Below are 57671 nucleotides of genomic sequence, written 5' to 3' on the forward strand. Positions count from 1 at the left end.
CAAAATATATGCATTGTTTAAAATAATATTAAAAATAAATCAAAAACAAAAACTTAAACTATTTTTAATGTATAATTATATTAAAGTATTATATGAGGGGAGATTATAATATGAAAAAAGTTCAAGAAAGATTTTTAGAATATGTAAAAATAAACACTAAGTCAGATGAAGAATCTGAGTCAATTCCAAGTACAAAATGTCAATTAGATTTAGCTAAAGTTTTGGAAAAGGAGTTAAAAGAGATAGGATTATCTGATGTTAAACTTGATGAGTTTGGATATGTTTATGCAACACTTAAGGCTAACACTGATAAAAAAATTCCTACTATAGGTTTTATATCACATATGGATACAGCTCCTGATATGAGTGGAGAAAATGTAAAACCTCAATTTGTTAAAGATTATAATGGAGATGTTATAGTTTTAAATGAAAAGTTAAATATAAATCTAGATCCGAAAGAATTTCCAGAGCTTAAAAATTATGTTGGAAAAACTTTAATAACAACAGATGGTACAACTCTTTTAGGAGCAGATGATAAGGCTGGAATATCAGAAATAATAACAGCTGTAGAGTATTTAATAAATCATCCAGAAATTAAGCATGGAGATATTAAGATTGGATTTACTCCAGATGAAGAAGTTGGTAGAGGTGCTGATAAATTTGATGTAGAAGGCTTTGGAGCAGATTTTGCATATACTGTAGATGGAGGAGCGCTTGGAGAATTAGAATATGAAAACTTCAATGCAGCAGGTGCAAAGGTTGTTATTAAGGGAAAAAATGTACATCCAGGAAGTGCTAAAAATAAAATGATTAATTCATCACTAGTGGCATATGAATTTTTAAGCATGTTACCTCTTGATGAAGTTCCAGAAAAAACAGAAGGATATGAAGGATTTTCATTCCTTATAAGTATAAATGGAACGGTAGAAAATACTGAAATGTCATTTATAATAAGAGATTTCTTTGAAGATACTTTTAATAGAAGAATAGAGGAATTTAAAAATGCTGAAAAGAAATTAAATGAAGTTTATGGTGAAGGAACAGTTAAAGTTGAAATAAAAGAGCAATATAGAAATATGAAAGAAAAAATAGAACCTGTAATGCATATAGTTGAAACTGCTAAAAAGGCAATGGAAATGGCAAATATAACTCCAGATGTTGTACCAATAAGAGGAGGTACAGATGGAGCTAGATTATCATTTATGGGACTTCCAACTCCAAATATGTTTACTGGTGGAGAAAATTTCCATGGAAGATATGAATATATAGCAGTAGAATCTATGGAAAAAGCAGTAGAAACTATTGTAAACATAATTAAACTTTATGGTGAAAAATAAAATGAGTTTAAAAGGTTAGGATTAATTCCTAACCTTTTTTATTTTTTTAGTAATTTATAAATATGAAATTTTAATTTTTAAAAAGTTACTTAGTATAAGTTATGTTATAAGTTATTAATAAAATTTAGTGATATAATATAAATGTAATGTTTAAATTTAGGAGAAATATTTATGAAAAATAAATTTGAAATACAAGAATTTTTAAAAAAATACAGTCATTGTGAAACAATTATAGAAGAAAACAATATAAATATTAAAAACTTAGAAGAAATATATAAAGACTATATAGAATATTTAGAGTCTTATGAAAATCAAGCTAATTTTATAGCAAACATATTAAGGGCAAACGAATGTATTCATTCTGTAAAGTCTAGAATAAAAGCAAGTGATAGGCTTATAGAAAAGATTGTAAGAAAAACAAAAGATAGGAAAGAAAAATATGGGGGTGATTTTGAATTTACAGTAAATAACTATAAAGATGAAATAAATGATTTAATTGGAATTAGGGTAATACATATTTTTAAAGAACAGTGGAAAGAAATACATGATTTTATAATAAATACATGGAAGGTTATAGAAATAACAGCTAATGTTAGAGAAGGAGATAATACTGAGATATTTAATAAACTTGGGATAGAGGTTAGATCAAGACAATCAGGATATAGGTCAGTACATTACTTAGTTGAGTTTTATCCAACTAATAAAAAAGTTATAGCAGAAATACAGGTTAGAACTATATTTGAAGAAGGATATGGTGAAATTGATCATAGACTTAGATATTCCCATAATGAAATTCCAGAAATATTAAAATCTAATCTTTTATTATTTAATAGAATAGTAGGAAGTGCTGATGAAATGGCATCTCTTATAAATACTCTTAGTAAAGAGTGGAATAAAAATGAATGGAATATAAAAGAAAATATGTATAAGAATTTAATTAAGGAAAAGGATTATGAGATTCAAAGGTTAAAAGAGAAGAATAATATTATCTAATTATCATAAAATAATTAGATTGGATGGAGGGGTATTATGAAATTTAACAAAAAAATTTATTTTATAGCTTTTATAACATTTTTACTAACGGTATCCTTTATGGGATGTTCTAGTAAAAGTAAAGCTATTGATGCTTTTAATCAGTATAAAGACAAGTGGCAAAGTTTAGATTATAAGGGTATGTATGATATGCTTAGCAAAGATTCAAAAGGTACTATTGATGAAACAACATTTGTTCAAAGGCTTGGAAATATATATGGAGCTATGAATGCTAGTAATATTAATATTAAACTAGGTGAGGCTACAAAAGAAAATAATGATGTAATTATTCCATTTTCTTTAACTATGGATACAGTAGCTGGAAATCTAAAATTAGATGATTTTAAAGTTACTTTAGTAAAAGAAGATAAAGATTATAAAATAAAGTGGAATGATAATTTGATTTTTCCTAACATGCAAGAGGGAGATAAAATAAAAGTTAATACCGTAAATGCAGTAAGAGGTAAAATATTAGATAAAGACGGGAAAGCTTTAGCAGAGGATGGAAAAATTAATATTGTTGGTATACATCCAGCTATATTTAATAGAAAAAATAAAGATGAAAAAATAAAAGAAATAGCAAGAGCTTTAGACATAAGTGAGGACACAATAATTAAAAAATTAGATTCAAATAGCAATCCAAGTCATTTTGTAGAAATAGTTAAAATATTACCTAATGATTCAAAACTTAATAGTTTAAAAAATCGTGATGAGGATGGAATATTAATTCAAAATTCTATATCAAGAGTTTATAGTGGTGGAGAAGCGTTTGGTAGATTAGTAGGATATGTAGGACCTATTACAAAAGAGGAATTAGAAAAAAATAAAGACAAAGGGTATAATACACATAGTTTAATTGGTAAAAGTGGATTAGAACAAGTTTATGAAGATAAGTTAAGATGTGAAAATGGAGGGAAAATATATATTGAAAGAGGAGAAGAAAAAATAGAAGTTGCTAATAAAGATCCTAAGAATGGAAGTGATATAACAATTTCTATAGATTCAAATCTTCAAAAGAAAATATATAGAGAAATAAATGGAGAAAAGGGAGCATCTACTGCATTAAATCCTAAAACAGGCGAAGTATTAGCTATGGTAAGTTCACCTTCTTATGATTCAAATATGTTTACAACTTATATGACAAAAACTCAAAAGAAAGAATTAGAGGATACAAAAAATGCGGCTTATGAAAATAGATTTACAAAACTTTATTCACCAGGCTCTACATTTAAGCTTATAACTGCAACTACAGGAATCCAAGATGGAGTTATAAAAGCAAATGATAAAAAAGATATAAAGGGATTAAGTTGGCAAAAAGATAGTTCATGGGGTGATTATAAGGTTACAAGAGTTGAAGATCCAGGTAAATCAGTAAATTTAAATGATGCTGTTAAGTATTCTGATAATATATATTTTGCTCAAGTTGCAGTAGACCTTGGAAGTGATAAGTTTATTGAAGGAGCTAAAAAATTTGGAATAGGAGAAAAAATAGATTTTGGATATCCAATGGAAACTTCACAAATTTCAAATAACGGGAAAATAGAAAGTGAAATAGCATTAGCAGATAGTGGATATGGTCAAGGTCAAGTTTTGGTTACTCCTTTAAATATGACACTTGCTTATAGTGCTTTATCAAATGAAGGGAATATAATGAAACCAAGATTGGTTACAAGTATAAATAATAAAGAAGAAATATTTAAAAAACAAACAATAGAGAAAAAATATTTAAATGATTTAATAAATGCATTTAAAGAACCTATAAATAGTGAAGGTGGTACTGCCACAGATGCTAAAATACCAGGTCAAGAATTAGCAGGAAAAACAGGAACAGCAGAAATTAAAAAGAGTCAAAATGATAAAAAGGGAACAGAAAATGGATGGTTTATAGCAACAGATGTTAAAGGATCAAAAATTACAATTTCTATGATTCTTGAAGATGTTAAAGAAAAAGGTGGTTCTCATGCTGTTGTTCCTAAAGTAAGAAATGTATTAGAATATTATTTAAAATAACATATTAAAAATTGGCACTTTAATTAAAGTGCCAATTTTTTTATCTAAATTACACCTTTAGTTAAAATTATATTAGCATAAAGAGCTTTTTCTGATGTTGCTATAACAGCGTATGCTTTCTTTGCTTCTTCATAAAAATCAAATCTTTCTATAAATCCAAAAGAATCAAAAGGTGAAAATTCTTTTTTTATAATAGTTTTATAAGTATCCCAAATATTAGGAACGAAATTATCACCTGGAAGTACATTCATTAGTTTTACTGGTTTTTCTGAATAAGTATCTAATGGAAATAAAGTTAATATGGCTTCTAAAATTTCAGGAACATTATGTCCATCTAATCTAACTAACCTTTTTGCGCAAGAAGATGAAGGAAAATTGCCATCTGCAATAACTATTGTATCTCCATGTCCCATTTCCATAAGTATTTTTATAAGTTCAGGTGAAATAATTGAAGGAATTTTTTTTAACATAAAAACACTCTCCTTTGAATATAAAATAAAAGAATACAAAAACATTATAAACAAAATATGGTAAAAATTCAAATAAATTAAAATTTATGTTGTGATAATTGGAAAAAAAAGGTATAATTATATAAAGTAAATTGAATAAAAATAAAACAACATAAACAAAAAAAGGGGTGCGGGGAGTGATTAAATGTCAAAGCAAGTATTGCTAAAGATGGAAGGAATAGATAAAGCCTTTCCAGGGGTACAAGCTTTAAAAAATGCAAAGCTTGAAGTCTTAAAAGGAGAAGTACATGTTCTTATTGGAGAAAATGGTGCTGGAAAATCAACACTTATGAAAGTACTAACAGGAGTCTATAAAAAGGATTCGGGAAATATACTATTTAAAGGAAAAGAATTTAATGTAAAAAATCCTAAAGAAGCAGCAGAGCGTGGTGTATCTATAATACATCAAGAATTTAATTTATTACCTCATCTTACAGTAGCTCAAAATATATATATAGGTAGAGAGCCAAAGAAAAATAAATTTATTATTGATGAAAAAAAAATGATTAAAGATACAGAAAATGTATTAAAATCATTGAATTTAAGCATTGACCCTAATGAGAGAGTTGATAATTTAAGTGTAGCAGAACAACAAATGGTTGAAATTGCGAAAGCATTAGCATTTAAATCAGAAGTTTTATTATTAGATGAACCAACATCAGCACTTACAGAGTCAGAAATTGAAGATTTATTTAAAATAATAAAAAAATTAAAAAAAGAAGGGGTTGGAATAGTTTATATTTCTCATAGAATGGAGGAGTTTAAGCATATTGCAGATAGAATAACTGTACTTAGAGATGGAAGTTATATAGGAACTAGAATATGGAAAGATGTGGATATAAATGAAATTATTAAAATGATGGTTGGAAGAGATATAAAAGATCAATATCCAAAAAGAGAGCCAAATATAGGAGAAGTAGTATTTGAAGCCAAAAATATAAATAGAAAAGGTAAGTTACATGATGTAAGCTTTAGCGTTAAAAAAGGAGAAATATTAGGATTTGCAGGGCTTATGGGAGCTGGAAGAACTGAAGTTGCAAGAGCAATCTTTGGAGCTGATCCTATTGATTCAGGAGAATTCTATTTAGAAGGAAATAAAATAAAAATAAAATCACCAGTAGATGCAATAAAAAATCAAATAGCATATTTATCAGAAGATAGAAAGAGAGATGGACTTTTATTAGATTTAGATGTAGAGTTTAATACTGTTATTGCAAATATAAAAGAATACAGTAAATTATCTGTTGTAAACGATAAACTGTGCAAAAAGATATCAAATGAAAAAATTAATGATTTAAAAACTAAAACACCATCTTTAAGTCAAAAAACTAAGTTTTTAAGTGGTGGAAATCAGCAGAAAGTATTAATAGGAAGATGGCTTTGCAGAGATACTAAAGTTCTTATATTCGATGAGCCAACAAGAGGAATAGATGTTGGTGCTAAATATGAAGTATATACTTTAATGAAAGAATTAGCTGAAAAAGGGGTTGCTATTATTATGATTTCTTCTGAATTACCTGAAATTTTAGGGATGAGTGATAGAATTATTGTAATGCATGAAGGTAAGAAAACAGGAGAACTTGATATAAAAGATGCTACACAAGAAAAAATAATGAGCTTAGCATCTAATAGTTAATAATTTTAGGGGGAGATTTTTGGTATGGAAGCTATTAAAAATAAGAAAGTATTAAATAGTGATAAAAAAGATAATAAAGCACTATTACAGAAAATGGCAGCAGGTATAAGTTTGCTTTTAATGTGTTTATTTTTCTCAGTTGCAACACCGCATTTTTTAAATGTAGATAATATAATAACAATAGCATTACAAACTGCTGTAATAGGAATAATGGCTATAGGGGTTACTTTTGTTATTATAACTTCAGGTATAGATTTATCATTAGGTGCAATAATTGCATTAAGTGGTGTTTCCGCAGGACTTTTTATAAGTAAAGGAATGAGCATTACAGTTGCTGTAATACTTGCTATATTAGTTGGTATGCTATTTGGTACTGTAAACGGTTTGCTTATTGGGAAGTTTAATTTACCACCTTTTATAGCAACTCTTGGTTCAATGATGATGGCTAGAGGACTAACTTTAGTACTTACTAATGCAAAACCAGTATATTTTGATTCAGCGCCAACTTTTTCAACTATATCTCAAGGAAAGTTATTTGGAATTATTCCTTATCCTGTAATATATTTAATTGTATTAGCTATTATATCAGGATTTATATTAAAGAAAACTTTAATTGGAAGATATACTTATGCAATAGGAAGTAATGAGGAAGCAGCAAGATTATCTGGTATAAATGTATTAAAAACTAAATTATTTGTATATATGTATTGTGGACTTATGTGTGCTATTGCTGGTATTGTAATGGCTGCAAGAATAAATTCAGGTCAGCCAACTGCTGGAGAAGGATATGAATTAGATGCAATAGCAGCTGTTGTTATTGGAGGAACATCTTTAAGTGGAGGAGAGGGTTCAATAACAGGAACTATTCTTGGTGCTTTTATAATGGGTGTATTAAAAAATGGTCTTAATCTAATGAATGTATCACAAAACTGGCAAATGCTTGCTATGGGAGCAGTTGTTATAGGTGCTGTATATGTAGATATGCTTAGAAAGAAAAAGAGATAGTTATTAATTGTTAGTTAGTTATTAAAATAAATAATTAATTAAATTAAAACATAAAGTTTGTGGGAGGGTATGATTTATGAAATTAAAAAAACTTGTGGCTATGGTTGCTACAGCAGCAGTGCTTGCAGTTGGAGTTGTTGGATGTAGTTCAGGAGGTCAAGGAACAGGAGATTCATCAGGTGGAACAGAAGGAAAAAAGGATGACACTTATATTGCAGTTATATCAAAAGGATATCAACATGAATTTTGGAAGACTGTAGAACAGGGAACACAAAAAGCGGCTGAAGAACTTGGGATAAAAGTAACTTTTGAAGGTCCAGATAGTGAAACAGAAGTTGACAGACAAATAGAGATGGTTGAAAATGCAATAACAAAACAAGCTAAAGCTATAATGCTTGCTCCTCTTGATAATAAGGCTTTATTACCAGTAGTTCAAAAGGCAGAAGAAAAAGGTATTCCAGTAATAACTTTTGACTCAGATTTAGATTCAGATATTCAAAAGAGTTTTGTTGCTACTGATAACAAAGCAGCAGGAGCAATTGCAGCAAAAGAAATGTCTAAACGAATCGGTGGCAAAGGAAAGGTTGCAATAGTTGCTCATAATGAAGGAACATCAACTGCTCAAGAAAGAAGAGATGGATTTAAAGAAGAGATAGAAAAAAATCATAAAGATATAGAAATAGTTTCAATACAATATTCAGATGGAGACCATGCATTAGCACTTGCTAAAGCTACAGATATAATGACAGCTAATCCAGACTTAAAAGGATTATATGCAACAAATGAAGGGGCTGTTGTAGGTGTTGCTACAGCTGTTAAGGAAAAAGGAAAATTAGACGATATAACATTAATAGGATTTGATTCATCAGATCAAGAAATTGCTTTCTTAAAAGAAAAAGTAATTGATGGTTTCGTTGTTCAAAATCCATATAATATGGGATATTTAGGAGTTAAAGCTGCTAATGATGTATTAGAAGGTAAAAATGTTGAAAAAAGAATAGATACTGGAGCTACTTATGTAAGTCTAGATAATTTTGAAAATGATGATATTCAAAAATTATTATATCCATTAGGTAAAAAATAATAAGTAATTATATTTTAATAATATTTTAAGAGAGAGATTTAAGCTCTCTCTTTTTTCTATAAATAGTTTATTCTATATAATAAGTTAAAGAAAAATTTTTATACTAAAAGTTTTGTAAAAAAATAATAAAAAGCATAGATACAGATTGTATCAATGCTTTTTATCAATTTATTTATAACTATTTATATAGAGGGCCAAAGTTTTTACATGCTCTAAAATCAGCACCTTCAAGATCTCTTAATCCATGTAATCCCCAAGCACTTGGTCTAAATATTTTATCTTCTGGAACATTATGCATAGAAACTGGAATTCTAAGAATTGAAGCTAGTGTTATTAAATCAGCTCCTATATGTCCATAAGAAATAGCTCCATGATTTGCTCCCCAATTATTCATTACTGAATATACATCTTTAAATGCACCTTCACCAGTAAGGTTTGGAACAAACCAAGTTGTAGGCCAAGTGTTATCAGTTCTATTATCAATAGTTTTAGTTATTTCTTCATCTAAATCAACAGAGTATCCTTCAGCTATTTGAAGAACAGGACCTAATCCATCAACTAGACAAACTCTTGACATTGTTAGTGGCATTTTTCCTTTTGATAAGAATTTAGAGGAATATCCACCACCTCTAAAATATTCATTTACTGCAGGATGCCAAGTTGTTGCAGCTAGGCAATCATTAATTTCATTTTCTGTAATTTCCCAAAATGGCTTCATTGTAGGATTTCCATTTTTATCAGTTTGTCTACCTGATGCATCTAACGTAGCAGAACCTGAATTAATTAAATGAATAAATCCATTCTTAGCTTCTTCAGGTAAATCTTTTTCTGTAACTCTTTTAACTGCTTCTGGTGACCAATATGTTCTAACATCAGCAAATATTTGAGCTGTATTAGTAAGAAGGTGTCCAAATAGCATAGGAACAGCATTTAATGAATCATTTTCTGTTGCGAATACAAAAGCCTCTCTTAATCCATTCCAATCAAATGAAGAATTTAATATAGCTTCCATAAAGTCACCATTTGGTGAATGATCTGTCCAGTGACGTTGTCCTTGGAATCCTCCAGCAATTGCATTATGACCTTCTGATTCTTCTTTAAATCCAAGTGATTCTAATTTAGGATTACCAATCATTAAATCCTTTACTATTAAAGTCATTTTAACAACAGTTTCCCATATATTATCTTTTTCTTCTCGAGTTTTTTGATTAGCTTCTGAATTTTTATCAAATCCTTCTTTACAATTTTCTTTAACCCAATGTAAAGCCTTATTAAATTCATCTTTATCGTAAATTTCTCTATCTATCCTTCTAGTGATTTCACTCATATCTACATATTCATTTCTCATTCCAAGATACTTTTGGAAAAACTTTTGATCAACCATAGAACCAGCAATTCCCATTGACACAGAACCTACTGAAAGATAAGATTTTCCTCTCATCATAGCAACAGATAAACCTGCTTTTGCAAATCTTAAAAGTTTTTCTTTTACATCGCTTGGTATATCAGTACAATCTGCATCTTGAACGTCCTTTCCGTATATACCAAATGCAGGTAGACCAACTTGATTATGTCCAGCAAGAGCAGCAGCTAAATAAACAGCGCCTGGTCTTTCAGTTCCGTTAAATCCCCAAATTGCTTTTGGCATATGTGGATCCATATCAATTGTTTCTGTACCATAGCACCAACATGGAGTTACTGTTATAGTTAAACCAACACCTTCTCTTTTAAATTTTTCATAGCATTTACTTGCCTCATTAACGCCACCAATAGTAGTATCTGCTATTACACATTCAACTTGTTCACCATTAGGATAACGTAAATTTTCTTTTAAAAGTGAAGCTACGGAATTAGCCATATTCATAGTTTGGTCTTCTAAAGATTCTCTAACACCGTTTCTTCTACCATCAATTGTTGGTCTTATACCTATCTTTGGATATTGATTATTTGATTTATACATAAAGCACCCCCAATATTATATTACCAATATTTTACAATATAATTTTATAATGAAAAAATATACAAGTCAATAAGTGTGTGTAAAAGTTTTCCAAAAATATTTTAAAGATGTTGTTTGTATTTGATTTATGTTGTATTATATAATTACCAAATAATGTAAAATAAGTTAAGGGGGAATTATTTTGAGTAATTATTTAGCTTTTGATTTTGGGGCATCATCAGGAAGAGCTATAATTTGTGAATATAAAAATGGAACATTAAATTTAGAAGAAATATATAGATTTCCTAACGATCCAGTTTTTTTAGGTGATAAATATGTTTGGGATTTTCCAAGACTTTTTAATGAATTAAAAAATGCTTTGAAAAAAGTAGCTACAATGAATAAAAAAATAGATGGAATAGGAATAGATACTTGGGGAGTAGACTTTGGACTTATAGATAAAAATGGAAACTTAATTGGAATGCCTATGCATTACAGAGATAAAAGAAATTATTATGGAATAAAGGAAACGGAAAAATATATAAGTTTAAGTGAACTTTATTTAAGAAATGGTATATCAAATAATGTATTTAATACTTGTTTTCAACTTGTTGCTGATAAGAAATATAGAAAAGAAATACTAGAAAATAGTGATTCATTATTATTTATGCCTGATTTATTTGCATATTATTTAACTGGAGAAAAGAAAAATGAATTTACAATTGCATCTACATCAGCATTGCTAGATATTAATAATAAAGAATGGGATTATGAGCTTATAGATAAGGTTAAAATTCCAAAGAATATATTTAATGAAATAATAAATCCAGGAGAGATATATGGATATTTAAAAGAAGAAGTATTAGATGAGACAGGGCTTTCTTACAATATACCTGTTATAGCTGTTGGTGGACATGATACAGCATCTGCAGTAATGGGAGCTCCTTTAAAAGATGAAAAAGATGCATATTTAAGTTCAGGAACGTGGTCACTTTTAGGGGTTGAAAGCAATGTTCAATTTAAAACAAAAGAAGCTTTAAATTGGAATTTTACTAATGAAGGAGGAGCACTCGGTAATGTTAGAGTTTTGAAAAATATTAATGGATTATGGCTACTTCAGCAACTTAAGAAAAATTGGTGTGAGTTTTATAATGATATAGATTTTCCAGATATAATAAGGGAAGCTAGAAAGTATGAAAATAAAAAGTTTATAGTAAATACTAATGATACTGAATTTATGAATACTAAAAATATGATTAAATCAATACAAAAATATTGTGAGGAAAATGGTCAAGGAACTCCTAAAGAACTAGGAGAATTAGCTATTGCTGTTTATAATGGCTTAACTAAAGAATACAAAGACACAATATGTGATTTAGAGAATTTATTAGGATATAAGATAGAAAGGATTAATATTGTGGGTGGAGGAATTAAGGATAAGTATTTAAGTGAGCTTACAGCTAAAAAAACTGGAAAAAAAGTTATAGCTGGACCTATTGAAGCAGCTGTAATTGGTAATATTATAATGCAATGTATAGCTTGTGGAGAAATTTCATCTGTACAAGAGGGAAGAAAGATTATAGAAAAATCATTTAATGAAGAAATGTATTCTGTTTAAAAAGAATATATGGAGGTGTAAAGTTTGTTGGCAGTTGAAAGAAGGCATAAAATTGTAATACAGATTCAGGAAGAAAAAAAAGTTTTAGTTCAGGAATTAGCTGTTAAATTTTCTGTAACAGAAGAAACTATAAGAAGGGATCTTGAAAAATTAGAAGACCAAGGAATATTAAAAAGAACTTATGGTGGAGCTATAGTTAATGAGGGAACAAATGTTGATATGCCTTTAGATATGAGAGAAGTTATAAATAAAGAGGGGAAAGTTAATATAGCCGAAAGAGTTGAAGAAGAAATAAAAGATGGGGATACAATAATGCTTGATTCATCATCTACAGCTTATTATGTTGCTAAGTGTTTAAGAAAAAGCAATAAAAGAGTTACATTAATAACTAATTCACTAAAGGTTATAACGGATCTTCAAGATTATAAAAATATAAATCTTATATTAGCTGGGGGAGTATTTAGAGAATCTTCTAAATCATTTACTGGAAAATGGGCACAATCTATAATAAAAAATTATTATGTGAATAAAGCTATTATATGTTGTAAAGGGATAGATATTGAAAGAGGGGTTATGGATTCTAATGAAGAAGAAGCTGAAGTTAAAAAGGTAATGGTTAATTCAGCTAGTAAGGTAATATTAGTAGTTGATTCTATAAAATTTGATAAAAGTTCATTTGTTAATATAGTTCAGTTTAAAGATATAGATTATATATATACTGATAAAGATGTTAATGATAAGTGGAAGAAAGTACTGAAAAATAACAAAATAGAATTAATAGTATGTTAGAATTAAGAGTTTGTTTTATAGCAAACTCTTTTTAATTAAAAGAAAAATCAATAAATAATATTTACTATATATTGACATTAAAGAAAAATTATGGTAAAATTAGGAAAGAAAAAAGAAAAATAAAGATAAGTAAAAATAAATAGGGGGATTGTTTATGGTATCAGAATATGAAATAAAAAAACAAATTTGTGAAATAGGAAAAAGAATTTATAATAATGGTTTTGTTGCAGCAAATGATGGTAATGTATCAGTTAGAATAAATGAAAAAGAAGTTCTTTGCACACCAACTGGAGTTTCAAAAGGTTATATGACTACAGATATGATATGTAAGGTTGATATGGATGGAAATATCATTAGTGCAAATGGCAATTTTAAGCCTTCATCAGAAGTTAAAATGCATTTAAGAGTATATAAAGAAAGACCAGATGTTAAATCAGTAGTTCATGCTCATCCTCCATATGGTACAAGCTATGCTATTGCAGGAATTCCTTTAGATAAAGCTATAATGCCAGAAGCTGTAATTGCTCTTGGTAATGTTCCAATAGCTGAATATGGAACTCCATCTACTGAAGAAATTCCAGATGCAGTAGCAAAATATCTTCAATGTTATGATGCGGTTTTATTAGAAAACCATGGGGCTTTAACATATGGACCAGATCTTATGTCAGCTTATTTTAAGATGGAATCACTAGAATTTTATGCAAAGCTTATGTTTATATCAAGTCAAATAGGTGAGCCACAAGTTTTAAATAATAACCAAATTGACAAATTATTAGATATAAGAAGAGGTATGAATTTAATTGGAAAACATCCAGGCTTATGTTGTAATGAAGATGGAAGTTGTATATATAATTCAAATAATTTAGCTCAAAAAGAATCTAATTTAAATGATGAGCTTGTAGAAAAAATAGTAAAAGAAGTTACAAGTAAAGTATTAGGGGCAATTAAATAATAATTAAGTGAGATAGTTTTGAAATACTAAAATAAATTTATTAATAAGAATGTTTTATTAAAGAAGATTCTAAAAAAGGGCTTTTATTTCTAAGCCCTTTTCTATAAAAATTAAATTTAATAAAATTATAAGTTTTTAAATAGAGATAATATCATATTACAAATAAAAAAAGAATAGACTAAATTTATTCCAACTTTATACAGGAAAATAGATATATATTTTTCTATCAAATGGTGATTTTATGAATAAAATAAATTTTTTAAGTTTAGAAGTTTCAAAAAAGGTTATCGAGCAAGTTGAAAAGTTAGCTAATAAAGAAGGCATTCCAGTAGTTATAGCTATGTGTAATGAGTGGGGCATTATCATAGCAGTACATTTTATGGATGGAGCGCTTCCAGCAAGTTTTGATATTGCTGTAAATAAGGCTTTTACTTCAGCAAGCCTTAGAATAGCAACTAAAGATTTAAAAGCTTTATCAGTAGATGAAGGGGAGCTTTTTGGTATAAATAATACTAATAATAATAAAATAATAGCATTTCCAGGTGGATTTCCTATAAGAAAAAATGGCAATGTAATTGGAGCGATAGGGGTAAGTGGAGGTAGTTGTGAGTATGATAATAAACTAGCTCTATTTGGTAAGAACGTTTGTGAGGGGGTAATTGAGTGGTAGATAGTCAAATGAACCTAGAAGAAATTATAAAGAGAGTAATAAAAGAAATAACTGCCAAAGATGTTATAGAAAATAAAGAAAATCATAATTGTAAAGGAAAATGCAAAATTTCTGGTGGTTGTAAATGTAATAAAAAAGAATTAAATGAAAAATATTTGTTTGATAATGCCGATGAGGCTGTAAATGCAGCTAAGGAAGCGTATGAGAAATTAAAGAATTTATCAGTTAGAGATAGAGAAAAAATAATAGAAGGTATTAGAAAGAAATGTTTAGATTATTCAGAAAAAATAGCTAAAATGGCAGTTGAAGAAACTGGTATGGGAAAATATGACCATAAAGTTTTAAAACATGTATTAGTAGCAGAAAAAACTCCAGGAACAGAAGATATAGTTACTACAGCTTGGACTGGAGATGAGGGACTTACATTAGTAGAAAAAGGTGCTTTTGGAGTTATAGCGGCAATTACTCCATCAACTAATCCTACAGTAACAGTATTTTGTAATTCAATTGGTATGATTGCAGGTGGAAATACTGTAGTATTTGCACCACATCCAGGAGCAAAAAATTGTTCAAATTATGCAGTTAAGCTTATTAATGAAGCTTCAATTGAAGCTGGTGGTCCTGAAAATATAGTTGTATCTTTTAAAGAACCAAGTATAGAAAATACAAATAATTTAATGAAACATAAAGATGTTACGTTAATATCAGCAACAGGTGGACCAGGAGTTGTTTTACAAGCACTATCAAGTGGAAAGAGAGCTATAGGAGCTGGCGCTGGAAACCCACCGGTTTTAGTTGATGAAACAGCAGATATTAAAAAGGCTGCAAAAGATATATTAGATGGTGCAACGTTTGATAATAATTTGCCATGTATAGCTGAAAAAGAGGTAGTTGCCGTTAGTGAAATATGTGATGAATTAATAGAAAATATGACTTTATTTGGTGCTTATTTAATAAAGGATAAGAACATTTTAAAAAGATTAGAAGATTTAGTTCTTATAAATAAAAATGGAAAAAGAATATTAAATAGAGAGTTCGTTGGAAAAGATGCAAAAGTAATTTTAGATAAATTATCAATAGATGTTAATGATTCGATAAGATGTATTGTATTTGAAGGCGATTATGAAGATGCACTTATACAAGAAGAACTTATGATGCCAATACTTGGTGTTGTAAGAGTTAAAGATTTAGATGAAGGAATAGATATAGCAGTTAAGCTTGAACATGGAAATAGACATTCAGCTCATATGCATTCAAAAAATGTAAACAATTTAACTAGATTCGCAAAAGCTGTTGATACTGCTATTTTTGTAAAAAATGCACCTTCATATTCAGCAATAGGATTTGGAGCAGAAGGTTTTGCTACATTTACTATAGCTAGTAAAACTGGAGAAGGATTAAGTTCTGCGAGTACATTTACTAAAAATAGAAGATGTGTTTTAAAAGATGGGTTATGTATAAGATAGTGAATGGGGGTAAGTTATGGAAGTCAATAATTTAAATATAGAAGAAATAATAAAAAGTGTTGTTAAGGAAATGATGAAAGACGATGTTAAAGATATTGTAACTTCTAAAGAAATAAAAAATACTGGAAAAGTTGGAATGCTTGTAGGAAAAGAAAAAATTGAAATTAAAGAATTTAAAATACCAGAAATAAATGATGATGAAATGCTTATCAAGGTAGAAGGTTGCGGAATATGTGGAACAGACGCTCATGAATTCAAAAATGACCCATTTGGATTAATACCATTAGTACTTGGACACGAAGGTACAGGTGAAATAGTTAAAATAGGAAAAAATATAAAGAAAGATTCAAGAGGAAAAGATCTTAAAATTGGAGATAAGATTGTTACTTGTATAATTCCTTGTGGGGAATGTGATGTTTGTCTAAATCATCCAGAAAGAACAAATTTATGTGAGAATCAAGGAATATATGGACTTATAAGTGATGATGAAATCCATCATAATGGATGGTTTTCTGAATATTTAGTTATAAGAAAAGGATCTACAGTGTTCAATGTTTCAGATATGGATTTACATTCAAGAATATTAATAGAACCAGCAGCTGTTGTTGTACATGCTGTTGAAAGAGCAAAAAGTACTGGCTTATTAAAATTTAATTCTAAAGTTTTAGTTCAAGGTTGTGGTCCTATAGGATTATTACTACTTTCAGTGTTAAGAACTATGGGAATAGAGAATATTATTGCAGTAGATGGTAACTCAGATAGATTGGAAATTGCAAAAAGTCTTGGGGCGAATAGCATTATAAATATTACAGAGAGTAAAGAATTTAATGAAACTGTTAAAAAGGTTTATAGCTTAACTGATGAATTAGGTGTTGATTTTGCATTTCAATGTACTGGAGTACCAAAGGCAGCAGCCGGTATATGGAAATTTATAAAAAGAGGTGGAGGTCTTTGTGAAGTTGGATTTTTTGTAGATAATGGAGATGCAACTATAAATCCACATTATGATATATGTAAAAAAGAAGTTACAGTAGTTGGTTCATGGGTTTATACACCACAGGATTATTTAACTACATTTGATTTTTTAAAGAGAGCAAATGGAATCGGACTTCCAATTAAAAAATTAATAACACATGAATTTGATTTAGAGAATTTACAAGAAGCAATGTTAACTAATATAAGACAGGATGGAATTAAAATAGCTATAGTTAATAAATAATGAGGTAATAGTATGAGAGCCGTTGGATTAATTGAAGTGTTTGGTCTTACAGCTGCACTTGTAGCAGCAGATGCAGCTTGTAAAGCTGCAAATGTAAAGATTGAAGCATTAGATAATAATAAACCTAAAAATGCAGATGAACTTGAAGTTCCAGTACTTATAGTTGTTAAATTTAGTGGAACAGTAAGTGATGTAAATATGGCTATGGAAGCAGCTATAAATGCTTCAAATAAAATATCTGGAGTTCATTCAAAGTATATAATGGCTCATCCAGATGAAGGAATTAAAAAGTTTATAAAGATAAGTTGTATAAAGTAAATTTAAGGAGGATTTTTATTATGAAACAAGAAGCATTAGGAATGATAGAAACAAGAGGATTAGTTGCTGCTATAGAAGCAGCAGATGCAATGGTAAAGGCAGCAGATGTAACTTTAATTGGTACAGAAAAGATAGGATCAGGACTTGTAACAGTAATGGTAAGGGGAGATGTTGGAGCTGTAAAAGCAGCAACAGAAGCAGCTTCAGATGTTGCAGGAAGACTTGGAGAAGTTGTAGCAGTACATGTAATACCAAGACCTAATGGAGATGTGGAAAATATATTACCAAAACTTGATTAAATAAAGGTTTATTATGGGATCACTAGGAATAGTGGAAGTAGTTGGAGTGGTATCTGCAATGCTTGCTGTGGATGCCATGACAAAAGCTTCTAATGTAAATTTAGAAACTTTAGAAAAAAAACTCGGTGGAAGGCTTGTTACTATAATAGTTTCAGGAAATGTATCTGATGTAAAAAATGCAGTTGAAGTTGGAAAAGAAACTGCTAATAAAATAACTAAATGCGTAGCACATGCTGTTATTAGTAGACCTCATGAAGAGGTAATAGGGATTATTAAAAAAAGTAAACAAAAATACAAGGGGCTATAATTTATGAAAAATAGTAATGATATAAATATAACAGATAATATATCTAATGAAGAGAAGCCTAAGAAAAAGAGAGGAAGAAAAAAGAAAGAGATAATAAATAATTTTGAAAATAGTAAAAAAGAAATTATGGAGGGGTTAAGAATGGGACAACAAGCATTAGGTATGTTAGAAACAAGAGGATTAGTTGCTGCTATAGAAGGAGCAGATGCAATGGTAAAAGCAGCAAATGTTGAAATGATAGGAACAGAAAAGATAGGATCAGGACTTGTAACAGTAATGGTAAGAGGAGATGTTGGTGCTGTAAAAGCTGCGACAGAAGCAGGTGCAGAAGTTGCAGGAAGACTTGGAGAAGTTGTAGCAGTACATGTAATACCAAGACCACACTCTTCAGTTGAGTTAATATTACCAAAAAATATTTAACATAGAGGCTTTTTATTATGTATGAAAAATTAGTTGACCAAATTACTAAAGAAGTAATAAATGTAATTGGAAAAAGTGATGTTAAGGTTAAATCTATAGAGAATAAAAATGTTAAGATTGGCATATCAGCAAGGCATGTTCATTTATCTAAAAAGCATTTAGAAATTCTTTTTGGAGCAGGATATGAATTAACTAAAAGAAAAATGCTTATGGGAAATCAATTTGCAGCAAATGAAACAGTAACTTTAGTAGGAAAAAAGTTACGATCTATAGAAAACGTTAGAATACTTGGACCTACAAGAGGTGAAACACAAGTAGAATTATCAAAAACAGATGCTATATTTCTTGGATCAGATGCTCCAGTTAGATTATCAGGGGATATAAAAGGCTCTGGAGAAATAGTTATAGTTGGACCTAAAGGAACTATAAAGATTAATGAAGGATGTATAATTTCTAAAAGACATATTCATATGAATAAAAATGATGCTAAAAAGTTTAATATGACAGAAGGTACAGTATCAGTAAAAGTTAAAGGAGAAAGAGCAGGAATTTTAGAAAATGTTGACGTAAGAATTAGAGAAGATTTTCATTTAGAAATGCATATAGATACTGATGAAGGAAATGCACTTGGAATTAAAAATGGAGATTATGTTGAAATAATATAATTGTTTTATTCCAAATTTAGACTTGAGTAGGTCTTGTTTGGAATAAAACTTATAAATAAGGATGTGAATAATATGATACTTGGGAAGGTTATAGATAATGTTGTAAGTACTAGAAAAGAAGACGGTTTAATGGGATATAAACTTTTAGTAGTTGAACCTTTAGAAGGATATAATAATGGAAAAAATATAGTTGCAATAGATAGAGTAGGGGCTGGAAGACAAAGTATAGTATTAGTGACTTTTGGAGAAAATGCCAATCTAGGACTTTATAAGGATAATGTTCCTATAGATGCTGCTATAGTTGGAATAGTTGATGAATAAAATGAAGGGAGGGAAGCTTTATGGTATTAGATGAACTTAAGTCTTTATTAAAAGAAAATGGAATTGTTGGAGCTGGTGGAGCAGGTTTTCCTACATATGCAAAATTATCATATGATGTAAATACAGTTATATTAAATGGGGCTGAGTGTGAGCCTTTATTTAGAGTTGATAGAAATCTTTTGAAAGAAGAAGCTTATAAAATATTAAAAGGATTAGACATAATAGTAGAAATTTTAGGAGCTAAAGAAGGAATAGTTGCATTTAAAGAACATTATAAAGGTGCAAATGTTGCAGTTGATAAAGAAATATATAAATTTAATAAGCTTAGAAAGTTTTTACTAAAGGATGGTTATCCAGCTGGAGACGAAGTGGTTTTAGTTTATGAAGCTATTAAGAAAATAGTACCACAAGGTGGAATCCCTTTAAATGTTGGTGTAATGGTTGTAAATGTTGAAACTGTGCTTAATGTATATAAAGCTGTAATTGAAAATACTCCTGTAACACATAAATATTTAACTGTAGGAGGTGCAGTTAATGAACCAAAAACAATATGTGCACCTATAGGAATTAAATTTAAAGAATTATTAAAAGAAGTTTCGGGAACAACAATTGAAGATTTTAAAGTTTTAATTGGTGGTCCAATGACAGGAAGATTCGGGAATTTAAATGATACTGTAACTAAAACTACAAAAGGAATATTTATAATTCCTAAGGATAATCCAATAGTAGCAAACAGGGAAATTAAATTATCTGTAGAGTTAAAAAGGGCAATAGGAGTTTGTTCGCAATGCAGAATGTGTACTGATTTATGTCCAAGATATAATTTAGGACATAAAATAGAGCCACATAAAATAATGAATTCTTTAGCTTTTGGGTTAAATTATAATACTGATGTATTTATTAATGCATTTGGATGCTCAGGATGTAATCTTTGTTCTTCATATTCTTGTCATCAAGGTTTAAATCCTAAAGCTATAATTGATGAATTAAAAGTTAGATTTAAAAAAAATGGAATAAAGCCAATTAAAATAAATGATGTAAAAGTAAAAAGAGATAGAGAATATAGAAGAGTTCCAGTAAAAAGGGTATTATCTAGATTAAGTTTATCAAAGTTTGATAAAGAAGCAGAAATTTTTGAATTTTCAGGAGAAATAAAAAATTTAAAAATAAATTTACTACAATCAATTGGAAAAGCTCCTTATCCTGTTGTTAAAGTAAATGAAACAGTTAAAAAGAATCAAGTTATAGCAAAAATAGATGATTCTTTAGGTGTGTATTTACATTCACCTATTAATGGAAGGGTAAAAAGTATTTCAAATGAATTTATTGAAATAAATATGGAGGTGTAGTTGTTTTGAATAATGCATTAGGGTTAGTTGAGTTTTTAAAGGTTCCAACTGGTATGCTAATTTCAGATAAGATGGCAAAGTCTGCAAATATAGAAATAATTCATGCAGCAACAGTTTGTCCGGGAAAGTATATAGTATTATTTAAAGGAACTATATCTGAAGTTAATACAGCATTAGATGTTGCTAAATTCGAAAGTGAAGAAAATATTATAGATAGTTTTCTTTTAGGAAATCCTGTGGAAGATATATATAAGGCTATTACTGGCTGTAATGAAATAATTGAAAATTCTTCTATTGGAATAGTTGAGAGTTATTCAGTTGCATCTATAATAGAAGCTGCTGATATAGCTGCAAAAAGTGCTAAATTAAATTTAGTAGAAGTTAGACTTGCAAGGGGGATGTGTGGGAAAAGTTTTTTTATTGTAAGTGGAGATATTTCAGCTGTTGAAATGGGAGTAAAGACAAGCAAGAGAATTTTAAAAGAAAAAGGAATGTTATTAGATGATGCAATTATAAATAGCCCTGATAAAGGGTTTATAGAAAATTTATATTAGAGGTAGTTACAATGAATATATTTAACAAAGAAGATGAATATAGAGTAGTTCAAGAATATGTACCAGGTAAACAAGTTACACTTGCACATTTAATAGCAAATCCTGTAAATGAATTATATAAAAAGTTAGATATACTAATTGATAATAAAGGAGCACTTGGTATAATGACTATAACTCCAGGTGAAGCAGCAATAATAGCAGCTGATGTAGCTACAAAATCATCAGATGTTTCAATTGGATTTATAGATAGATTTAATGGATCTTTAGTTATAGTTGGAAGTGTATCATCAGTTGAGGAATCACTTAAAGAGGTTATTAAAGTATTAGGAGAAAATTTAAAGTTTACAAGCACTAAAATAACTAAGTCATAAAATATATAGTTATAATTTAAATTTATATAAATAATCCAGTAGATTTAATTTCTACTGGATTATTCTTTGTAAAATATTAATTTTAAAATAGAAGGGGTAACTCGTATCTAATAATAAATATTTATTGAATATTGTAACGATACATTTGACTGAAGAGTTATACAAGAATAGTATTAGATTTATAAGGATAATATATTAATAGGGTAAATTAAAAGAAAATATGGGGGAATAAAATTGAAGAATTTAAAAGTTAAAGAAGATGAAAAAATAAAAATTCTTATAATGACAAGTTTAATGATAGCAATTGTATTTATTTCTGGAAGCATAATAAAGATACCTACACTTAATGGTTTTATGCAACCTGGTGATTGTATGGTTTTATTATCTGGAGTTTTGCTTGGTAAAAAATATGGTACAGTATCTGCTTCTATTGGCATGGCTTTAGTTGATATATTTGCAGGATACTTAATATGGGCCCCTTTTACTTTTGTAATAAAAGGATTAATGGCATTTTTTGTTGCAGTTATTATTGAGAGATTTAAAGATAAAACTATAAAAGTTTATATTTTAGCATTTATTATTGGAGGAATTATTGATTTATTTGGATATTTTATTGCTAATGCTATAATGGGAGGTTTAATTTTAGGTGCATCAAATGGCTTTATAGGTAGTATAATATATGCAACTATGCATTTACCAGGAGATACTGTTCAAGTTATATTAGGAATCATAATAGCTATTCCATTAGCTAAATTTATATATGCTATGAGGAAAAAAATATTTAAATAAAAAGACATAATTTAAATTATATAAAAATAAAAGAGTTTAAAAAACTCTTTTATTTTTTGTACTTTTGCAAAACTTTATTAATTTTATAGTTAATAGAGTTTATATCTACAAAATCTATTTTATTATTATTTAATTTGAATTTCTCTTTAACATATAATATTCTATAAACACTTTCATTAATTCTATTTTCAGTTATTATATTTTTAGAAACAGCAAATTTTATTGAATTTATTACTGTGTTTATATTATTTGTTTCATGACAAACTAGGATTATATCACTACCAGCATTAATTGATTTTATAGCTGCATCACCTATATTATAATTTTCGGTTATTGCACCCATAGTCATATCATCAGTTAATATTAAGCCATTAAAATTCAATTTATTTCTTAATATGTCTGTTATTATAGTTTTTGAAAGTGTAGCAGGATTATTTTTATCTAATTTTGGAATTAATATATGTGCAACCATTATAGCATCAACACCATTTTTTATAGCTTCTTTGAATGGAATTAATTCAAAATTATTAAGCCTATTAAAATCATAGTTTATGATTGGAAGATTTAAATGGGAATCTACTGATGTATCTCCATGACCTGGAAAATGCTTAGCAACTGGAATAATATTTTCTTCTTTCATACCTTCTATAACTTTAACTCCTAATTTAGAAACTAAATTTTTATCATTTCCAAAAGATCTTGTACCTATAACTGGATTATTAGGATTGCTATTTATATCTAGTACAGGAGCAAAGTTTAAATTAAAGCCAAAGGCAGATAGTTGCTTTCCTAAAAGTTTTCCTATTTCGTAACTAAAATTTTCATTATTTATTTGACCTATATATTTATTAGATGGAAGGTTATAAATTTCATTAGGCATTCTAGAAACAGTTCCCCCTTCTTCATCTACTGATATAAAAAGTGGAATTTTATTAGAACTATTAGTTTCTTTTAAACTGTTTATAATATTAAGAAGTCCATCTGAATTTTTTATATTTTTACTAAATAAAATTATACCACCTAAATGGTTTTCTTTAATTAATTTTTTAAAATTATTATCGAGAGTGTATCCATCAAAGCCACAAATTATAAGTTGTCCAATTTTTTCATCTAATGTCATATTGCTTATTTTATTTTTTATTAGTTCATTATTATCTATATTATTTGAAACATTAATAGAATTAAATTTGGATGGATAAGTATTTATATATAGTGATAAAATTAATATTACAAATAAAAAGTTTAAAATAAAAAATAATTTTTTCATAAATCTCCTATAATCAAAAATAATTGTTAATATTATAGTTTACTATGATAATATAATAATATGTTAGTAAACATAAAACTTTTAGGGAGAATAATTTATGGAAAAAATAGTGATTAAATCTAAATATAATATTGATAAATTTTTATCTCAATATGAGAATGATTTAAAATACATTTATAAATCTTTAATGAATGAAAGATTAATAGATTTAATAGATATAGTTAATATTAAAGATTTAAAAATAATAAATAACAAAAAGGAAAAAAATAATATTAAAGAATATATTAATTCTAAAGATTTTGGAATAGCTTTAATGATTGGTGGAATATGTGATGATAATGTTACCTTTTTTAGGGCAATAGATGGAGTTCAGTATAGGATAGCAAAAGGGGAATGTTATGAAGAAACTTCTGAAAATTTTCATGATTATAAAACTGTAGAAAGTTTAATAGAAACAGGAGATATGAAGTTTACTATAGAATCTTCATATTGTATATTATTATATTTAGAAAATGAAAGTTTAAATATTGAACTTGTAGAAGTTGACTTATATGATAATATATATAAATGTAACATCATAAAAGAGAGTAAGGAACTTGGAAAAATTATAAATAAATATATAATTAAAAATATATATTAAAAGAGGTACTACAAGAATTGTAGTACCTTTTTGTTAAAGTTTTTGTACATTTATAGCCATTGGTCCTTTTTGTCCATCAGTTATATCAAATGAAACACTTTCACCTTCATGAAGTTCTTTATTTTTTTCACTATTTTTAATTTGTGAAAAATGAACGAAAACATCATTTCCATTATCGCAAGATATAAATCCATATCCTTTTTCTTGATTAAACCATTTAACAACTCCAGTTGTACTTGACATAAAAATCTCTCCTTAAATTTAATTTCATATATATTATTAGCTAAAAATAAAAAAATATTTAAAAAATATATTATTTAAGTGTATAATATGTTATATAATATACAAAAATTGAATAAAATGGAGAAATAAAAAGGGGAAAAGGTTATATATATATGGGGAGTGTATGGAAGAAAATATTAAATAGCGTTTCGGATAATTATTTTTATTGCAAAATACTGAGGGATAATGATGGAATAGAGAAAGATCTATTAATTGAAGAAACTAACTTTAGTGATATAAGTATAATAAATAAAAAGTTTAGTGAGACTATATTATATGAAAAAATATCTGAACAGATGGGGATTAATAATTTTTATGAGAGTATAATGTATCAAAATAATAAATATTTTGAAGTTAATACTGATAATATTTCGTTAAAAAGAATTGATGATAATTATGTTGTTTTATGGTTAAAGAATAAAATTGAAGATTATATAAATGAAAAAAATTTTTTAGAATTATTTATAGATTCTATGCCTGATTATATATTCCATAAGAATGTAAATGGAGTATATTTAAATTGCAATAAAAAATTTGCAGATCATTTAGGGTTAAGTAAAAGCGAAATAATAGGAAAAACAGATTTGGATTTATTCGGATATAATATTGCAAATCAATTTAAAAAACGTGATAAAGAAGTTATAAAAAATAAAAATGAGAAAATATATATAGAAGAAAAAATTTTAAATAATGGACGAAAATTTATAGAGGAAACTATGAAAGTTCCTTATTTTGATAACAAAAATAATGTTTTAGGTATTATTGGTATAGCTAAAGATGTATCATACAGAATTGCTGTTGAAGAAAGCTTACTAAATAATGAACTTATTTTATTTAATATGTTAAATAATTTAGAGGATTCAGTAATAATAAAAGATAATGAAAAAATTGTATTTGTAAATCAAGCATTTGAAAAAATATTTGGTATAAGTAGAGGAGAGTTATATAAAAAGGATAGTATAGAAATAATTAGAGAAATGCTCCATGAAGAGGATAAAGAAATATTTAATAAAATTGATTTTAATAGACCTATAGATTTAATGGTAAGAATTATAAGAAAAGATAATGAAATGAGATGGATTTGGATAAAAAGCAATCCTTTTAAAGATGAAAATAAAAATATAGTAAGAAGAATAATAGTTATGAATGATATAACAAATAAAATGCAAGAAGAAAAAGGACTGGAGAAAATAAAAAGAGAATTTTTTGCAAATATATCTCATGAATTTAAAACACCTATAAATTTAATATATACATCTATACAGTTACTTGATTGTAAAATTAAAAAATTATCTTTAGAAGATAGTCAAAAATATGATATGTATATAAAGACATGTAATAAAAATATATTTAGAATGATTAAACTTATAAATAACATGATAGATAGTGTAAAAATATCAGAGGGTTTCTTTAGTTATAATCCTAGAAAAATAGAAATAGTAAGATTAGTTGAAAATATAATAGATAGGGCAAATAATTATTTAAATAATAGTTCTATAAATATAGTATTTGACACTGAATTTGAAGAAAAATTAGCTTTATTTGATAAAGATCATATGGAAAGAATAATACTTAATGTATTATCAAATGCTATAAAGTTTAATGATAAAAATGAACCTATAAATGTTAATCTACTTTTAAATGATGGAATGATTGAAATAAGAATAAGAGATAGAGGCATAGGTATTCCTATGGATAAATTAAATAGCTTATTTGATAGATTGGAAAATGTAAATAATAGAATGACTAAATTAAATGAAGGTTGTGGAATCGGATTATATATAGTAAATGAATTAGTTAAGCTTCATGGAGGAGAAATAAAAATAAAGAGTGTTTTAGGTGTTGGTACTGAATTTTTAATAAGAATACCTGATGTTTTAAGTGATGAAGAAGAAATAAAATCTTACATTGAAGAACTTAATTATGTTGATCAGGTACAGCTTAATAAAATAGAAATAGAATTTTCAGATATATATCTAAATTAATAATAAATTATTTAATAACACTTTAGTTATAGGTTAAAATATTGTTACAATACTATAAAAAGAGGTTGAAATAGATGAAGATGAAAAAGTATAAAAAATTAGACGAAAGAGAACTTAAAAAAAGACTTTCTGATTTACAATATAAAATAACACAAGAGGATGTAACAGAGCCACCCTTTGCAAATGAATATTGGGATAATTTTGAAGAAGGTATATATGTTGATATAACAAGTGGTGAACCTTTATTTGTGTCAACTGATAAATTTGATTCAGGGTGTGGATGGCCAGCATTTAGTAAACCAATAGATAGAAGTTTAATAAGAGAAAAGAGAGACAGTAGCTTTAATATGGAAAGAATAGAAGTAAGAGCAAAAAATTCAGACTCTCATTTAGGACACGTTTTTTGTGATGGACCAAAGGAATTAGGCGGACTTAGATATTGTATAAATTCAGGTGCTTTGAGATTTATTAGAAAAGAAGATATGGAAAGTGAAGGATATGATGAATATCTAGAATTACTAAATAAAAAATAGGCTACTTTGGTAGCCTATTTTTATTTTAAAAGTTCTTTTATATCCTCTATACGTTCAATTGCCATATTATAACCATCTTGATAACCTTTTTTTAATTTTTCTACATCTTTTTCAAAACTTTCAATAGCTTGGTCTTCCCTAGGTCTTAAAATTATTGCTTTTCCTTGTTTTTCTAGTTCTTCACAGAACCTAACAGTTTCATTATATAACTTATGACGAGTTAAAAATGAATCTTTTAATTTAGGATATTTTCTAGAAACTATTTTAGCTGCAATTATATTACCTTTACTTAGTTTTTTTCTATAACTTTTTGGTCTTGTAAGTATTATTAGATGCTTTTCATTTCCATCTTTTATAGCTTTTTTTATTGGAATAGGATCTAATAATCCGCCATCGTAATAATAATTTTCATTAATTTTTATTGCAGGAAAAAATAAAGGAATTGCACATGTTGCTCTAAGCATAGTATTTTTAGCGTCAATTTTTTTACCATCTAAATATTCGGTTTTTCCTGTAATAGCATTAGTAACCCCAACTAATACTCTTCCCTTATAATTTGTAAGAGCTTCAATATTATAAGGGGAAAGTTTATTTGGAATTTCATCAAAAACAAAATCTAGTCCAAAAATACTTTTACATTTAAAAAAGTTTTTAATACCTAAATATCTTTTGTCATTTCTGTATTTTTCAAGGATTTCTAAATTTCTACCTTTTTGAGCAGAAAAATAGGAAAATCCATTGGTAATTCCAGCTGAAACTCCTATGCAATATGGAAAAGAAATATTATGTTCTAAAAGAGCATCCATTACACCAGCACTAAAAATAGGTCTAAAAGTACCTCCTTCTAATATTAAACTAGTCATAAAACCTCCTGAAAATAAAATATTATAATAATAAAGTATATAACTAACATTGAAAATTAGCAAATACAAATAAATATATTAAGTAATAAATTAAAATTAATATAAATATATTTTAGTAATACTAATATATAATTAGGAGAATTATGGAATTTGTAAAAAGTGTTTTAGATTTGTATTTAGAAAGAAAAGATTTTTTCTTAAAATTAATAGGAGAGCATTTATTTTTATCTTTAATTGCTATAGTAATATCAGCAATAATTGGTATAAGTTTAGGTATATTAATATCTGAAAAGAAAAAATTAGCAATGCCAGTTAAAGGGATAACAAGTTTTTTATATACAATACCATCAATAGCAATATTAGGATTTTTAGTTTCTATATCAGGTGTTGGAAATATTACGGCTATAATCACATTATCAATATATGGTCTACTGCCTATGATAACAAATACTTATACAGGTATTTTAAATATTGATAAAGATATAATTGAAGCAGGTAAGGGTATGGGTGCAACCAATATTCAACTTTTATATAAAATAAAAATACCACTTGCAGCACCAGTTATATTTGCAGGATTTAGAAATATGGTAGTTATGACTATAGCACTTTGTGGAATAGCATCTTTTATCGGAGCAGGAGGCCTTGGAGTTGCTATATGGAGAGGTATAACAACAAATAGTAAAGAAATGACTTTAGCAGGAAGCTTACTTATAGCTCTTATAGCTCTTTTAATAGATTTAATATTATCTCGCTTAGAGAAAAAGATAAATAATATGGCTAAAGGATATAAAAAATCAGTAAATAAAAAAGAAAATAAAGAGTTTAATTTTAAAACAAAGGTAGTAATATCAACAACTATTATAGTTGTTATATTTAGCATGTTATTTGGATATTTTAGTGAAAATAAAAAGATTATAGTTGCATCTAAACCTATGACAGAACAATATATACTTACAGAAATTATAGCTCAATTAATAGAGAATAAAACGGATATAGAAGTTGATATAAAAAAGGGGATAGGTGGTGGAACTGCTAATATACATCCAGCATTAGTTTCAGGTGAAATTGATTTATATCCAGAGTATACGGGAACATCTTGGGAATATGTATTAAAAAAAGATAGTATAAAGGAAAAAAATGAATTAATAAAAGAACTAAAAGAAGAATATAAAAATAGATTTAAATTAAATTGGCTAAATCTTTATGGATATAATAGTACATATGCTATTGTAATGAATAAAGATTTAGCAGAAAAGTATGAAATAGAAACTTATTCAGATCTGGCAAAGGTATCTGAAAATTTAATTTTTGGAGCTGAATATGATTTTTATGAAAGAGATGATGGATATGACGCTATTTCACAACTTTATGGGTTTAAATTTAAAAATTCGCTTGATTTAGATATGGGGTTAAAATATAAAGCCATAGAGGATGGAAAAGTTGACGTAATAACAGCATCAACAACAGATGGAAGATTGGTAGATGAAAGATTTAAAGTTTTAAAAGATGATAAAAAGTTTTTTCCGGATTATTTTGCAGGAACTATTATTAGACAAGAAACTTTAGATGAATATCCTGAGTTAGAAGATGTACTTAATTTATTAGAAAAAAATATAAGTGAAAAAGAAATTATTAGTATGAATTACGATGTTGAAATAAATAAAAAGGATGATTTTCAGGTAGCCAAGGAATTTTTAGTAAAGAAAGGATTAATTGAATAGGAGTTTTTTATGAAGGATAGTAAAACTATAATTAGTTTTAAAGAAGTAAGTAAAAGTTATGGAGATAAAAAGGTATTAAAAAATTTTAATTTAAATCTATCAAAAGGTGAATTTGTTACAGTAATAGGAAGTTCAGGCAGTGGAAAAACTACTACATTAAAGCTTATAAATGGATTATTAAAACCAGACTCAGGAAATGTTATAATAAATGGGGAAGATATAAAAAATAAAAACATTACAGAAATTCGAAAAAATATAGGATATGTAATACAAGGTATAGGATTATTTCCACATATGACAGTTGAAAAAAATATATCTTTTGTATTAGATTTAGATAAAAATGATAAAGATGCAACAAAAAGAAAAGTTAAAGAATTAATGAAAGTTGTTCATTTAGAAGAAGAATTAATAAATAGATATCCAAGAGAATTAAGTGGTGGGCAAAAGCAAAGAGTTGGAATAGCAAGAGCTTTAGCTAAAGAACCAGATATATTGCTTATGGATGAGCCTTTTGGAGCAGTAGATGAAATAACTAGAAAATCATTACAAGATGAAATAATAAAGATTCAAAAAAAACTTAATATGACTATATTTTTTATTACTCATGATATAGATGAAGCATTAAAACTTGGAAGTATAGTTATAGTTATGAATAAAGGAAAAATAGAGCAGATGGGGACACCTAAGGAATTAAAGGAAAGTCCTAAAACTGATTATGTAAAAGAACTTATAGGAGATTAATTAAAAATCTTTATAAATAATATAAATTTAAGTTTTAGAGATAAATACTAAATATTTAGTATTTATCTCGTTTGTTTTATAATACATTAAAAGATAATAGTTCTATATCTTTAGATAAAAATGTTTCTTTAATAGGTTCATTTTTCATAAGATCTGTGCTTAAATATTTTTTATTATCATCTGGAAAAACAGTTACAATAGTATTATTTAAACCTTCCTTTAAAAGAACTTTAACAGCTCCTAAAAAATTAGCACCTGATGAAATACCAACCCCAAGCCCTAAGGAATTAGAAAGTTTTTGCGCCATAATTATAGAATCTCCATCGTCTACATCAATAATTCTGTTAAGTTCATAAAGTTTTAAAATTTGGGGAACAAAGTCATCAGATATACCTTCTATTCTGTGTGAAGAGTTACTAAATTTACATGATAATATTTTGGAATTTGAAGGTTCAATTGGATAAGATTTTAACTTAGGATTAATAGTTTTTAAATATCTAGATATACCCATAATAGTTCCACCAGTTCCAACTCCAGCAACAAAACAATTAGGAATTAAATTTTTTTTATATAATGCATTTAAAATTTCAGGACCAGTAGTTAAATAATGAGCCATTATATTATTTGAGTTTTCAAATTGACTTGGAAGAAAAATATTTTTATTAAGCTTTGCTTCTTCTTTAGCAAGTCTTATACATTCTAAAAATCCTCCAGAGGATTTAGAAATTAACTGTATTTCTGCTCCAAAACTAATTAATAATTTTTTTCTTTCCTCACTCATCCATTCAGGTAAATAAATTTTAACCTTATTATTTAAGAAACTTCCTATTGAAGCTAATGAAATTCCCATATTACCACTTGTACATTCTACTATTGTAGTATCAGGATTTATTTTGTTTTCAGAGTAAGCTTTTTTTAATATATAAAGAGCAACTCTGTCTTTTATACTTCCGGTATAATTATAATACTCAAGTTTAGTATATATTTTCATTTCTTTACCCTTATAAGAAAATAGAATTTCAATAAGAGGGGTATTGCCTATTAAATTTTCAAGTGAATTAAATTTATTATTTAAACTATCCATAAAAAATCTCCTAAAAAATACTTTTATATTAGTATATTTAATTTTTATATTAGATGATTTAAAATTTAAAATAAATTAATTAAAATTTTAAAATTAAATATTTGAAAAAATTACTATTTATGTTATTACTTAATGATAATTTAAGTTTTAATATTATAATATATTACTAATTTTAGGATAGAAAAATTAATTTAATTTAAATTTTATTAATTTTTAGATAGAAATAAGTTTGTAATTTAGTTAAAAAATATAGAAAGTAAATTTGAAATATAGTATAATTTACAAAGAAGAATAATTTGGAATAAAAATAGGAATTTTATCGAAAAATAGGAGATAGCTTAAATGTTGGAAACTATTATAATTGCTTTGATTTTTTGCAAAATTAAAGGATATAAAATAAAACCTTTGTTTAATAATTATTTTATATATCCTATTATATTTATAGAATTTATAAATTTAATTATACAATTTAACATATTTAATGGTAATTATAGTTTTATAAAGTATGCTGGAATACTTAAAATAATTTACTTAAGTTCATATTTACCTTTAATTTTTAAATACAAACAATATGTTAGTGCAATAATTGGATCAGCTTTTGTAATAGTTGGTGGAGTGTTAAATGATATGGCTATAAAATTTAATGGTGGTTTTATGCCTGTATTTCCTAAATTATCCTATTTAACAGGTTATGCAAAGGCAGATTCTTTTAATAAAGTAAACGATATACATATTTTAGGTAGTTCAAATACTAAAGTGAAATTTTTAACTGATATATTTGATTTAGGGTATAGTGTATTAAGTGTAGGAGATATTTTTATAAGAGCTTTTGTATTTATAATAATATTTAGTTCTGTAAGAGAGATAAATAAATCTTTAACCAATAATTGCGTATAAGGAGAGACATAATATGTTGCATATATCATTTTTTGAATTAATAGTAAGGGCTATACCAGAAAGTTTTTTATTTGTATTTGCAATTTATGTATTTGCAAATAAAAAAGTAGATTTAAATAAATATATTATATCAAGTATAGGATTAGCTATTAGTATGTTTGTAGTAAGAAGTTTTCCTATAGGATATGGAACACATACTATATTAAATATAATTTTATTAGTTTGTATTACTAATTTTTTAAATAAAATAAACACTTTAGAATGCATAAAAGGTGGGATATTTACAGCTATAATTTTATTTTTTTCAGAAGCTATAAATTTGTTTTTAATACAGCTTAAAGTTGGAGAAAATGTTACATCAATATTTAGTGATCCAATTTTAAAAACTATTTATGGAATACCATCGTTAGTTATATTTTTAGCAATTATAATATTAATAAATTTTTTGAAGAATAGGAAAAAAATTAAAGATGTTTAATTATATATCAAAAAATATTGCAAGAAAAATAGCTTGTGAAAATAGTAGTATAGACAAGGATGAAGAAGAAGTAATAGCATATGGTATATATGGTATATTACAAATTGGGGTATCAATATTACTTGTAATTATATTTGGAGTTATATTTAATGTACTTATTGAAGCATTAATAATGTCATTTGGAATTAGTATACTTAGAAAATATTCAGGTGGTGTTCATTCAAATAGTTCATCAGGTTGTTTAATTATTGGAACTTTAATATGTGTTTTAATTCCATTATTAATTAGTAAAATAAATATTAATATTTATTTCACTATAGCAATATCACTTATTATTTTCATATTTTCTTATATTATTATTTATAGATTAGCTCCTGTAGATAGTGCAAATAAACCTATAAGAAAAACAGAAAGAAGAAAAAAGCTAAAAAAAAGATCTATGCAAGTATTAACAATTTATTTGCTAATATTAATAGCATTTATAATATTTTATTATTTAGAAGATAACTATAAATTATTATTATATGCTAATGTTTTAGGATGTGCTACTTTATGGCAAGTTTTTTCTCTTACTAAGTTAGGACATAAATTGTTAGGTGCTTTAGATACTTTTTTTATAAAATAATTTCATTTATAAATTAAGGGGGAATAAATTATGAAAAAACTAAACAACAAAGTATTAATGGCTATTGCAACAGTAGCAACAGTTGTTGCAGGAACAGTTGCTACATCAGCATGTTTTTGGTGCTTTCATCAACCAGAAGAACCAAAATCTTTAAGAGAAGAGTAGAAATTTAAGGGGCCAGATAAATTCTGGTCCTTTGTAGTATGAGGAAGAAGTTATGAATGAAATAGACAAAAATAAATATAAACAGTTAAATGATATAGTTGCTGTAGTAAAAATATCTACTCTTTTATTTACTGGAATGATAATTATACAATATTTTTTTAGTGATGGAATTTTAAAAAATGATATATTATATAGCCAGTATGGGATACTATTAGTAGGATTTATAACATGTTTATTATTATTTATTTATGTTATATGGAATTTTTATACACCAAGTAAATTGAAAAATAAACATTCGTTATTATTTCAAATAATAGAAAATATAACATTTGTTATAATATTTTCAGTAGTTATAGTAATTTCAGGAGCAAATACTAGTGGATATAAAATATTATTTTTATTTATAATAATAACAACAACTATACAATCCGGATTAAAGCAAGGAATGATATTTGCTTTGATTTCATCTATTATAATTTTAGGTGTAGATATTTTATATATGCCTAATGTTGAAATAAATAGATATTTTGAAAATGATTTAATATTAGTAGGAGTATTTTTCTTAACAGCATGGCCTTTAGGGTTTTATGTAAAGATAGAAGGAGAACATATAGAAAGATTAAAAGATTTGGCTAATGAAGATGGTCTTACAGGTGTTTATAACCATAGATATTTTTTTGATGCGTTAGAAAAGGAATTAGAAAATTCAAAAGAAAACAAACAAAAATTATCTGTTATATTTATAGATATAGATTATTTTAAAAATTATAATGATTTGTATGGGCATCAAGAGGGAGATAAAGTTCTAAAAAAGGTAGGCTCTATTCTTAAAGATAGTATAAGGATTGGAGATACTGTTGCAAGATATGGTGGAGAAGAATTTGCAGTAATTTTACCAAATACCGATGAAGTTATCGCAAGTGATGTTGCAGAGAACATAAGACAGTGCATTGAGAAGGAATATTTTTATGGACAACAAAATCAACCTAATGGGAATTTAACAGTATCAATTGGAATATCAATTTATCCAGATAAGGCAAAAGATGAATTTGAACTTATAAAAAGTGCTGATGATGCACTTTATAAAGCTAAGTTTTTTAATAAAAATAGAGTAGAAACTTATGTTTCAATATTAGAAGAAATAAAAAGAGATATTAGTGAAGATGAAGTTAAGCTAGTTACTTCTATAAAAACATTAATAAGTGTTATAAACGCAAAAGATAGATATACATATGGACATTGTGAGAGAGTAGTTCTTTACAGTAGATTACTTGCAAATAAATTAAATCTTAGTGAAGAAGATAAAAATAGTTTAATATACGGGGCTTATATGCATGATGTTGGTAAAATTAATATTGCAAAAGAAATATTAATAAAAAAAATGCCACTTAATGATGAAGAATGGAATTTGTTGAAGGAGCATCCTCAAAATGGAGTAGATATTATAAAACCTGTAACTTCATTAAAAAGAATAGAATCAATAATACTTCATCATCATGAAAAATATGATGGTAGTGGATATCCTAAGGGATTAAAAGGAGAAGAAATACCATATTTAGCGAGAGTTTTAACAGTTGTAGATAGCTTTGATGCTATGACATCAAATAGACCTTACAATAAAAGAAAAACTTATGAAGAAGGTATGGAAGAATTAAAAAAATGGAGTGGAAGGCAGTTTGACCCTGAAATTGCTAATAAATTTATTGAAGTAATAAAAGAAAATAAAGATAAATTAGGAGAAATACCAGATCATTAAGATGATTGTAAATGTACAATCATCTTATTTTTTTATATCTTAGAAGGAAATGGAATAAATAGGTAGAAATATTTAATATATTATATTTAAAAATTTTGGGGGACTGGTTATGGCTATATTTCATGGTAATCTAAAGAAGACATTACCAGAGTTAACTGTTGGAGAGTTAAATTTAATAAAAAAATTTAAAGAGGAGCTAGATAATAGTTTTAATATATTTATAAAACCAAATATAAATGGAGATAATTTAAATATTTTAATAATTAAAGAGAATTCTGGAATATTAATTTTAGATATATTAGATTGGAATTTAGAAAATTATATATATGTAACTGGTGGAAATGCTGGAGATTATGGAATTATAATAGATAAAAGTAATAGAAATAATAAAGTACCATTTATAACTCCTTTTGAAAAATTAATTACATATAAAGAAAATATTTATAAATATCATATAGAAGAAATTATAAAAAGAACAATATTAAATTCAAATTATAATAATTTAATTCATACTGCTATATATTTTGCAGGGAGTAAAAGTTATGATGTAATAAATAAATTTAGTAATAATACAAAAGAGATGAAAAGTATAAAATTTTGGGGAGATAATTCAAAAATAATAAATGATATAAAAAATATATTAAAGCCAAATGAGTTATTTGATAAAGAAATTTATAATATTGCCATAAAAGTTATTAAAGGGGAAAAATATAATAGTGGCAATGTAAAATATATAAATTTAGATAAAAAAAAGATAGAACTTATGAAAAGTAAAGCTGGGGCAAAAGTAAAGATAAAAGGAATTGCTGGAAGTGGTAAGACAACTTTATTATGTAATAGAGCTATATCCGCTTATAAAAGAATAAATGGACATGGAAAGATTTTAATATTAACATATAATAATACTTTAAAAAATTATATAAAGGATAAAATGAATAATTCAAGAATTAAGTTTGATTGGAGTATATTTTATATAAATAATTATTATATGTTTATAAATCAAAGGGCTTTGGATTTAGGAATAGATATAAAAGGTTTAAGTAGTGAAGATATATATAAGTTATTTAGTATTTTAGTAAAAAAAGAAAATAAATACGATGCAATATTTATAGATGAAGTTCAAGATTTTAAAAGAGAGTGGCTAGACTTAATTAAGGATATATTTTTAAAGGAAAATGGAGAATATGTACTATTTGGGGATGAAAAACAAAATATTTATAATAGAGCATTAGATACTAAAAAGATGGTTAAAACTAATATTAGAGGAAGATGGAATGAACTTACAAAATCTTATAGAATTTCAACTAATATAGCAATATTACTTAAAGAATTTCAAAAGAAATTTTTTATAAAGAAATATGAATTAGATAATATATTTATTGAAGAACAAATTGGATTAGCAATAAATGATGATGAAATAATTTATGTATATTTTAATGATTTATCATATATAGATGTATTTGAAAAAAGTAAATTTTATTTGCATAATAAAAATTTAGAATATAAAAATACATGTATTATATGCGGGAATTTAGATGAATTAAGAGATATGGAATATTATGCTCGAAAAAAGTATGGAATAAATATTGAAAGAATGTTTGAGACAAAAGAAGAATTTTTATTAATAAATAAAAGAGAAAATAATATGGGAATATTAGAAAATTTACGTGAGGCAAGACAATATAATTTTTCAGCAACATCAGAAGGATTAAAAATGTGTACTATAGAAAAGTTCACTGGATGGGAAATTGAAAATTTAATCTTCATAATAGATAAAAGTGATAAAAATATGGAACTTATATATACTGCTATAAGTAGATGTAGAAAAAATTTATTTATAATAAACAGAGGAAATAATGTGTTTAATAATTTTATAAATTCTTTAAATATGTAATTAAGAAGGAGGATATAAGTATTATTTTTAGAAGGTTTATCTATAAGGTTTTGTTAATGTTTTAAGTTATATTCTTATAACAAAATATTTAAAAGGAGATTAAAATATATGTTAAAGTATATCCTCCATTTCTTAGCTATGTATTTGAAGTATTGACAGAATTTATAATAATATACAAAAGTATTATAAAAATATATTTATTAAAGTTATTTATATAGTTAGAAAAAGTATAAATAACATTACATTTTAATAAAAACAAAAAAAGAAGTACTATATAGTACTTCTTTTAATATATAAATTAATTTGTTTCAATTACTTCTTCAACAACTTGATTTCTTCTAGCTTCTAATTCATCATTAGTATATATGAATTTGTGAACAACTTTTTCTAATTTTGGCATAAAGAATTGAATTGATGGACCTGTAAGTAAAGCTGCTATTATAGTTCCAACTCCAACAACTCCCCCAAGTAAGAAACCAATTATTAAGAAAGCTGCATCTAAACACATACGAACAACACGATATTCTTTTTTGCTTTTATCTGATAATATAAAAGGAATAACATCATTTGGAGAAACTCCAAGTTCTGTAGCCTTAAGTAATGAGAAACCGATAGCGATTATTATACAACTAACTGCTAATAAGATCATTTTTACTATAAGGTTGTATTGTGAAAAATTAAATGGTTCAAAAAATCTTATCATTAAATCGATAAATGGACCAGCTGCAAACATAGCAAGAACAGTACCGATATTTATGTAATGTCTTTCAACAATTAATATAATAACTAAAAATGTGAATGTAATTATCATATTACCAATACCAGGAGTTATTCCTATAACATTAGCTAAACCTTGAGTAAATACAGTAAAAGGGTCAGAACCTATATTAGTTCCTATAAATATTGCAACACCAGTTTGAATTATCCATAAACCAAGAAAGAAAAATATTAGTTTCTTAGTTAATTGTTTACAGTTAAGTTTCTTCATCACTAGACCTCCGTAATTTCAAAAATATAAAGTGCTAAAACTTGTCCCAGCAGCACCGTGAATACAGAATATCATAAATGTAATTCTAAATAAAATAATAAAAATTTAAAATGTTCATGTTTACATAAATGTTTACATAAAAAATAGTTATAAAATAGCGAAAATAATTGATAAATTATTAAAAAAATGATGATTTAATTAAAAAAACTAAAAAAATATTACTAATAAAAAGTGTCAAAATAAAAAATAATTAACCAAAAAGTGTAATTGTAAACGTGACAATTTAGGTATCTGTCATATTAATATTGCAATATATGTATTTATATGGAAATTTATATGTTTATGTGGTATATTTTATATATTATGTATAAAGAGGTGTTAAATGAAAAATTTCATTAAAGAATTATTTATAGCTATATATTTTTTTATAATTTCAATATTAAGTTCTGTACTAATAATTTTTAATTCTACATTTATATATAAAATGTGTATAAATTTTTTTAATATAGAAATTATTAGTGGAATACAAAAAGATTTATTGATAGAAGATTATAAAAAAATAATTTCATATGTTACTAATCCTTTTGTAAAAGAACTTAAATTGGACAATTTTGTTATGAGTTCCACAGGAGAATTTCATTTTTGGGAAGTTAAGAATATAGTTTTTATAATAGAAGTTATATTTTTAATTTTATTAATAGTAGGAATTATATTATTTTTATTAAATAGGAATAATAAGTTTAAATTACCAATTAATAGTTTGAATTATTTATTTTTCTTTACTGTTATTGTTGTATTTTTTATATTAATTTTTATTTACTTTGATTTTACATTTGTATTTGATAAATTTCATAAAATACTTTTTAACAATGATTATTGGATATTTAACCCTATTACAGATCCTATAATAAAGGCATTACCAGAAGAATTTTTTATGGTATGTGGAGTTATATGTTTATTTATTACATTGTTAGTAGGTATAATTTCAAAATTTATTTATATAAACTTAAAGAAAAAGTATTATAAAAATGTTAGTTAAAGATAAAAACATGCCCTATTAAATTTAAAATAAGGCATATTTTTTTATTTTAAATATATAATTTAAAAAATAATATAAAGTATTGTTAATTTTTTGTACACAGAATAGTAAAAGTAAATAAAAAAAAGTAAGTTATAATAAATATTTGATTAATAAAAAATAATTAAACCTAAGGAGAAAATATGGACTTTATAAAAATTTATAGCAATATTTTAAAAAATAATATTGAAAATCCAGATAAGGTAAGAAAATTACTTAAAGCAGGATATGATTTAGAGTATTTAAATTTAAATTTATTAGGAGATAGGAATTTACCTAAATCTCTTAGATATTTATCTAAGCTTTGTATGAAGTTTACATTAGAGCCATTAAAAGATCCAGAAAATACAGCCTTTGTAAATGTATTTACACCTACTGAATTTTTACATGCCTTTGATATGCATCCACAGCTTATAGAAGCTTTTTCGTCTTACATATCAGGAACAAAATTTGAAGATGTTTTAATTGATAAAGCAGAAAGCTTTGGTATATCAGATAGTCTTTGTTCATATCATAAAACTTTTTTAGGAGCAGCTATGACTAAAATTTTACCTAAACCAAAGTTTGCTATTACAACATCTACTGCATGTGATGGGAATATTAATACATTTAGACATATTTCGAATATTTATAATATAGAAAAGTTTGTTATAGATGTTCCTTATGAATATAATATTGAGGCAGAAGAGTATGTTAAAGATCAATTAAAAGAAATGGTGGTTTTCATTGAAGATAATACACATAAGAAATTAAATGAAGAGAAGTTAAAGGAAGTTATTTTAAATGAAAATCAATCAATAGAATATTACAATACATATTTAGAAAATTTAAAGCATAAATACTTTCCAAATACAATAACTTCAGAAATGTTTAAAGTATTTGTAACACATCCTGGAATGGGAAGAAAAGATACTTTAAAGTTTTATAAGCTACTAGCAGAAGATATAGAAAAATATCCTGATATAAAAGCTGAAAAAAGATTATTATGGGTTCATCTATTGCCATTTTATAGTTATGCAATAAAAGATTTATTAGATTTAAATAAAGAGCATCAATTATTAATTTCAGATATGAATGTTGATTATATGAAAAAATTAGATATAAATGATCCATATTCATCTATTGCAAAGAAAATAATTTTAAATTCATATAATGGACCTTATGAAAGAAGAGCAAATAATATATTAAAATATGCTAAAGATTTAAATGCAGATGGTGTTATTAACTTTTGTCATTTTGGATGCAAACAATCAAGTGGTGGTTCATTAATACTTAAGGATACTTTAGAAAAAAATAATATTCCTGTATTAAGTATTGATGGTGATGCAGTAGATAGAAGAAATAGTCAAGAAGGACAAAATAAAACAAGACTTGAAGCCTTCTTTGAAATGTTAAATAGTAAGGAGGAAAATATAGATGATAGCTTGCATGTGTAAATATAGTCCTTTTGCTGTATTTGATGCTTTTGATGAAAAGGGAATTGTTATAGATGGTGAGGTTTCTCAATTTAATGAGTCAGATAAATTTTTACATCCTAACATGTGTTCATATAGTAAAGCTCTTTTAGATACAATAATCGAAAAGAAAATAGATAAAGTATTTTTGGTAAACTGTTGTGATTCAATAAGAAGACTTAAAGATACTTTAGAGAATATTCCTTCAATTAAATTTGTATATATGATGGATTTGCCAAGAAAGAATAATTGTTGTGCAAAAAATATGTTAAAAAGAGAAATATTAAAGTTTATTGATGAGTATGAAAAGTTTAGTGGAAAAAAGTTTAATATAGAAAAATTCAATAAAGGACTTTATAAATATTTAGATAATAATAAGGCTCCAAATACTCCATATATAGCTGTAATGGGAGCAAAAATATCAAGAGAATTTATAAATAATGTAGAGGATTTGTTAGATTACCCTTTAATAAATCATACTTGTTCTAGAGAACATTATTTAACTGAAATTAAAAATTTTAATGATAAAGATGAAGCTATTACATGGTATTCAGATGAAATATTAGGTTATACACCTTGTATGAGAATGGAGGATACTACAAATAGAAGAGCATTGACAGAAGATCCAAATTTAAAAGGAATAATCTATCATACAGTTAAGTTTTGTGATCATTATTCTTTTGAATATGTAAATTTACAAAGGGGAAAAACTCCTATACTTAAAATAGAAACGGATCTTACAAGTCAAAGTGCAGGACAAATAAAAACACGTATTGAAGCATTTAATGAACAGTTAAGTGGAGGAAAAGTAAAAATGAAAGAAATTAAAAATAAAGATAAAATTTATGTTATGGGAATAGATAGTGGATCAACTTCTACAAATGCAGTTATTATGGATAAAGATAAAAATATGTTAAGCAGTATAATAGTTAAAACAGGTGCTAAAAGTATGGATTCAGCAAACGCTGCTTATGAATTAGCAATTAAGGAAGCTGGAATTTCAAAAGAAGATATTACACTTATAGTAGGAACTGGATATGGAAGATATAATATTCCTTTTGTGGATGAAAATATAACAGAAATAACATGTCATGGTATGGGAGCACACTTTTTTAATCCAGAAGTAAGAACTATTATAGATATAGGAGGTCAAGATAGCAAGGCTATAGGTTTAGATGAAAATGGAAATGTAAAAAGTTTTGTAATGAATGATAAATGTGCAGCTGGAACTGGAAGATTTTTAGAGATGATAGCTAAAACTTTAGAAATTGATTTAGAAACTATGTCACAAGAAGGATTATCATATAATGAAGATCTTACAATAACAAGTGTTTGTTCTGTATTTGCAGAATCAGAAGTTATAACTTTAATAGCTGAAAATAAAGAGAGAAGAGATATAATACACGGTGTAAATAAATCTATTGCAACAAAAACTGTAGGTCTTGTAGAAAGAGTTGGTAGATGTGAAAAATATATGATGACAGGTGGGGTAGCTAAAAATAAAGGGGTAATAAAAGCTATAGAAGAGAAGTTAAATAGTAAATTAGTTATAGCTGATGAACCACAAATATGTGGAGCTGTTGGAGCAGCTATACTAGGATTAAATAAGATTTTAGAAAATATATAGGTATATTGTTCATTTACTTTTTTTATTAAATATAATATCATACTAATGTATTAAGGATTATATTATGGAGATGAAATTATGTTTAATATAGATGATTGTATTGGATTTATTACTAATAAATGTTCTAAAAAGATATCAGATGAATTTAATAGAAGATTACAGGAGTATGGAGTAACTAGAGTTCAATGGATAGCTATTTTTTATATAGGAAAATATGATAATGGAATATTTCAAAGAGAACTTTCAGATCTTATGAATGTAAAAGAGTCATCAATGGTGAGATTAATTGATAGAATGGAAAAAGAAGAATTAGTTATAAGAAAAAAGAATGATAATGATAGAAGAATAACTAGTATATTTTTAACTGATAAAGGTATAACTCTTAGAAATAAATTATTACCTTTAGGTGAACAATTTCAAAAAGATGCTACAATAGGTATTAGTAGTGAAGAATTAGATATATTTAAAAAAGTATTAGAAAAAATGGTAAATAATATAAGTTAAGATTGACAATACCACCTTTAGGTGGTATTTTTATATTATAATACTTAGCATGGCAAGTATTTGTGTAATTAATATATTGAGAGTTTATATTGTAGGAGGATTAGTATGAAAAAAGATGTAAGACAAATGTTAAATGATTTTATGAATGGATTAAGTAGTTTAGGAGAAACAAATGGTGAAAATGTTAATGCATTTATGAACCTATTAGGTACAAACTATGCAGAAGGAGCTATAAGCACAAAAACAAAAGAATTAATAAGTATTGGTATAGCAACTTATAACAGATGTGAATATTGCATAGTGTTCCATTCATACAAAGCATTAGAAGCTGGTGCTACTAGAGAAGAAATATTAGAAGCAGCTATGGTTTCAGTTGCATTTGGTGGAGGCCCAACTATGGCATATACAGTAACTTTATTAAAAGATTGTATTGATGAATTTGAAAATGATTTCAAATAAAATTTCATTAAAAATTTAGAGATTATATTTTAAAAGATTGCTGTAAGAGCTATAGTAAAGTATAGTTTTTAAAGCAATCTTTTTAATTGAAGAAGTTATTCTAAAATTTTTGAAGGTGGTTAGATTTATATGGAAATAACTATAAAAAATATAAATGGAAATTCTGCTAAAGTAGGTAAAATAAATGTATCTATAGGAGATATAGTGAAGAAAAATCAAATATTATTGCAAATAGAAACTAACAAAGGAAATACCCCTTTTAAATCTACTAGTAGCTTTAAAATAAAAGAAATAAAAGTATCAGAAGGACAAGAAGTAAAAAAAGGAGATATTTTATTTATAGTAGATGAATTAGAAGAGGTTAAAGAGAATAAAAAGGATAATAGTGTTAAAGTAGATTATTTTGCAAATTTAATTAAAGGAAAGAAAGAAAATATAAATACAGATGTTTTAATAATAGGTGGAGGCCCTGGTGGATACGTTTCTGCAATATATGCTGCTAAAAATGGGATGAATGTTATATTAGTAGAAAAAGATAATCTTGGCGGAACTTGTTTAAATGTAGGATGTATACCAACAAAAGCATTTGTTAAATCTTCGGAAATATATAATGAAGCTATTTTAGGTGAGGAATTTGGTTTTGAAATTAAAGAAATTAAACTACAAATGGAAAAGGTTGTTGAAAGAAAGAATAATATAAAAAATAATTTAAAATCAGGTATTGAATATTTATTAAATAAAAACAATGTAAAAGTAATTAAAGGAAATGCAGAATTCATAAATAATAAAACTGTATTAGTTAAAAAAGGAAAAGATGAGTATAAAATAAATGCAGAAAATATTATAATTGCTACAGGTTCTAATATTTCAAAAATAAATATAAAAGGAATAGAATTACCATTTGTATTAAATAGTACATCTGCATTAGATAATAAAAAATTACCTAAATCAATTACTATAATTGGTGGTGGAGTTATAGGAATGGAGTTTGCTTTTATATATTCAAATTTTGGTGTTAAAGTAAATGTTGTTGAATATATGGACAGACTTTTAACTATGGTTGATGATGATGTATCATGTGAAATTAAAGAAATAGCAAAAGAAAATGGAATTAATATATACACAAGTTCAAAGGTTAATAAAATTGAAAAATCAGAAAATGGAGAAGCAATAGTATTTTTTGAAAATGAAGGAAAGGATAAGTATTTAGTATCAGAAAACGTTTTAGTTGCAATAGGAAGAGAACCTAATATTAAAAATTTAGGCATAGAAAATACTGATATAAAATTAAATGAAAATGGAAAAGGAATAAGTGTAGATAATAAATTAAAAACTAATGTAGATAATATATATGCTATAGGAGATGTTACCAATAAAATTCAACTTGCACATGTTGCATCTCATCAAGGTATAGTTGCTATAGATAATATACTCGGTAAAAATAAAGAAATAAGCTATGATTATGTTCCAAATGTAATTTTTACTTCTCCAGAAATTGCGAATGTTGGATTAACAGAAAGACAATGTAATGAGAAGAATATAAATATAAAGATAAGTAAATTTCCATTCTCAGCAAATGGAAAAGCATTGACTATGGGAGAAACAAGAGGATTTATAAAATTAATTAAAGATATAGATGAAAATAAAATAGTTGGGGCATCAGTAATAGGAGTAGATGCATCTACTTTAATAAGTTCATTAACATTAATTATTAAAAATAATATTAGTGAAGATGAAATAATTGAAACAATATTTGCTCATCCAACAACCTCTGAAGTGATTCATGAAGCGGCACTTGGTCTTAGTATAGGAGCTATACATTACCATGAATAGAATAGTTATATCTGAGGAGTTAAATCCATATTATAATTTAGCGTTGGAAGAAGAACTTTTAAATAATGTTTTAGAAAATGAAAATATATTATATCTTTGGCAAAATGAAAATACTGTTGTTGTTGGTAGAAATCAAAATCCTTATTTAGAGTGTGATATAGATTATATTAATAAAAATAATATAAATTTAGTTAGACGCATATCAGGAGGAGGTACAGTATTTCATGATATAAACAATTTAAATTTTACTTTCATAACAAAAAGTTGTAATGCAAATTTAGAAAAACAATTAAGTGTTATAAAGTTAGCCGTAGAAAAGTTTGGATTAAATGTAGAATTTTCAGGAAGAAATGATTTATTAATACAAGGTAAAAAATTTTCAGGAAATGCATTTTATGATGATGGAGAAAATTATTTTCATCATGGAACTATTATGATTAATGTAAATACAGATATTTTACAAAAAGCTCTAAAGCCTTCAAAGTTAAAATTGCAATCTAAAGGAATAACATCTGTAAAAAGTAGAATAATTAATCTTAGTAGTTTAAGTAATGAAATAAATGTTAGTATTTTAAAGAGTTCTTTAGAAAATGCTTTTAAAAAAGTATATGGGAATATAGTTAAAAAAGATATATATAATGAAAGTTATAAGAAATGTTCTTTATATGAAAAGTATAAAAGTAGAGAGTGGAATTTTGGAGAAAGCCCAAATTATAACGTTATGCTAGAGGAAAAGTTTGATTTTGGTAATATTCAAATTTTGTTAAGTATAAAAAATAATAAGATATACAATGCAGAAATATATTCAGATACATTAGAAAATATAGATTTTAACCAAATTAAAAATGTACTGTTAGGTAAAGATTTTTCGGAAAAATATATACTAGAGTATATTAAACAAAATATAAATTAAATCATTATATAAGAGAGAAGAGTATGTTAATAATCTTCTCTTTTTACTTTTTTATACATCATAACTAAAAATAATTTTTAAAATTTACTTTTTTTATTGAATAAAAGTATTATAATAAGAGAATATGCTTTATAATAGTAATCTAGATTAGAAAATAATATAATAGGTTAATAATTATAGATAGAAGGTGATAATATGACAGAAAATAGATTTTTACCGATAAGTAAAAAGGATATGGAAGAAAGAGGATGGAATCAGTGTGATTTTATTATAGTTACAGGAGATGCTTATGTAGACCATCATAGTTTTGGAACTGCTATAATTTCAAGAGTTTTAGAAAATGCAGGGTATAAAGTTGGTATAATTGCACAGCCAGATTGGCATAGTATAGATGACTTTAAAAAACTTGGTAGACCAAGACTTGGTTTTTTAGTTAATGGTGGTAATATGGATTCCATGGTTAATCATTATACTGTAAGTAAAAGAAGAAGAGATAAGGATATGTATACTCCAGGCGGAAGAATGGGGGCAAGACCAGATAGAGCAACAATAGTTTATTGTAATAAAATTAGAGAGGCCTACAAGCATGTTAATGTTATAATAGGTGGAATAGAAGCTAGCCTTAGAAGATTTGCTCATTATGATTATTGGGGAGATAATGTAAGAAATTCAATACTTATAGATAGTGGTGCAGATTTATTAGTATATGGTATGAGTGAAAAACAAATAGTTGAAGTAGCAAATGCGTTAAATGATGGATTTGAAGCCAAGTACATAAGACATGTAAATGGAACATGTTATACTATAGAATCGTTAGATGAAGTATACGGAGATTATAAAATATTGCCTTCTTTAGAAGAAGTTGCAAATGATAAGGTGAAATATGCAAAAGCATTTAAAATTCAATATGAAGAGCAAGATCCAATTAGGGGAAAACAACTTATACAGAAGCATGGAAATAGATATGTTGTTATAAATAAACCAGAAATGCCATTAACAAGAGAAGAGCTTGATGAAGTTTATGCTCTTCCATATACTAAAAACTATCATCCTATATATGAAAAGGATGGTGGTATACCAGCAATAGAAGAAGTTAAATTTTCTATAGTAAGTTCAAGAGGTTGTTTTGGCAACTGTAACTTCTGTGCCATAACATTCCATCAAGGAAGAGCTGTTCAAAGTAGAAGTGAAGAATCAATACTTGAAGAAGCAAGAGAGATTACAACATTTAAAGATTTTAAAGGGTATATACATGATGTTGGTGGACCTACAGCAAACTTTAGAAAACCTGCTTGTAAACATCAACTTACAATAGGAGCATGTAAAAATAAACAATGTTTAACTCCTGGTGTTTGCAAAAATATGGATGTTGATCATAGTGAGTACCTACATCTCTTACGAGAAATAAGGAAAATTCCAAAAGTTAAAAAAGCTTTTGTAAGATCAGGATTAAGATATGATTATATAATGGCTGACAAAGATGATACTTTCTTCAGAGAACTTGTAGAGCATCATGTAAGTGGTCAACTTAAAGTAGCTCCAGAGCATGTAGCTCCACAAACTTTAAAGTATATGAACAAGCCATCAGGAAAAACATATGATAAATTTAGAGAAAAATTCTTTAAAATAAATAGACAACTGAAAAAAGAACAATATATAATTCCGTATTTAATGTCAAGTCATCCAGGAAGTGGATTAAAAGAAGCAATTCAACTTGCTGAATATTTAAGAGATATAAAGTATCAACCAGAGCAAGTTCAAGATTTTTATCCAACTCCTGGAACAATGTCAACAACAATGTTTTATACAGGACTTGATCCTTTAACTATGGAAGAAGTATATATTCCTAAAACTAAAGAAGAAAAGGCTATGCAAAGAGCACTGCTTCAATTTAAAAATCCTAAAAACTATAATCTTGTTTATGATGCTTTAATTAAAGCTGGAAGGGAAGATTTAATAGGTAATGGTCCTAAATGTTTAATTCAATCAAAAGAAACAAGATACATAGCAAGTCAACATGGAAAGTCTAAAACTAAAGGAAAAGGACATCAAAGGGATAATAAAGGCTCAAAAAGTAATAGGAATTCAAGAGATAATAGAAAAGGTAGAAATTCTAATAACCAATCAAAAAATGAAGAAACTAAAATGTATAAAGGGAAAAAAAGTAGAGGTCCTGCAAAGCTAAGACTTAAAAAGAAAAGATAAATAAAATGAAGTAGAGCTATTTAAATAGCTCTCTTTTTTATTTAATTAAAAATATATAGTAAAAATAAATGAAATAATCTTAGTAAAAATAAGTAAAAATATAAGGAAAATTTAAGTAAAAATATTGAAAATGTTTTCTAAGGGTGTTAATATTATATTAACAAATAAAATTATATAGAAGGGGTGTAAATATTTTGAAGCAAAAAATGTTAAATATTTTTAATGAGGTTTATGGATATAAAGAGGGAGCTAGAGTATTTTTTTCACCTGGAAGAGTTAATTTAATTGGAGAACATACTGATTATAATGGTGGAAATGTATTTCCTTGTGCAATAAGTTTTGGTACTTTTGGAGTAATAAAATTAAGAGATGATAATAAAGTAAGAATGTATTCAAAAAACTTTGAAAACTTAGGTGTTATAGAGTTTAGCTTAGATGGGTTAAAATATGAAAAAGAGCATGATTGGGCAAATTATTGTAAAGGAGTTATAGATGTATTACAAAAAGAAGGTTATGTTATAGATAAAGGATTTGATGTTGTAATATATGGAAATATACCAAACGGAGCAGGACTTTCATCATCAGCTTCACTTGAGCTATTAATTGGAGTTATGATGGACAAGTTATTTAACTTAAATATTGATAGAATAGATTTAGTTAAATATTCACAAAGGGCAGAAAATAAATTTATAGGCGTAAATTGCGGTATTATGGATCAATTTGCTATAGGAATGGGAAAAGAAAATAAGGCTATATTGTTAGATTGTAACACTTTAAAATATAGTTACTCAGATATAAATTTAAAAAATGAAGTTATAATTATATCAAATACGAATAAAAGAAGAGGGCTTGCAGATTCAAAATATAATGAGAGAAGAAGCGAATGTGAAGAAGCCTTATCTGAATTAAAAGAAAAATTAAATATTAATTCATTAGGAGAGCTTACAATTGAAGAGTTTGAAAATAATAAAAATTTAATAAAAGATGAAATTAGAATAAAGAGAGCTAAGCATGCTGTATATGAAAATGTTAGAACTCTTAAAGCAAAGGAAGCTTTAGAAAATAATGATTTAAAAACATTTGGTGAGCTTATGAACCAATCACATATTTCATTAAGAGATGATTATGAAGTAACTGGAAAAGAATTAGATACATTAGTTAATCTTGCATGGGAATGTGAAGGGACTATAGGTTCTAGAATGACCGGAGCTGGTTTTGGAGGTTGTACGGTATCTATAGTTAAAAAGGATTTTGTAGAAAGTTTTATAAAGTATGTAGGAGAAAAGTATAAAGAAATTATAGGATATGATGCAGATTTTTATATAGCAAATATAGGTGATTCAACTAGAGAAATATAGGGTGTGATATTATGGAAATTTATAGAGAGATTGATAGGTTAATAAAATATTCTTTGAAAAAGAGTTTAATAGAAACTGAAGATGAAGTATATATAAGAAATAGTTTACTTGATCTCTTTAAATTAGATGATTATGAACAGCAGAATATAGATGATGAAGATTTAAATACTCCAACACCTATTTTAGAGAATCTTTTAGATTATGCATATGAGAAAGGTTTAATTGAATATAATACTCCAATATATAGAGATCTTTTTGATACTAAAATAATGGGGATTTTAATTAAAAGGCCATCTGAAGTAATTAAAGATTTTAATTATAAATATAAAAATAGTCCTAAAGATGCAACAACATACTTTCATAATATAAGTAGAGCTTGTGATTATATAAGAACAGATAGAATAGCTAAAAATGTTGTATGGAAAACAAGTTCAGAATATGGAAATATTGATATAACTATAAATTTATCAAAGCCTGAAAAGGATCCAAAGGCAATAGAAGCTGCTAAAAATCTTCCACAGTCAGGATATCCAAAATGTTTACTTTGTAAAGAAAATGAAGGATATTCAGGAAGGGTAAATCATCCTGCTAGGCAGAATTTAAGAGTTATTCCTATAAATCTTTTGAATAAAGAGTGGTTTTTACAGTATTCTCCATATGCATATTATAATGAGCATTGCATAGTGTTTTCAGGAGAGCATATCCCTATGAAAATAACAAAGGAAAGCTTCGATAGAATATTGGAGTTTGTAGAAAAATTTCCACATTATTTTGTAGGATCAAATGCAGATTTACCAATAGTTGGAGGATCAATACTTACTCATGATCATTATCAAGGTGGAAATTATAAATTTGCAATGAATTATGCAGAAGATGTATTTAAGTTTAATATAAAAAATTATAATGATATAGAGTTATCTATAATTAAATGGCCATTAACAGTAGTAAGATTAAAAGGTAAAAATAGAGAAGAATTAAGTGAACTTGCTGGTAAAATATTAAGTCATTGGAGAGAATACTCTGATGAAGATGCAGGTATATTTGCTTATTCAGAAAATGTTCCTCATAATACAATAACTCCAATTGGAAGATTTTCTGATGAAAAGTATGAATTAGACCTTGTACTAAGAAATAATAGAAGAAATAATGAACATCCATATGGAATATTTCATCCACATGCACAATTACATCATATAAAGAAGGAAAATATAGGTCTTATTGAAGTTTTAGGACTTGCAGTTTTACCATCTAGGTTGAAAGAAGAACTTAAATTAATAGAAAAAAATTTGCTTTTAGGTAATGAAGATCTTATAGATAAAGATGAAATAGGAATACACTTAGATTGGTTTTATGAAATATTAAAAAATAATAAAAATATAAACGAAAATAATGTGGAATCAATTGTAAGAAATGAAGTAGGAAAAGTATTTATAAAAGTTCTTGAAGATTGTGGTGTATTTAAATGGAATGAATCAGGAATAAAATCTATGAAAAAATATATAGATTCATTAAAAAACAATATTTAAATAAAAATAAATATGGATTTGAATTTAATATTCAAATCCATATTTTTATTATTTTGATATTTAAAATACCTTAATATATAATATGTTATGAGAAAGAGGTGAAAGATATTGGCGACTATAAAAGATATAGCAAATATTGCAGGTGTATCAATATCAACTGTATCTAGGGTTTTGAATTTGGATAAAAGTTTAAATGTTTCAGAGGAAACAAGAGAAAAGGTTTTAGAAATTGCTGATAAAATGAATTATATGACTGCAAAGCAAAAAAAACTTAGGGATAAGGTGTATAATATAGGTATTGTAAGTAGCTTTATAGATGGAGAATCAAATGATCCATATTTTTTATATATTAGAATGGCAATTGAAAAAATGTGTAATGAAAAAAATATAGAGTTTAAATCAGTATATATAGATAAATTAATTAGTGAGCCTACATCAAAATATAAAGGAATAAATGGAATAATAGCTATAGGTATATTTACTAATGAGGAAATAAAAAAATTAGAATGTATAACTAAAGAGATTATATTTGTAGATTCATCTCCTGATGAATGGAAATATGACTCTATTGTTGTAAATTTTAAACAAGGAGTTTTAAGTGCTTTAAGTTATCTTGAAAGTTTAGGTCATAAAAATATAGCATATATAGGTGGTAGAGTAATAGCTCATAATGATAAAGAAAAAAAAGAATTATTTAATGATAGAGAAAAGATATATACAGAATATATGAAAGAGAAAGGTAATTATAAAAAAGAGTGGGTATATAAAGGAGATTTTACATTAGAAGATGGTTATGAACTTATGAAAAAAATGCTTGAGAATAAAAACTTACCTACGGCTATATTTATATCTAGTGATCCTATGGCTATAGGTGCTTATAAAGCAATTAATGAAAAGGGATATTCTATTCCAGAAGATATAAGCATAATAGGATTTGATGATATTGCAACAGCAAAGTTTTTAACACCATCTCTTACAACTGTAAAAGTATTTGTAGAGCTTATGGGAGAAACTGCATTAAACACTATTTTAGAAAGATTAGAAAATAGCAGAGAAATAAGCAAAAAAATAGTTTTGCCAGTTAAACTTATAAAAAGAGAAAGTTGCAAATCAATTAAATAAAAAAACGTGTCATAAATTAGACACGTTTTTTTTATTTAAAAATTAGAAAATGCATTGGATGGTATTCCTTTGTAAGGACAAATTTTCATCACTTTTCTTATTAAATGTTGCTTTTCTAAATAAGAACAAATTGAATCTATATGTTTTGAAGGATCTATTTCTTTTTCAGCATTTGCAAAAGATAAAGCTGATTTTAAATTGCTATAAGGTATTGAATTTATATTTTCACTAATTTCTGCTGGAGTAAAAAACTTATTAGGATTAGATATTAAAAATTGCCTAATATCATCTGCTAATGAATGAAATTCTAATTTATTTTCATCGCTAGTATAAATTTTCATTTAAATCACTCCTTAAACTTTAATTAATAAATAATAATATTTACATAATTTAAACCCTATGTAAATGTTTACTTTAATAACATTATAACAAAAAAGTTATTTAATATAAATGTATATTTAATGTACTTATAAAACAAAAAGTGTATTAAGTAAATTTATTAAATATAATTATATTAAAAAGTTTAATATTATTAAAAAGAATGCTATAATACATAAAAAGAAAAAAATAGAAAAAATAAACAAAAATTATAAATTTAAAAATAGTAAGAGTTATTGAGTTTTTATGTAAATTTAAGTTTATATTAATCTGTTTACTAAATTTTAAAATATATATCAAATTTATGTTTTTAATAAGGAGAAGTTTATGAGAGGAAAAAATTTTTTGAAATTAATTTGTATCATTATTGTTATTTTTTTTATAGTTCCTAATTTAAAAGTCAATGCAGACATTATAAATAAAAATCAAAGTAAATCATATGGATGGATTAAATATAATAATAATTGGTACTACTTAAGTGGAAATGGAAAAATGAAGACAGGCTGGTTAAAAGAAGGAAGTTCATGGTATTACTTAAGTGGAAATGGAAAAATGAAGACCGGTTGGCTAAAAGACGGTAGTTCATGGTACTACTTAAATAGTAGTGGTAGATGGGAAGAAAGTGGGTTAGCTAAAGATATATCGAAAACTAAAATTTCTAAAAAAACAAAACAAATAATATTAGTATCTGGAGATAGACTATACTTTTTTGAGAAAAATAATGGTATATGGGAACAAATTTTAAATGAAAAGGCAAGACATGGATATGCAGGATTTAAAAAAAATAAACATGAAGGAGATGGAGCTACACCAATTGGAGTATATTCTATATTATATGGATTTGGATTTAGTAGCAATCCAGGAACTAAGTTAAATTATAAAAAAATCACTAATAACTCATATTTTGTAGATAATAGTAATTCTAAGTACTATAACAAGTGGTATGAAGGAAAAGGTGAAAGGGGAGAACATATGATAGACCATTATCAATATAAATATGGCATGGTAATTGATTATAATAGAAATCAAAGGAAAGGAAAAGGTTCTGCTATATTTATTCATTGTAATGGAAGAGGAAATACTGCAGGTTGTATAAGCATACCAGAAAATAGTATGCTTAGATTATTAAAAAAAGTTAATAATGGAGCTTATATAATAATAACTACAAATAATAAAAATTTAAAATATTATTAAATGATGAATTAATTATATAGATTTGTTTGAATATAGATAGGGTTTTATAATTAGAATAAAAACATAGATAAAAATATCTATGTTTTTATTTGTCACCCAAAATTATTTTAAATAGGTTGACAATGATTTTAAAAAAATATATTATATTAAATAATTAGTTTGATTGTCAAAATAATGGAGGGTTATTATGAATTTAAAAGCTAGGGATTTAATATTAATTTCAATGTTTGCAGCACTTACAGCAATAGGTGCATTTATAAAAATACCATTACCTATAGTTCCGTTTACATTACAATATTTCTTTTGTGCAATAGGTGCAATTTTACTTGGAAGTAAACTTGGAGCATTATCACAAATTTTATACGTATTTGTAGGTCTTATAGGAATACCTATATTTACACAAGGTGGAGGTCCACAGTATATATTGCAACCTACATTTGGATATTTACTAGGATTTATATTAGCTTCATTTATTATAGGAAAAATAACAGAAAATATTAAAAAACTAACTTTATTAAAAATATTTTTTTCATGTTTATGTGGATTAGCTATTATATATATATTTGGAGTTTTGTATATGTATATTATTTATAATTTTTATTTAGGTAATACAATGAGTGTTTTTTTAGCAATTAAGATAGGAGTTATAGCATTTTTACCAAGTGATATATTATTAAGTTTTATAATATCAATAGTTGGAATTAATGTTGTAGCAAAACTAAGAAAAGCAGGGTATGAAATTTAGGCTTAAAATAATTAAAATTAGTTTTGTTAAACATAAGTATTTTATTAAAATTAACTTTTAAAATCATATGTGATACATTAAAATTAAATATAATTAACAATTCAATATTATTAAAGTATAATAAGTTTAAAAGGATTTTCAAATTTCTGTGTCAATATTTGAAAGATAATGTATGAAATTTAAAAAATATATTCTAAAGTGTGTATTTGTATTAATAAATTTGTACTTAATAAGTAGTATTTTCGCACACATATGAAATTTTATTAGAAAAATATATTTAAACATATGATAAATAGGAGTATTTTATATTTGGCATAATATTTGCTATAAATAATAGTGTAAATTTTATAGTAAAGGGGTATGGTTATGGATAATTTAGAATTAGTATCATTTCAAATAATAAGCAGTGTTGGAGAGGCAAAATCAGCTTTATTTGAAGTTTTAGAATTATCAAGAGAAGAAAAATTTGAAGAAGCAGAAAAGAAAATACAAGAAGCTGAAGAAGCAATATTAAAAGCTCATCAATCACATTTTTCATTAATACAAGAAGAGGCGAGTGGAAATAAAGTTGAACCATCTTTATTATTAATACATGCAGAAGATCAATTAATGAATGTTGAAACATTAAAATCTTTTGCAAAAGAAATGATTTTATTACATAAAAAGTATAGCAAATAAATTAAAATTAAATATATGAGCCAAAAGTTAGTGCAATAAAAAAGAGAGTTTGTTTTAAACTCTCTTTAGCTATTTAAAATAGTATTTAAATCATCAATTAAAACTTTTAAATCATAAGCATCTTTAGGAATTAGTACTCTATATTTTCCAGAGCTTTCATCTTCAAATTTAGTTTTTAAAGTTTTAAAATAATTTTTTATTTCACTAAATTTATGTTCTCCTAAATCTTGTCTATTCTTTGAATCAATAGTGATTTTATGGCAATTAATAGAACATTTTTTATCATCATTTTGTTCTACATGTATATAATCATTTATATTTTTCATATTTATCACCTCAATTATATTTTAACATTAAATAATATTAAATATTGAAAAATACATATTATTTTACCATAATTTAATAATTAAAAAGATAGATGAAAATATATATTTTCATCTATCTTTTTTATGAAGGTACAAACTAATTAATGAGCTTATTTATTATGAGATAATTTTGAGCGTTTAGTATATTTTTTACCATTTGAATGGCTACCAAGTTTTTTACCATTTTCTATACCTATTTCGGCTCCTTGTTCAGAATACATTTTTCTAAGTTCCGCATTAGATTTTGGTCTATCTTTTAATCTATTCTTATTATTATCCATAAAAAACCTCCTAAATAAAAATTTGTACAAAAATAGTTTGTGTAAATAAACTAATATTATTTACACAAACTATTATTAATTAAATGTAAAACTATTTTAAAATAGGAGTAATTGTATTAATCTTCATATAAATATTTTCTAGTTAAAGGTAACTCATTATTTATACCTTTTGAATATAAAGTTTGATGAATATCTATAGTCCAATAATGGAAAGCAGCAGCACATGATGCAAGATAAATATGCCACATTCTTAAAAATCTTTCATCAAACATTTCTCTTTCTTCTTCTAAATGTTCTTCGAAATTCTTAAGCCATTCTTGTAAAGTTTTCATATAATGAAGTCTTAAGCTTTCAACATCAAGAACATGGAAGTTTAGTTCACTTGCAACTGAAATTTCTTCTCTTAATGTTGGTAAATATCCACCAGGGAATATGTAAGTTGTTACCCACTTATTACCTTCTGTTTCAACAAGATTAGTTATGTTATGAAGTAAGAATAATCCACCTTCTTTTAGTACAGAATCTATATTCTTAAAGAAAAGAGGTATATTAGCATGACCTACGTGTTCTGCCATACCAACACTTACAATTCTATCAAACATAAGACCAGATTTTTCTAAGTTTCTATAATCCATAAGTTTTACAGTTACTAAATCTTCTAGTCCTTCTTCTTTTATTCTTTCAGTAGCTTTAGCAAATTGTTCTTCACTTAAAGTTATACCAGTAGCTTTAACTTTATAAAGTTTAGCTGCTTCAATTATTAAAAAGCCCCAACCACATCCTATATCAAGAAGAGTTTGACCTTCTTTTAAATTAAGCTTTTTTAATATATGTTTAATTTTATTTATCTGAGCATCATAAAGTGTGTCATTTTCACTTTCAAAATATCCACATGAATAACTCATTGTTTTATCTAACCATAAGCTATAGAAATCATTTCCTATATCATAGTGATGGGCTATATCTTTTTTTGATTTTAAAAGTGAAGGAGCTTTGACTTTTCCAGCAAGTTTTAAAAGTGTAGAATGATTTAAGAAACTATCTTTATTTCTCATCATACTTTCAAATATTTCTTGTGGATCTCCTTCAAAATCTATATCTCCATCCATGTAAGCTTCACCTAAAGCTAAACTTGCATCACATAATAAATCTTTTTTGCTTGGGAATTTATTTATTATTATTGTAAATTTAGGTTCACCTTCACCGACTTTAACTATTTCACCATCCCAAAGTTTTAAGTTAAATGTTTCATCAGATAAATGTTTAGTAAATGATTTTACTATAGTTTTGTTCATTTCCATAATTAACACCTCATTTATTTAAGTCTTATTCATTATAGTATTTATAAAAAATAAAATTAACATGCATAATTA

The 57671-nt window shown here is 26.0% G+C and carries 59 protein-coding genes (1 of these 59 only partly in view); 48 read left to right on the plus strand and 11 right to left on the minus strand.

The features are described from left to right. From AC4FQ1_RS11445 to AC4FQ1_RS11460, 4 genes are all read left to right on the plus strand, one after another. Positions 1 to 26: the 3' portion of a GTP-binding protein gene (locus tag AC4FQ1_RS11445; RefSeq protein WP_491147453.1), read on the plus strand. 1924 nt of this gene lie to the left of the window's left edge; the window shows 26 of its 1950 coding nt (coding positions 1925-1950); the start codon falls outside the window, past its left edge; it ends in the stop codon at positions 24 to 26. 84 nt (positions 27 to 110) lie between these two features. Beyond that, positions 111 to 1337 carry a peptidase T gene (gene pepT / locus AC4FQ1_RS11450; protein WP_303128077.1) on the plus strand — a complete coding sequence of 409 codons (1227 nt, stop codon included), beginning with the start codon at positions 111 to 113 and terminating at the stop codon, positions 1335 to 1337. 171 nt (positions 1338 to 1508) lie between these two features. Continuing rightward, positions 1509 to 2330, plus strand: a complete 822-nt coding sequence (locus tag AC4FQ1_RS11455) for a RelA/SpoT domain-containing protein (protein ID WP_303128073.1) — start codon at positions 1509 to 1511, stop codon at positions 2328 to 2330. 36 nt (positions 2331 to 2366) lie between these two features. After that, a complete protein-coding gene (locus AC4FQ1_RS11460) occupies positions 2367 to 4379 on the plus strand; it encodes a penicillin-binding transpeptidase domain-containing protein (protein WP_491169722.1) in 2013 nt (670 codons plus the stop codon). Positions 4380 to 4423: 44 nt separating this feature from the next. On the opposite strand, the gene AC4FQ1_RS11465 is transcribed toward AC4FQ1_RS11460, so the two are convergent. After that, a complete protein-coding gene (locus AC4FQ1_RS11465; protein ID WP_303128069.1) occupies positions 4424 to 4849 on the minus strand; it encodes an RbsD/FucU family protein in 426 nt (141 codons plus the stop codon). Between the two features lie 184 nt (positions 4850 to 5033). Here AC4FQ1_RS11465 and AC4FQ1_RS11470 point away from each other — a divergent pair, with 184 nt between their 5' ends. The 3 genes from AC4FQ1_RS11470 to AC4FQ1_RS11480 all read left to right on the plus strand — a co-directional run bounded on the left by AC4FQ1_RS11470 (position 5034) and on the right by AC4FQ1_RS11480 (position 8613). After that, positions 5034 to 6524, plus strand: coding sequence for a sugar ABC transporter ATP-binding protein (locus tag AC4FQ1_RS11470; protein ID WP_303128066.1), 1491 nt, complete (start codon positions 5034 to 5036; stop codon positions 6522 to 6524). 24 nt (positions 6525 to 6548) lie between these two features. Next, complete coding sequence (locus tag AC4FQ1_RS11475; protein WP_303128064.1) at positions 6549 to 7529, plus strand: ABC transporter permease; 981 nt, start codon at positions 6549 to 6551, stop codon at positions 7527 to 7529. Positions 7530 to 7605: 76 nt separating this feature from the next. After that, the gene (locus tag AC4FQ1_RS11480) at positions 7606 to 8613 is read left to right on the plus strand and encodes an ABC transporter substrate-binding protein (protein WP_303128062.1); all 1008 of its coding nucleotides are present in this window, start codon (positions 7606 to 7608) and stop codon (positions 8611 to 8613) included. A gap of 178 nt (positions 8614 to 8791) precedes the next feature. Here AC4FQ1_RS11480 and AC4FQ1_RS11485 read toward each other — a convergent pair whose 3' ends face one another. Further along, positions 8792 to 10573, minus strand: a complete 1782-nt coding sequence (locus AC4FQ1_RS11485; protein WP_491169723.1) for an L-fucose isomerase — start codon at positions 10571 to 10573, stop codon at positions 8792 to 8794. 181 nt (positions 10574 to 10754) lie between these two features. Between AC4FQ1_RS11485 and AC4FQ1_RS11490 the strand changes: the two genes are divergently transcribed. The 16 genes from AC4FQ1_RS11490 to AC4FQ1_RS11565 all read left to right on the plus strand — a co-directional run bounded on the left by AC4FQ1_RS11490 (position 10755) and on the right by AC4FQ1_RS11565 (position 22659). After that, positions 10755 to 12170, plus strand: coding sequence for a rhamnulokinase (locus AC4FQ1_RS11490; protein ID WP_491169724.1), 1416 nt, complete (start codon positions 10755 to 10757; stop codon positions 12168 to 12170). A gap of 24 nt (positions 12171 to 12194) precedes the next feature. Further along, the gene (locus tag AC4FQ1_RS11495; protein ID WP_491169725.1) at positions 12195 to 12959 is read left to right on the plus strand and encodes a DeoR/GlpR family DNA-binding transcription regulator; all 765 of its coding nucleotides are present in this window, start codon (positions 12195 to 12197) and stop codon (positions 12957 to 12959) included. A gap of 154 nt (positions 12960 to 13113) precedes the next feature. Then, positions 13114 to 13911: a class II aldolase/adducin family protein gene (locus tag AC4FQ1_RS11500; protein ID WP_303128054.1), complete on the plus strand. Its 798-nt coding sequence runs from the start codon at positions 13114 to 13116 to the stop codon at positions 13909 to 13911. Between the two features lie 241 nt (positions 13912 to 14152). Further along, a complete protein-coding gene (locus AC4FQ1_RS11505) occupies positions 14153 to 14581 on the plus strand; it encodes a GlcG/HbpS family heme-binding protein (RefSeq protein ID WP_303128046.1) in 429 nt (142 codons plus the stop codon). Between the two features lie 8 nt (positions 14582 to 14589). Continuing rightward, a complete protein-coding gene (locus AC4FQ1_RS11510; protein WP_491169762.1) occupies positions 14590 to 16047 on the plus strand; it encodes an aldehyde dehydrogenase family protein in 1458 nt (485 codons plus the stop codon). 16 nt (positions 16048 to 16063) lie between these two features. Continuing rightward, complete coding sequence (locus AC4FQ1_RS11515) at positions 16064 to 17266, plus strand: zinc-dependent alcohol dehydrogenase (RefSeq protein ID WP_491169726.1); 1203 nt, start codon at positions 16064 to 16066, stop codon at positions 17264 to 17266. A gap of 12 nt (positions 17267 to 17278) precedes the next feature. Beyond that, positions 17279 to 17584, plus strand: a complete 306-nt coding sequence (locus AC4FQ1_RS11520; protein ID WP_303128038.1) for a BMC domain-containing protein — start codon at positions 17279 to 17281, stop codon at positions 17582 to 17584. A 20-nt stretch (positions 17585 to 17604) separates the two neighbouring features. Continuing rightward, positions 17605 to 17883 (plus strand): BMC domain-containing protein, encoded by a 279-nt coding sequence (locus tag AC4FQ1_RS11525; RefSeq protein ID WP_303128036.1) that lies wholly within the window; start codon positions 17605 to 17607, stop codon positions 17881 to 17883. A 13-nt stretch (positions 17884 to 17896) separates the two neighbouring features. Continuing rightward, entirely contained in the window at positions 17897 to 18190 is a 294-nt protein-coding gene (locus AC4FQ1_RS11530; protein ID WP_491169727.1) for a BMC domain-containing protein, read from the plus strand. Between the two features lie 141 nt (positions 18191 to 18331). Continuing rightward, positions 18332 to 18610, plus strand: a complete 279-nt coding sequence (locus AC4FQ1_RS11535) for a BMC domain-containing protein (protein WP_303128174.1) — start codon at positions 18332 to 18334, stop codon at positions 18608 to 18610. 17 nt (positions 18611 to 18627) lie between these two features. Next, on the plus strand, positions 18628 to 19275 hold the full coding sequence (gene pduL, locus AC4FQ1_RS11540) for a phosphate propanoyltransferase (protein WP_303128030.1): 648 nt from the start codon (positions 18628 to 18630) through the stop codon (positions 19273 to 19275). 72 nt (positions 19276 to 19347) lie between these two features. Then, the gene (locus tag AC4FQ1_RS11545) at positions 19348 to 19596 is read left to right on the plus strand and encodes a EutN/CcmL family microcompartment protein (RefSeq protein ID WP_491148154.1); all 249 of its coding nucleotides are present in this window, start codon (positions 19348 to 19350) and stop codon (positions 19594 to 19596) included. A 20-nt stretch (positions 19597 to 19616) separates the two neighbouring features. After that, positions 19617 to 20945 carry a 4Fe-4S dicluster domain-containing protein gene (locus tag AC4FQ1_RS11550; RefSeq protein ID WP_491169728.1) on the plus strand — a complete coding sequence of 443 codons (1329 nt, stop codon included), beginning with the start codon at positions 19617 to 19619 and terminating at the stop codon, positions 20943 to 20945. A gap of 5 nt (positions 20946 to 20950) precedes the next feature. After that, on the plus strand, positions 20951 to 21499 hold the full coding sequence (locus AC4FQ1_RS11555; RefSeq protein WP_303128024.1) for a BMC domain-containing protein: 549 nt from the start codon (positions 20951 to 20953) through the stop codon (positions 21497 to 21499). A gap of 11 nt (positions 21500 to 21510) precedes the next feature. Then, a complete protein-coding gene (gene eutS, locus AC4FQ1_RS11560) occupies positions 21511 to 21870 on the plus strand; it encodes an ethanolamine utilization microcompartment protein EutS (protein ID WP_303128021.1) in 360 nt (119 codons plus the stop codon). A 234-nt stretch (positions 21871 to 22104) separates the two neighbouring features. Then, on the plus strand, positions 22105 to 22659 hold the full coding sequence (locus AC4FQ1_RS11565) for an ECF transporter S component (protein WP_491169729.1): 555 nt from the start codon (positions 22105 to 22107) through the stop codon (positions 22657 to 22659). Positions 22660 to 22708: 49 nt separating this feature from the next. Here the strand turns inward: AC4FQ1_RS11565 and nagZ are convergent, their stop codons facing one another. Continuing rightward, the gene (gene nagZ / locus AC4FQ1_RS11570) at positions 22709 to 23926 is read right to left on the minus strand and encodes a beta-N-acetylhexosaminidase (RefSeq protein WP_491169730.1); all 1218 of its coding nucleotides are present in this window, start codon (positions 23924 to 23926) and stop codon (positions 22709 to 22711) included. Between the two features lie 97 nt (positions 23927 to 24023). On the opposite strand from nagZ, the gene AC4FQ1_RS11575 reads away from it, so the two are divergent. After that, positions 24024 to 24566 carry a hypothetical protein gene (locus AC4FQ1_RS11575; protein WP_491169731.1) on the plus strand — a complete coding sequence of 181 codons (543 nt, stop codon included), beginning with the start codon at positions 24024 to 24026 and terminating at the stop codon, positions 24564 to 24566. Positions 24567 to 24599: 33 nt separating this feature from the next. Here the strand turns inward: AC4FQ1_RS11575 and AC4FQ1_RS11580 are convergent, their stop codons facing one another. Next, positions 24600 to 24809, minus strand: coding sequence for a cold-shock protein (locus AC4FQ1_RS11580; RefSeq protein ID WP_303128004.1), 210 nt, complete (start codon positions 24807 to 24809; stop codon positions 24600 to 24602). A 152-nt stretch (positions 24810 to 24961) separates the two neighbouring features. On the opposite strand from AC4FQ1_RS11580, the gene AC4FQ1_RS11585 reads away from it, so the two are divergent. Next, a complete protein-coding gene (locus AC4FQ1_RS11585) occupies positions 24962 to 26833 on the plus strand; it encodes a sensor histidine kinase (RefSeq protein ID WP_491169732.1) in 1872 nt (623 codons plus the stop codon). 80 nt (positions 26834 to 26913) lie between these two features. Beyond that, a complete protein-coding gene (msrB, locus tag AC4FQ1_RS11590; RefSeq protein ID WP_303128171.1) occupies positions 26914 to 27366 on the plus strand; it encodes a peptide-methionine (R)-S-oxide reductase MsrB in 453 nt (150 codons plus the stop codon). A 20-nt stretch (positions 27367 to 27386) separates the two neighbouring features. On the opposite strand, the gene AC4FQ1_RS11595 is transcribed toward msrB, so the two are convergent. Further along, a complete protein-coding gene (locus AC4FQ1_RS11595; protein ID WP_491169733.1) occupies positions 27387 to 28229 on the minus strand; it encodes a patatin-like phospholipase family protein in 843 nt (280 codons plus the stop codon). A 143-nt stretch (positions 28230 to 28372) separates the two neighbouring features. Here AC4FQ1_RS11595 and AC4FQ1_RS11600 point away from each other — a divergent pair, with 143 nt between their 5' ends. Continuing rightward, positions 28373 to 29950 carry an ABC transporter permease/substrate-binding protein gene (locus AC4FQ1_RS11600; protein WP_491169734.1) on the plus strand — a complete coding sequence of 526 codons (1578 nt, stop codon included), beginning with the start codon at positions 28373 to 28375 and terminating at the stop codon, positions 29948 to 29950. Between the two features lie 9 nt (positions 29951 to 29959). Further along, positions 29960 to 30691: an ATP-binding cassette domain-containing protein gene (locus AC4FQ1_RS11605; protein WP_303127995.1), complete on the plus strand. Its 732-nt coding sequence runs from the start codon at positions 29960 to 29962 to the stop codon at positions 30689 to 30691. 76 nt (positions 30692 to 30767) lie between these two features. On the opposite strand, the gene AC4FQ1_RS11610 is transcribed toward AC4FQ1_RS11605, so the two are convergent. Further along, entirely contained in the window at positions 30768 to 31775 is a 1008-nt protein-coding gene (locus tag AC4FQ1_RS11610; protein ID WP_491169735.1) for a PLP-dependent cysteine synthase family protein, read from the minus strand. Positions 31776 to 32117: 342 nt separating this feature from the next. Here AC4FQ1_RS11610 and AC4FQ1_RS11615 point away from each other — a divergent pair, with 342 nt between their 5' ends. The 6 genes from AC4FQ1_RS11615 to AC4FQ1_RS11640 all read left to right on the plus strand — a co-directional run bounded on the left by AC4FQ1_RS11615 (position 32118) and on the right by AC4FQ1_RS11640 (position 37590). Then, on the plus strand, positions 32118 to 32672 hold the full coding sequence (locus AC4FQ1_RS11615) for a DUF5317 family protein (RefSeq protein ID WP_491169736.1): 555 nt from the start codon (positions 32118 to 32120) through the stop codon (positions 32670 to 32672). A 13-nt stretch (positions 32673 to 32685) separates the two neighbouring features. Beyond that, a complete protein-coding gene (locus tag AC4FQ1_RS11620; RefSeq protein ID WP_491169737.1) occupies positions 32686 to 33150 on the plus strand; it encodes a hypothetical protein in 465 nt (154 codons plus the stop codon). Then, positions 33143 to 33775: an accessory gene regulator ArgB-like protein gene (locus tag AC4FQ1_RS11625; protein WP_491169738.1), complete on the plus strand. Its 633-nt coding sequence runs from the start codon at positions 33143 to 33145 to the stop codon at positions 33773 to 33775. The genes AC4FQ1_RS11620 and AC4FQ1_RS11625 overlap by 8 nt, the downstream gene beginning before the upstream one ends. Before the next feature lie 30 nt (positions 33776 to 33805). Next, positions 33806 to 33940: a cyclic lactone autoinducer peptide gene (locus AC4FQ1_RS11630; RefSeq protein WP_303130470.1), complete on the plus strand. Its 135-nt coding sequence runs from the start codon at positions 33806 to 33808 to the stop codon at positions 33938 to 33940. A 52-nt stretch (positions 33941 to 33992) separates the two neighbouring features. Beyond that, positions 33993 to 35696 carry a bifunctional diguanylate cyclase/phosphohydrolase gene (locus AC4FQ1_RS11635; protein ID WP_303130468.1) on the plus strand — a complete coding sequence of 568 codons (1704 nt, stop codon included), beginning with the start codon at positions 33993 to 33995 and terminating at the stop codon, positions 35694 to 35696. 109 nt (positions 35697 to 35805) lie between these two features. Beyond that, positions 35806 to 37590 (plus strand): AAA family ATPase, encoded by a 1785-nt coding sequence (locus AC4FQ1_RS11640; protein WP_491169739.1) that lies wholly within the window; start codon positions 35806 to 35808, stop codon positions 37588 to 37590. 298 nt (positions 37591 to 37888) lie between these two features. Here the strand turns inward: AC4FQ1_RS11640 and AC4FQ1_RS11645 are convergent, their stop codons facing one another. After that, positions 37889 to 38578: a YczE/YyaS/YitT family protein gene (locus AC4FQ1_RS11645; protein ID WP_303130464.1), complete on the minus strand. Its 690-nt coding sequence runs from the start codon at positions 38576 to 38578 to the stop codon at positions 37889 to 37891. A gap of 382 nt (positions 38579 to 38960) precedes the next feature. On the opposite strand from AC4FQ1_RS11645, the gene AC4FQ1_RS11650 reads away from it, so the two are divergent. From AC4FQ1_RS11650 to AC4FQ1_RS11700, 11 genes are all read left to right on the plus strand, one after another. Continuing rightward, positions 38961 to 39617: a TIGR01906 family membrane protein gene (locus AC4FQ1_RS11650; protein WP_491169740.1), complete on the plus strand. Its 657-nt coding sequence runs from the start codon at positions 38961 to 38963 to the stop codon at positions 39615 to 39617. A gap of 182 nt (positions 39618 to 39799) precedes the next feature. Further along, positions 39800 to 41092, plus strand: coding sequence for a 2-hydroxyacyl-CoA dehydratase subunit D (locus AC4FQ1_RS11655; RefSeq protein ID WP_303130459.1), 1293 nt, complete (start codon positions 39800 to 39802; stop codon positions 41090 to 41092). Beyond that, the gene (locus AC4FQ1_RS11660; protein WP_491169741.1) at positions 41073 to 42737 is read left to right on the plus strand and encodes an acyl-CoA dehydratase activase; all 1665 of its coding nucleotides are present in this window, start codon (positions 41073 to 41075) and stop codon (positions 42735 to 42737) included. The genes AC4FQ1_RS11655 and AC4FQ1_RS11660 overlap by 20 nt, the downstream gene beginning before the upstream one ends. A 78-nt stretch (positions 42738 to 42815) precedes the next feature. Continuing rightward, entirely contained in the window at positions 42816 to 43241 is a 426-nt protein-coding gene (locus tag AC4FQ1_RS11665) for a MarR family winged helix-turn-helix transcriptional regulator (protein ID WP_303130453.1), read from the plus strand. 105 nt (positions 43242 to 43346) lie between these two features. Beyond that, complete coding sequence (locus tag AC4FQ1_RS11670; protein ID WP_303130451.1) at positions 43347 to 43700, plus strand: carboxymuconolactone decarboxylase family protein; 354 nt, start codon at positions 43347 to 43349, stop codon at positions 43698 to 43700. A 129-nt stretch (positions 43701 to 43829) separates the two neighbouring features. After that, positions 43830 to 45533 carry a dihydrolipoyl dehydrogenase gene (gene lpdA, locus AC4FQ1_RS11675; RefSeq protein ID WP_303130448.1) on the plus strand — a complete coding sequence of 568 codons (1704 nt, stop codon included), beginning with the start codon at positions 43830 to 43832 and terminating at the stop codon, positions 45531 to 45533. Next, entirely contained in the window at positions 45526 to 46446 is a 921-nt protein-coding gene (gene lplA / locus AC4FQ1_RS11680; protein WP_491169742.1) for a lipoate--protein ligase, read from the plus strand. Before lpdA ends, lplA begins: the two co-directional genes overlap by 8 nt. Before the next feature lie 195 nt (positions 46447 to 46641). Continuing rightward, positions 46642 to 48651, plus strand: coding sequence for a YgiQ family radical SAM protein (locus tag AC4FQ1_RS11685; protein ID WP_491169743.1), 2010 nt, complete (start codon positions 46642 to 46644; stop codon positions 48649 to 48651). Positions 48652 to 48857: 206 nt separating this feature from the next. Continuing rightward, a complete protein-coding gene (locus AC4FQ1_RS11690) occupies positions 48858 to 50009 on the plus strand; it encodes a galactokinase (protein ID WP_303131064.1) in 1152 nt (383 codons plus the stop codon). Between the two features lie 11 nt (positions 50010 to 50020). Then, positions 50021 to 51535 carry a UDP-glucose--hexose-1-phosphate uridylyltransferase gene (gene galT / locus AC4FQ1_RS11695; RefSeq protein ID WP_491169744.1) on the plus strand — a complete coding sequence of 505 codons (1515 nt, stop codon included), beginning with the start codon at positions 50021 to 50023 and terminating at the stop codon, positions 51533 to 51535. Positions 51536 to 51643: 108 nt separating this feature from the next. Then, positions 51644 to 52657, plus strand: coding sequence for a LacI family DNA-binding transcriptional regulator (locus tag AC4FQ1_RS11700; protein WP_303131061.1), 1014 nt, complete (start codon positions 51644 to 51646; stop codon positions 52655 to 52657). Between the two features lie 35 nt (positions 52658 to 52692). On the opposite strand, the gene AC4FQ1_RS11705 is transcribed toward AC4FQ1_RS11700, so the two are convergent. After that, positions 52693 to 52998 carry a hypothetical protein gene (locus AC4FQ1_RS11705; RefSeq protein ID WP_303131060.1) on the minus strand — a complete coding sequence of 102 codons (306 nt, stop codon included), beginning with the start codon at positions 52996 to 52998 and terminating at the stop codon, positions 52693 to 52695. Between the two features lie 364 nt (positions 52999 to 53362). Between AC4FQ1_RS11705 and AC4FQ1_RS11710 the strand changes: the two genes are divergently transcribed. The 3 genes from AC4FQ1_RS11710 (at position 53363) to AC4FQ1_RS11720 (ending at position 55652) form a co-directional block, all read left to right on the plus strand. Then, a complete protein-coding gene (locus tag AC4FQ1_RS11710) occupies positions 53363 to 54229 on the plus strand; it encodes a L,D-transpeptidase family protein (RefSeq protein ID WP_491169745.1) in 867 nt (288 codons plus the stop codon). Positions 54230 to 54416: 187 nt separating this feature from the next. After that, positions 54417 to 54974, plus strand: coding sequence for a biotin transporter BioY (locus AC4FQ1_RS11715; RefSeq protein WP_491169746.1), 558 nt, complete (start codon positions 54417 to 54419; stop codon positions 54972 to 54974). Positions 54975 to 55340: 366 nt separating this feature from the next. Beyond that, complete coding sequence (locus AC4FQ1_RS11720) at positions 55341 to 55652, plus strand: PTS sugar transporter subunit IIA (RefSeq protein WP_491147399.1); 312 nt, start codon at positions 55341 to 55343, stop codon at positions 55650 to 55652. Between the two features lie 65 nt (positions 55653 to 55717). Here AC4FQ1_RS11720 and AC4FQ1_RS11725 read toward each other — a convergent pair whose 3' ends face one another. The 3 genes from AC4FQ1_RS11725 to AC4FQ1_RS11735 all read right to left on the minus strand — a co-directional run bounded on the left by AC4FQ1_RS11725 (position 55718) and on the right by AC4FQ1_RS11735 (position 57599). Beyond that, positions 55718 to 55978 (minus strand): hypothetical protein, encoded by a 261-nt coding sequence (locus AC4FQ1_RS11725; RefSeq protein ID WP_491147397.1) that lies wholly within the window; start codon positions 55976 to 55978, stop codon positions 55718 to 55720. 149 nt (positions 55979 to 56127) lie between these two features. Next, entirely contained in the window at positions 56128 to 56298 is a 171-nt protein-coding gene (locus tag AC4FQ1_RS11730; RefSeq protein WP_491147395.1) for a hypothetical protein, read from the minus strand. A gap of 116 nt (positions 56299 to 56414) precedes the next feature. Next, on the minus strand, positions 56415 to 57599 hold the full coding sequence (locus tag AC4FQ1_RS11735) for a class I SAM-dependent methyltransferase (RefSeq protein ID WP_491169747.1): 1185 nt from the start codon (positions 57597 to 57599) through the stop codon (positions 56415 to 56417). Positions 57600 to 57671: the final 72 nt, after the last annotated feature.

The organism is Clostridium sp. TJA020 (assembly GCF_058310295.1).

Bases quoted from the DNA above. Each gene is read 5' to 3' on its own strand.
- pepT (WP_303128077.1), top strand. From the start codon at position 111: ATGAAAAAAGTTCAAGAAAGATTTTTAGAATATGTAAAAATAAACACT.
- AC4FQ1_RS11455 (WP_303128073.1), top strand. From the start codon at position 1,509: ATGAAAAATAAATTTGAAATACAAGAATTTTTAAAAAAATACAGTCAT.
- AC4FQ1_RS11460 (WP_491169722.1), top strand. From the start codon at position 2,367: ATGAAATTTAACAAAAAAATTTATTTTATAGCTTTTATAACATTTTTA.
- AC4FQ1_RS11465 (WP_303128069.1), bottom strand. From the start codon at position 4,849: ATGTTAAAAAAAATTCCTTCAATTATTTCACCTGAACTTATAAAAATA.
- AC4FQ1_RS11470 (WP_303128066.1), top strand. From the start codon at position 5,034: ATGTCAAAGCAAGTATTGCTAAAGATGGAAGGAATAGATAAAGCCTTT.
- AC4FQ1_RS11475 (WP_303128064.1), top strand. From the start codon at position 6,549: ATGGAAGCTATTAAAAATAAGAAAGTATTAAATAGTGATAAAAAAGAT.
- AC4FQ1_RS11480 (WP_303128062.1), top strand. From the start codon at position 7,606: ATGAAATTAAAAAAACTTGTGGCTATGGTTGCTACAGCAGCAGTGCTT.
- AC4FQ1_RS11485 (WP_491169723.1), bottom strand. From the start codon at position 10,573: ATGTATAAATCAAATAATCAATATCCAAAGATAGGTATAAGACCAACA.
- AC4FQ1_RS11500 (WP_303128054.1), top strand. From the start codon at position 13,114: ATGGTATCAGAATATGAAATAAAAAAACAAATTTGTGAAATAGGAAAA.
- AC4FQ1_RS11505 (WP_303128046.1), top strand. From the start codon at position 14,153: ATGAATAAAATAAATTTTTTAAGTTTAGAAGTTTCAAAAAAGGTTATC.
- AC4FQ1_RS11510 (WP_491169762.1), top strand. From the start codon at position 14,590: ATGAACCTAGAAGAAATTATAAAGAGAGTAATAAAAGAAATAACTGCC.
- AC4FQ1_RS11515 (WP_491169726.1), top strand. From the start codon at position 16,064: ATGGAAGTCAATAATTTAAATATAGAAGAAATAATAAAAAGTGTTGTT.
- AC4FQ1_RS11520 (WP_303128038.1), top strand. From the start codon at position 17,279: ATGAGAGCCGTTGGATTAATTGAAGTGTTTGGTCTTACAGCTGCACTT.
- AC4FQ1_RS11525 (WP_303128036.1), top strand. From the start codon at position 17,605: ATGAAACAAGAAGCATTAGGAATGATAGAAACAAGAGGATTAGTTGCT.
- AC4FQ1_RS11530 (WP_491169727.1), top strand. From the start codon at position 17,897: ATGGGATCACTAGGAATAGTGGAAGTAGTTGGAGTGGTATCTGCAATG.
- AC4FQ1_RS11535 (WP_303128174.1), top strand. From the start codon at position 18,332: ATGGGACAACAAGCATTAGGTATGTTAGAAACAAGAGGATTAGTTGCT.
- pduL (WP_303128030.1), top strand. From the start codon at position 18,628: ATGTATGAAAAATTAGTTGACCAAATTACTAAAGAAGTAATAAATGTA.
- AC4FQ1_RS11545 (WP_491148154.1), top strand. From the start codon at position 19,348: ATGATACTTGGGAAGGTTATAGATAATGTTGTAAGTACTAGAAAAGAA.
- AC4FQ1_RS11550 (WP_491169728.1), top strand. From the start codon at position 19,617: ATGGTATTAGATGAACTTAAGTCTTTATTAAAAGAAAATGGAATTGTT.
- eutS (WP_303128021.1), top strand. From the start codon at position 21,511: ATGAATATATTTAACAAAGAAGATGAATATAGAGTAGTTCAAGAATAT.
- nagZ (WP_491169730.1), bottom strand. From the start codon at position 23,926: ATGAAAAAATTATTTTTTATTTTAAACTTTTTATTTGTAATATTAATT.
- AC4FQ1_RS11575 (WP_491169731.1), top strand. From the start codon at position 24,024: ATGGAAAAAATAGTGATTAAATCTAAATATAATATTGATAAATTTTTA.
- AC4FQ1_RS11580 (WP_303128004.1), bottom strand. From the start codon at position 24,809: ATGTCAAGTACAACTGGAGTTGTTAAATGGTTTAATCAAGAAAAAGGA.
- AC4FQ1_RS11585 (WP_491169732.1), top strand. From the start codon at position 24,962: ATGGGGAGTGTATGGAAGAAAATATTAAATAGCGTTTCGGATAATTAT.
- msrB (WP_303128171.1), top strand. From the start codon at position 26,914: ATGAAAAAGTATAAAAAATTAGACGAAAGAGAACTTAAAAAAAGACTT.
- AC4FQ1_RS11595 (WP_491169733.1), bottom strand. From the start codon at position 28,229: ATGACTAGTTTAATATTAGAAGGAGGTACTTTTAGACCTATTTTTAGT.
- AC4FQ1_RS11600 (WP_491169734.1), top strand. From the start codon at position 28,373: ATGGAATTTGTAAAAAGTGTTTTAGATTTGTATTTAGAAAGAAAAGAT.
- AC4FQ1_RS11605 (WP_303127995.1), top strand. From the start codon at position 29,960: ATGAAGGATAGTAAAACTATAATTAGTTTTAAAGAAGTAAGTAAAAGT.
- AC4FQ1_RS11610 (WP_491169735.1), bottom strand. From the start codon at position 31,775: ATGGATAGTTTAAATAATAAATTTAATTCACTTGAAAATTTAATAGGC.
- AC4FQ1_RS11615 (WP_491169736.1), top strand. From the start codon at position 32,118: ATGTTGGAAACTATTATAATTGCTTTGATTTTTTGCAAAATTAAAGGA.
- AC4FQ1_RS11620 (WP_491169737.1), top strand. From the start codon at position 32,686: ATGTTGCATATATCATTTTTTGAATTAATAGTAAGGGCTATACCAGAA.
- AC4FQ1_RS11625 (WP_491169738.1), top strand. From the start codon at position 33,143: ATGTTTAATTATATATCAAAAAATATTGCAAGAAAAATAGCTTGTGAA.
- AC4FQ1_RS11630 (WP_303130470.1), top strand. From the start codon at position 33,806: ATGAAAAAACTAAACAACAAAGTATTAATGGCTATTGCAACAGTAGCA.
- AC4FQ1_RS11635 (WP_303130468.1), top strand. From the start codon at position 33,993: ATGAATGAAATAGACAAAAATAAATATAAACAGTTAAATGATATAGTT.
- AC4FQ1_RS11640 (WP_491169739.1), top strand. From the start codon at position 35,806: ATGGCTATATTTCATGGTAATCTAAAGAAGACATTACCAGAGTTAACT.
- AC4FQ1_RS11645 (WP_303130464.1), bottom strand. From the start codon at position 38,578: ATGAAGAAACTTAACTGTAAACAATTAACTAAGAAACTAATATTTTTC.
- AC4FQ1_RS11650 (WP_491169740.1), top strand. From the start codon at position 38,961: ATGAAAAATTTCATTAAAGAATTATTTATAGCTATATATTTTTTTATA.
- AC4FQ1_RS11655 (WP_303130459.1), top strand. From the start codon at position 39,800: ATGGACTTTATAAAAATTTATAGCAATATTTTAAAAAATAATATTGAA.
- AC4FQ1_RS11660 (WP_491169741.1), top strand. From the start codon at position 41,073: ATGATAGCTTGCATGTGTAAATATAGTCCTTTTGCTGTATTTGATGCT.
- AC4FQ1_RS11665 (WP_303130453.1), top strand. From the start codon at position 42,816: ATGTTTAATATAGATGATTGTATTGGATTTATTACTAATAAATGTTCT.
- AC4FQ1_RS11670 (WP_303130451.1), top strand. From the start codon at position 43,347: ATGAAAAAAGATGTAAGACAAATGTTAAATGATTTTATGAATGGATTA.
- lpdA (WP_303130448.1), top strand. From the start codon at position 43,830: ATGGAAATAACTATAAAAAATATAAATGGAAATTCTGCTAAAGTAGGT.
- lplA (WP_491169742.1), top strand. From the start codon at position 45,526: ATGAATAGAATAGTTATATCTGAGGAGTTAAATCCATATTATAATTTA.
- AC4FQ1_RS11685 (WP_491169743.1), top strand. From the start codon at position 46,642: ATGACAGAAAATAGATTTTTACCGATAAGTAAAAAGGATATGGAAGAA.
- AC4FQ1_RS11690 (WP_303131064.1), top strand. From the start codon at position 48,858: ATGTTAAATATTTTTAATGAGGTTTATGGATATAAAGAGGGAGCTAGA.
- galT (WP_491169744.1), top strand. From the start codon at position 50,021: ATGGAAATTTATAGAGAGATTGATAGGTTAATAAAATATTCTTTGAAA.
- AC4FQ1_RS11705 (WP_303131060.1), bottom strand. From the start codon at position 52,998: ATGAAAATTTATACTAGCGATGAAAATAAATTAGAATTTCATTCATTA.
- AC4FQ1_RS11710 (WP_491169745.1), top strand. From the start codon at position 53,363: ATGAGAGGAAAAAATTTTTTGAAATTAATTTGTATCATTATTGTTATT.
- AC4FQ1_RS11715 (WP_491169746.1), top strand. From the start codon at position 54,417: ATGAATTTAAAAGCTAGGGATTTAATATTAATTTCAATGTTTGCAGCA.
- AC4FQ1_RS11720 (WP_491147399.1), top strand. From the start codon at position 55,341: ATGGATAATTTAGAATTAGTATCATTTCAAATAATAAGCAGTGTTGGA.
- AC4FQ1_RS11725 (WP_491147397.1), bottom strand. From the start codon at position 55,978: ATGAAAAATATAAATGATTATATACATGTAGAACAAAATGATGATAAA.
- AC4FQ1_RS11730 (WP_491147395.1), bottom strand. From the start codon at position 56,298: ATGGATAATAATAAGAATAGATTAAAAGATAGACCAAAATCTAATGCG.
- AC4FQ1_RS11735 (WP_491169747.1), bottom strand. From the start codon at position 57,599: ATGGAAATGAACAAAACTATAGTAAAATCATTTACTAAACATTTATCT.